A 57,671-nucleotide genomic window follows, 5' to 3' on the forward strand; every position below is an offset into this window, starting at 1 on the left:
CTGCACCATCAGCGTGCCGAAGTAGTTGACGTCCGCGACCACGTCGTACGCCAGCTCCACGGTGACGCCCTTGTGGGCGCGCAGCTCGGCGTACCTCTCGGCGAAGGAGTGCCGCAGGTCGGAGCTCTGCGGGTCGATGAGCTGGGCCGCGGTGAGGTCGATGCCGAGGTCGGCGGCCTTCTTGCGGATCTGCTCGGCCGGACCGAGCAGCGTCAGGTCGCAGACACCCCGGCGCAGCAGCACCTCGGCGGCGTGCAGGACACGCTCCTCGGTGCCCTCCGGCAGCACGACACGGCGCCGGTCGGAGCGGGCCTGCTCCAGCAGCTTGTGCTCGAACATCATCGGGGTGAGCCGGTCGCTGCTCGGCGCGGACACCCGCTTCAGCAGGTCCGAGGTGTCCACGTACCGCTCGAACAGGCCGAGCGCGGTCTCCGCCTTGCGAGGGGTGGCCGCGTTCAGCTTGCCCTCCAGGGAGAACAGCTCGGTCGCGGTCGGGAAGGAGGTGCCGGCCACCGAGACCACCGGGGTGCCGGGCGCGAGGCGCGTCGCCAGCGTGAGGATCTCGTCGCTGGGGCGCTCGTTGAGGGTGAGCAGGATGCCGGCGATCGGCGGGGTGCCGGCGCTGTGCGCGGCCAGCGTGCCGATCACCAGGTCGGCGCGGTCGCCGGGGGTGACGACGAGACATCCCGGGGTCAGGGCCCGCAGGAAGTTCGGCAGCATCGCGCCGCCGAACACGAAGTCGAGGGCGTCCCGCGACAGTCCGGCGTCGTCGCCGAGGAGCACCTCGCCGCCGAGTGCCTGGGTGATCTGCGCGACGGTCGGCGCGGACAGCGCGGGCTCGTCGGGCAGCACGTAGCAGGGCACCGGCAGCCGGGTGCCGAGCCGCTCCAGCACCTCGGTCCGCACCTCCGGTTCCACCCGGTTCACGACCATCGCCAGGACGTCGCAGCCCAGCCCGTCGTACGCGCGGTAGGCGTTGCGGGTCTCGGCGCGCACCGACTCGGCGGTCTGGCCCCGGCCGCCGACGACGGGGATCACGGAGGCGGCGAACTCGTTCGCCAGCCGGGCGTTCAGCGCCAGCTCGTCGGGGAGCTGGGTGGCGGCGAAGTCGGTGCCGAGGACGAGGACGACGTCGTAGTCGCGGGCGACCAGGTGGAAGCGGTCGACGAGCGTGGACACCAGCTCGTCGGTGCCCTGCTCGGCCTGGAGCGCGGACGCCTCGTGGTAGTCCATGCCGTAGACCGTCGCCGGGTCCTGTGCGAGGCGGTAGCGGGCCCGCAGCAGTTCGAAGAGGCGGTCCGGACCGTCGTGCACGAGCGGCCGGAAGACGCCCACCCGGTCGACCTGGCGCGTCAGGAGTTCCATGACCCCCAGCTCGACGACCTGGCGGCCGTCGCCGCGGTCGATCCCGGTCACGTACACGCTGCGCGTCACGCGTGCTCTCCATCCGTCTCGGCGCCAGGCGGTGCGCTGGGCTCGCAAAGGGGCCCACCAACGTGAGCAGAACCCTCTTGACAATACCTCTGGCGCTGGCTAAGGCGCCCGCCCGTACAAACGCCCTGGTCGAGCCGGACCGGGCGCCCGCACGGCCTCCGTGGGGCCGGGGGGATCGGCGGCGCCCCCCGGGGCGTGGAACAATCGGACTGGCTCACACGTACCAGCAGCGAGCAGGAGACACAGCACGATGCGCATCGGAGTTCTCACCGCAGGCGGCGACTGCCCTGGCCTGAACGCAGTGATCCGGTCGGTCGTGCACCGAGCGGTCACCAACTTCGGCGACGAGGTCATCGGCTTCGAGGACGGCTACGCCGGCCTTCTCGACGGCCACTACCGCACGCTCGACCTCAACGCGGTCAGCGGCATCCTCGCCCGTGGCGGCACCATTCTCGGCTCCTCCCGGCTCCAGCGCGACCGGCTCCGCGAGGCCTGCGAGAACGCGCAGGACATGGCGCGCGAGTTCGGCATCGACGTCCTCATCCCGATCGGCGGCGAGGGCACCCTCACCGCCGCACGGATGCTGTCGGACGCGGGTCTGCCCGTGGTCGGCGTCCCGAAGACGATCGACAACGACATCTCCGCGACGGACCGCACCTTCGGCTTCGACACCGCCGTCGGCGTCGCCACCGAGGCCATGGACCGGCTGAAGACGACCGCCGAGTCGCACCAGCGCGTGATGGTCGTCGAGGTCATGGGCCGGCACGCCGGCTGGATCGCCCTGGAGTCCGGCATGGCGGCCGGCGCCCACGGCATCTGCCTGCCCGAGCGCCCCTTCGACCCCTCCGACCTGGTCGCGATGGTCGAGGAGCGCTTCGCGCGCGGCAAGCGGTTCGCCGTCATCTGCGTCGCCGAGGGCGCCCACCCCGCCGAGGGCACCATGGACTACGGCCACGGCGCGATCGACAAGTTCGGCCACGAGCGCTTCCAGGGCATCGGCACGGCCCTCGCGTACGAACTGGAGCGCCGCCTCGGCAAGGAGGCCAAGCCGGTCATCCTCGGCCACATCCAGCGCGGCGGCACTCCGACCGCGTACGACCGCGTGCTCGCCACGCGCTTCGGCTGGCACGCCGTGGAGGCCGCGCACAGCGGAGCGTTCGGCCGGATGACCGCGCTGCGCGGCACGGACGTCGAGATGGTGCCGCTCGCGGACGCGACGACCGAGCTGAAGACGGTTCCCAAGGACCGCATGGACGAGGCCGAGTCGGTGTTCTAGCCCCGCCGGGGGATCGGATCGGATCCCGCGGGGCGGGCGGCGCGGGGCTTGTGGCCGTGCCGCGTGGCCCGTCGCGTGCTGCTCGTGGCGCACGGCGCGTCGTTCCGACGTGTCGGTACGCGTCAGCACGTGTCGTTGCGTGACGGTACGTGCCGACAGGTGCTCGCGTCAGTACGTGTTCGCGCGGATCGTCGACCAGAAGTGGTCGACGATCCGGTCGAGGTAGTCCCGCCCCGCCTCGCCGGAGTCGGCCGCGGCCGGCCCCGAGTTCCAGCTGAGCGTGGCGACCATCTGCCCTTGGTAGTCGGTGTGCAGCTCCTGCAGTGTGTCCTCCAGGAGCTGCCGGTCCAGGGGCACGGTCTTCGCGACCGGCCGTACGTACGCCTGCCAGCGCGTGGTGACCGCGCTGCGCAGCAGGTCGGCGAGTTTGCCGTCGCGGCCCGTCACGGTGACGAAGTCCGGCAGTGACAGTTCGAGCGCGTCGGCGAGCGCGGTCGACTGGCGCTCGGTGCCGCGCCAGGTGCCGGAGTCCTCCATCCGCTGGTAGGCGAGGAGTTCGAGTCCGACGGCCCGCGCGACGTCCTCCTGGGCGAGGTCGCGGGCGACGCGGTGTTCGCGCAAGGTGCGCGGGGCGCCGATGAGTTCACCCGGTGAACACCACAACACCCCAGCGAGGGCGGTGAGTTCCGGGCTGCTCGGTGCCATGGTGCCGCGCTCCCACGCGGTGATGAGATCGGGTGTCGCGTACGGCAGCCCGTAGGAGGCTCGCAGTCCGTAGGCGACGTGTTCGGGCCCCATGCCGAGCGCCGCCCGCAGTCTGCGGGCGGCGAGGGCGTTGAAGGGCGGGGTGGGCTGTTGGGCCTGCGGTCGGTGCACGCGCACAAGCTATGGGCCCCGGCCCCCTCTGACTACGGTCTGTTCGGCCACAATCACGGATCGTAGGAACCTACGGTTCCGGTCGGTGTGCCTCGTACGGGCGGTCCGACGAGTGTCATCCCTTCACGGCGCCGCCGAGCGCGAACCCCCCGCCCAGCCGTCGGGCCACCAGGACGTACAGCAGGATCACGGGCGTCGAGTAGATGACGGAGAACGCCGCGAGCTGCCCGTAGACCACTGTGCCCCGGTTGCCGAAGAACTCGTTGATGCCGACCGACGCCGGCATCTGGTCCGGGGTGAGCAGCAGCATGAAGGGGACGAAGAAGTTCCCCCACATCATCACGAACGAGAAGACCGTCACCACCGCCACCCCCGGCCCCATCAGGGGCAGCACGATCCGGATCAGGGACTGCAGGGAGGACGCCCCGTCCGTCCAGGCCGCCTCCTCCAGCTCCTTCGGGACGCCGTCCATGAAGTTCTTCATCAGCCAGATGGCGAAAGGCAGTTGGGAGGCGGCGAAGAAGAAGATCGTGCCCTGCATGGTGTCGATGAGGTTCACCTGCACGAACAGGGCGTACACCGGCACCATGATCGCGGTGATCGGCAGACTCGTCGCGAACAGGACGGTCAGCAGGAAGGGCCGGTTCAGCCGCGACCGGAAGCGGGACAGCGGGTAGGCCGCGAGCGCCGCGCACACCACCGTCAGAAGGGTGCCGCCACCGCACAGGATCAGGCTGTTCAGCAGGGGCGTGAAGGTGATGTCCGACGTCATGACGGCGTCGAAGTTCGACAGGGTCACCCCGTCCGGCACCTTCACCCTGAGGTCGGCGTGCGCGTCCAGCGACGACAGCACCACCCACGCGAGCGGCAGCGCGAACGCGGCCGCCACCACCAGGAGTCCGGCGTCCGCGGCCAGCCGCCGGGCCGACCGGCGGGACCGCGGTCGTACGCCGCGGGTCAGGACGGCCATGTCACACCTCCGTCCGCAGCAGCCGCATGTACACCAGCGAGAACAGCGAGCCCACCACCAGGAGCAGCAGGGCCACCGCCGTGCCGTACCCGATCATGCTGTTCTGGAAGGCCTGCTCATACATGAACAGGGGCAGGGTCTGGCTGCGGTCGCCCGGGCCGCCCCGCGTCATCACCCAGATCAGCCCGAACACCGACAGCGTCTGCAGGGTGTTGAGCATCAGGTTGGTGCCGATCGAGCGGCGGATCATCGGCAGCGTGATGTGCCACATCCGCCGCCAGCCGCCCGCGCCGTCCACCTCCGCGGCCTCCGTGATCTCCTTCGGGATCTCGTTCAGGGCCGCCGAGTAGACCAGCATCGAGAAGGCCGTGCCCCGCCACACGTTCGCGAACGACACCGCGAGGATCGGCAGCGTGAACATCCAGTTCTGGGACGGGAGATGGAGCCAGTCCAGGATGGCGTTCAGGGTGCCCTCGCGGCGGAAGAAGGCGTAGAGCAGGAAGCCCGCGACCACCTCGGGCAGCACCCAAGCGGTGATGACGACCGCTCCGACCAGCGTGCGGACCGGCTTCGACGCCCGCTGCATCAGCGCGGCGAGCGCGAGGCCCAGGGTGTTCTGCCCGACCAGCGACGACAGGACCGTGAACACCAGCGTCAGCCATACGGCGTTGAGGAACGCGTCGTCGCGGAACGCCTCCCTGAAGTTGTCGAACCCGACGAACGAGGAGTGCGCCTGACCCGTCAACTGCAGGTCCGTGAAGGCGATGTAGGCGCAGTAGACGATCGGGCCGGCGAGGAAGAGGAGCAGCAGGACGACCGCGGGGGTGAGCGGCAGGGCCCGGCCGGCGGAGCGGAGGAGGCCTCCCCGGTGAGGGGAGGCGACCTTCGTGGCCGGCCGGTGGAGCGGTGGGGGTGCCGCCTTCGTCGTGACACTCACTTGCGGGTCACCTGGTCGTCGGTGGCCGACTTCAGCTCCTCGTCGTAGGTGCTCGCCGCCTTGTCGACGGAACTGTCCCCGGTCGTGACGCTCTCCATCGCCTCCTGGATCGCGGTCGACACCTTCGGGTACGCCGGGTAGGCGGGCCGGTAGTGCGTGCTGGCGACGAGGTCCGTGAAGAACTTGATGCCGGGCTGTGCCTGGGTGTACGCCGGGTCGGCGGCGACGTCCTTGCGGACCGCGATGCCGGAGTTGGCGATGTACCACTTCTGGGCGTTCGCCTTCGTCTGCATCGTCTTGATGAACTCGAAGGCCAGGCCGGGGTTGCCGGCCTTGGACGGGATCGACCAGGTCCAGCCGCCGGACATGCTGACCTTGCCGGGGGCTTGGCCGTGCTGGGTGGGCATGTGGGCGAGGCCGAGCTTGCGCGACCACGCGGGCCACTCGTGTCCGGAGCCCTTCAGCCAGTCCTGCGGGAGCCAGCTGCCGTCGAGGTCGATGCCGAGCTTGCCGCCCGGCAGCAGGTCGCCGCGGACGCTGGTGGCGAAGTTCGGGTCGAGGGCGTCGGTGACGTCGGGGCCGAGCTTCTCCTTGTAGACCGTCTCCACGAACGTGAGCGCGTCCTTGAAGGCCTGGCTGCCGGCGACCCACTTCTTCGACGCGGTGTCGTACAGCGGGTCCGACGTGCCGTCGCCCGTCCCGTAGAGCAGCATCTCGAAGCCCTGCATGGTGGCCGCCTCACCGGCGGGTTTGCCGGTGTAGACGTTCAGCGGGGTAACGCCGGGGACCTTCTTCTTGATGGCGCGGGCCGCGTCGAGGACGTCGTCCCAGGTCTTGGGCTGCCAGTCGGCGGGCAGCCCCGCCTTCGCGAAGACACCCTTGTCGAACCAGAGGCCGCGGGTGTCCGTGCCGTCCGGGACGCCGTACGTCTTCCCGTCCTGTGCCTTGGCCGCCGCCTTCGCGGTGTCGATGAACTGGCCCCAGTCGGACCACTTGTCCAGATAGGGATCCAGCGGTTTCAAGTACCCGCTGGTGATGTCCGAGTTGATGAGGAAGGTGTCCTCGTAGACCAGGTCCGGGGCGGTCTTCGGCGACCTCAGCATCTGCTGGAGCTTCGTGTAGTACTCGGAGTCCGGGGCCTTGATCGGGACGAGTTCGACCTTCTTCCCGGGGTTCGCCTTCTCGAACTGTTTCTTCATCTCGCCGAGGTAGGTGTCCATCACCCGGACCGAGTTGTCCGTGGACTGTTTGAACGACACCTTCACGGTGTCCGGATCGCTTCCCGATCCCGACCCGCACGCGGTGAGGGTCGTCGCGGCGAGCAGCGTGGCGAGAAGTACGGGGGCGGCGGTGGGGCGCACGGGCACGACCTCCTGCAGGGCCTGCGTCATTGAGGGCCGAGTTGTCTGCCGGTGAACGTAAGGGGGCGCCGGATCGGGGGTCAATGGCCGTGCAACAGCCCAAGTCACCAACATGACAACGTTGTTGTCCGCGGAGGCCGGCCCCGGTCCCGCTCCGGCCCCGCTCCCGCCCCGTCGGGGCGCCGGTAGCGCCGCGCCGGGTCCTGGAGCTCCCCGATCATCAGATCCGGCCCGGTGCCCCCATGAGATTCATGTCCCACCGAGACTCATGTCCCACTGAGACATTTTCGGGTGTACGGTCGAAGGCATGGGAGACATCGAGGCAACGGAGCCGACGGCGACCCCGGGCACCGCGCCCGCCGGGGCGGACGTCGAGGACCGGCGACGGCGCAAGGCCCGCCGCACCCGCGACACCCTCGCCACGGCCGCGATCGAGCTGATCCTCGACCAGGGTCTGGAGAGCGTGACCGTCTCCGCCGTGGCCGACCGCGCCGACGTCACCCGCCGCACCTTCAGCCGCCACTTCGTCGGCAAGGAGGACGCGGCCCTCGACTTCGTCCGCGGCGACGGCGACCGCATCAACGCCTGCCTGCGCGCCCGGCCCGCCGCCGAACCACCGCTCGTCGCGTACCGCCGTGCCGTCGCCGACTGGCTCGCCGACCAGACGGACCCGGCCCGGCACCTGCGCCCCGACATGCGCCGGCTGCTCGCCCTGGTGGACACCGAACCCGCGCTCTTCGCCGCCTACGAGCGCATCCGGGTCGACGCCCAGGAGGAGTCGATCCGCATCATCGCCGCCCGGCTCGGCACCGACGAGGTACGGGACCTGCGCCCGGCCGTCGTCGTCGACGCCGCCGCCGGTGTCCTCACCGCCGCGCTGCGCGCCTGGGCGCGCGACGCCACGGGCCCCACCGACTCGGCCGCCGCCGACCTGGCCTCCCTGGTGGAGCAGGCCTACGACGCGCTGATGGGAGAGGCCGCACTGGCCGCCTCCCACGCCACCCACCCCGGATCAGGAAAGTGACCAGCACCATGAGCACCACCCCCACCACCCCGGCCGGTCTCGCCGACGCCGCCACCGAGTTCTCCGGCCGCACCGCCCTCGTCACCGGCGCCGCGTCCGGCATCGGCCTCGCCACCGCCCGCCGGCTCGGCCTCGGCGGCGCCTCCGTCGTCATCGCCGACCACAACGAAGAGGGCGCCGAGCAGGCCGCCGCCGACCTGCGCGCCGAGGGCGTCAAGGCAGCCGCCGTCGCCGTCGACGTGACCCGCCCCGAGTCGGTCGAGGCCGCCGTCGCCTTCGCCGTCGACACCTTCGGCGCGCTCCACCTCGCCGTGAACAACGCCGGAATCGGTGGCCCTGTCGCCCCGACCGGCGCGTACGACATCGACGCGTACAACCGCGTCGTCCGCACCAACCTCGACGGCGTCTTCTTCTCGCTGCGCCACGAGATCCCCGCCCTCCAGGCGGCCGGCGGCGGTGCCGTCGTGAACGTCTCCTCCATCCTCGGCTCGGTCGGCTCCGCCGGATCCTCCGCGTACGTCGCCGCCAAGCACGGCGTGATCGGGCTGACCCGGACGGCCGCCGCCGAGTACGCCTCCTCGGGCATCCGGATCAACGCGGTCGGCCCCGGCTTCATCGAGACCCCCCTGCTCCAGGGCATGGACCGGGCCCAGTACGACGGACTCGTCGGACTCCACCCGGCGGGACGGCTCGGCCGCCCCGAGGAGGTCGCCGAGCTGATCGTCTTCCTGCTGTCCGACCGCGCCTCCTTCGTCCACGGCGGCTACCACCTGGTCGACGGCGCCTACACCGCCGTCTGAGCCGCACCCAGCCGTTCGAGAGGAGCAGAAACGACATGAAGGCACTCCAGTACCGCACCATCGGCGCCGCCCCCGAGGTGGTCACCGTCCCCGACCCCGAACCCGGCCCGGGGCAGGTCCTGTTGAAGGTCACCGCCGCCGGCGTCTGTCACTCGGACATCGCGGTCATGAGCTGGCCCGCCGAGAGCTTCCCGTACGCCCTGCCGCTGACCCTCGGGCACGAGGGCGCCGGCACGGTCGCCGCACTCGGCGACGGCGTGAGCGGGGTCGCGGTGGGTGACGAGGTCGCCGTCTACGGACCGTGGGGCTGCGGCGTCTGCGCCAAGTGCGCGGAGGGCAAGGAGAACTACTGCCTGCGCGCCGACGAGCTCGGCATCCGGCCGCCCGGACTCGGCGCCCCCGGCGCGATGGCCGAGTACCTCCTCGTCGACGACCCCCGGCACCTCGTGCCGACCGACGGCCTCGACCCGGTCGCGGCCGTCCCGCTCACCGACGCCGGCCTCACCCCGTACCACGCGATCAAGCGGTCCCTGCCGAAGCTGACGCCCGGCTCGACCGCGGTGGTCATCGGCACCGGTGGCCTCGGGCACGTCGCCATCCAGCTGCTGCGCGCGATGACGTCCGCCCGGGTGATCGCCCTCGACGTCAGCGAGGACAAGCTCGCGCTCGCCCGCACGGTGGGGGCCCACGAGGCCGTGCTCTCCGACGCCGGAGCGGCCGCGAAGGTGCGCGAACTCACCGGCGGTATCGGCGCCCAGGCCGTCTTCGACTTCGTCGGCGCCGAGCCGACCGTCCGCACCGCCGGTGCCGTCGCCGCCGTCGAGGGCGACATCGGCATCGTCGGCATCGGCGGCGGCGCCCTGCCCGTCGGGTTCGGCTCGCTGCCCTTCGAGGTGTCCGTCACCGCGCCCTACTGGGGCTCCCGCGGTGAACTCATCGAGGTCCTCGACCTCGCCCGGGCCGGCGCCGTCTCCGTCCACACCGAGACGTACTCGCTCGACGAGGCGCCCCTCGCGTACGAGCGGCTGCACGCCGGGAAGATCAACGGGCGCGCCGTGATCCTGCCGAACGGCTGAGGCAGTCACGGGCTGACGGGCCTGTGGAGACGAGGTTCCGGCTCGTCAGCCCTTCGTCACCCACCGGTACTGCAACTCCGGCCGCCCCACCGTCCCGTACTGCGGGGCGCGGGCGGCCCGGCCCGCCTCCACCAGGTGTTCCAGGTAGCGGCGGGCCGTGATCCGGGAGATGCCGACGGCCTCGGCGACCCTGGCCGCCGTCAGGCCGTCGGCGCAGTCCCGCAGGGTGACGGTCACGCGCTCCAGGGTCGGCGCGCTCAGCCCCTTGGGCAGCGCCGCGGGCCCGGGCGCGCGCAGGGCCGCAAGCGCCCGGTCCACCTCGTCCTGGCCGCTCGCCTCACCGGCCGCGGCGCGGAACTCGGCGTACCGGACGAGCCGGTCGCGCAGGGTCGCGAAGGTGAACGGCTTCAGCACGTACTGCACGACCCCGAGCGACACACCCTCCCGTACGACCGCCAGGTCCCGCGCGGACGTCACCGCTATCACGTCGGCGTGGTACCCGGCCGCCCGCAGCGAACGGGCGAGCTGGAGGCCGTGCCCGTCCGGCAGGTGCAGGTCGAGCAGCAGCAGGTCCACCGGCGTACGGTCCAGCGCGCGACGTGCCTCGGCCCCCGTGTGCGCCTTCCCGACAGCCGTGAAGCCGGGCACCCGCCCCACGTACATGAGGTGCGCGTCGGCGGCCACGGGATCGTCCTCGACCACGAGCACCCGGATCGGATCGGTCATACATCGCCTCCGTGCAGGGCGGACCGCGTCGGACGGCCGGGGTGGATGGACTGACGCGGCACGGAGCCGGGTTCCGGGGCGGGCGGTCCTGACTCCGGGACCGGGTGGAGATCCGGTTCCGGGTCCGTGACCAGGGCCCGGTCCTGGCCGGGGACGGAATCCCTCTCCGTGTCGGCGGGCGGGTCCGGGACGGCGCCCGTGCCTGTGTGGGCGAGCGGGTCCGGGACAGTGCCCGTGCCGGCGTGGGGCGGCGCAGCCGGGACGGTACCCGTGCCCATCTCGGCGTGCGGGGGCGCGACGGCGCCCGTGCCCGGGTCGGTGGGTGCGGTCGGCAGGGGGAGGTGGGCCTCGAACTCCGCTCCGCCGCCCGGTGCCTCCCGGACCGTGAGCGTGCCCGCGTGGCGCAGGACCGTCTGGCGGACCAGGGCCAGGCCGAGGCCGCGGCCCGCGGGGCCCGCCGGTTTCGTGGACCAGCCGCGCTGGAAGACCTGCTCGGCGTGGGCGGGGTCCACCCCCGGACCGGTGTCGGCGACCCGCAGGACGAGCACCGCGTCGTCCGTGAACGCCGTCACCGTGACCCGTGCGCGGGTCGTGCCCTGCGCGGCGTCCATCGCGTTGTCGATCAGATTGCCGAGGACCGTGACCAGGTCGCGGGCGGAGAGCGAGGCCGGGAGCAGCCCGTCGTCGATGCCGCTGTCCTCGGACACCACCAGCTCCACCCCGCGCTCGTTCGCCTGAGCCGCCTTGCCCAGCAGCAGCGCCGCGAGGACGGGTTCGCTGACCGCGGAGACCACCTCGTCGGTGAGGGCCTGCGCCAGCTCCAGCTCCGCGGTCGCGAAGTCGACGGCCTCCTCGGCGCGGCCCAGCTCGATCAGCGAGACCATCGTGTGCAGCCGGTTCGCCGCCTCGTGCGCCTGCGAGCGCAGAGCCTGGGTGAAGCCCCGCTCCGAGTCCAGCTCGCCCGTCAGCGACTGGAGTTCGGTCACATCGCGCAACGTCACCACGGTGCCCCGGCGCTCCCCGCCGGACACCGGCGAGGTGTTCACCACGAGGACCCGCGTGTCCGTCAGATGCACCTCGTCCACGCGGGACTCCGCCGACAGCAGCGCGCCGGTGAGCGGCGCGGGCAGCCCGAGGTCGGCCACCGAGTGGCCGACCACCCCGTCCGTGACACCGAGCAGTTCCCGGCCGCCGTCGTTCATCAGCGCCACCCGGAACTGCCCGTCCAGCATCAGCAGACCCTCGCGCACCGCGTGCAGCGCGGCCTGGTGGTAGTCGTGCATACGGCTCAGCTCGCCCGCGTTCATCCCGTGGGTGGAGCGCCGGAGCCGGGCGTTGATGACGTACGTTCCGATGCCGCCGAGCAGCAGCGCGCCCGCCGCGACCCCGATGAGTGCCGTGACCTGGTCCTGGACGCGCTTGGTGATCGCCTCGACCTTGATGCCGGCGCTGACCAGGCCGATGGTCCCGCCGTCGACCCGGATCGGGGTGACGGCGCGCACGGAGGGGCCGAGGCTGCCCGTGTACGTCTCCGTGAAGGAGCGGCCGGCGAGGGCCGGGCCGATGTGCCCGAGGAAGTGCTGCCCTATGAGGGTCTCGTCGGGATGCGTCCAGCGGATGCCGCGCGGGTCCATGATCGTGACGAAGTCGACCTCGGTGTCCCGCTGCACCTGGAGGGCGTACGGCTGGAGCCGCTCGGTCGGGTGGGCGGTGCCGATGGCCTCGTGGACCGACGGGGCGTCCGCGACGGAGCGGGCGACCGCCATCGCCTGCCGGCCCGCGGCCTCCTCGGCCTGGCTGCGGTCGCTGACGTACGTGAACAGCGCGTATCCGGCGACGAGGACCGCGATCAGCACGGCCTGCATGCCGAAGAGCTGGCCGGCGAGGCTGCGGGGTCGCGGGACGCGGGGAAGGCGCATGCCGTTCAGTGTGCCTCGCCCGCGCGAGTGCTCCACCGGGCAGGACCCGCGCGGTCCGCGCGGCGTGAAATCGCCCGGCGGCGCGGCGTGAACTCAATGAACGGAAGGGTGACCGCCCTCACACGCCGGGAGATAGTCCCCTCATCCCCCCGGGAGCCCACGCCCCCGGACCCCCGGACGTGAGCCGCACGCCGGGTACCGCCGGACGTGAGCCGCACGCCGGATGATGCCGATGACGTCGTCAAGGAGGGCAGCCGTGGCCAGCACATCGCAGACGGCACCTGCCGCACCCGCCGCCAAACGGGACCGCACGCACTACCTGTACCTCGCCGTGATCGGCGCCGTGATCCTCGGTATCGCCGTGGGCCTGATCGCCCCCGACTTCGCGGTCGAGCTCAAGCCCATCGGCACCGGCTTCGTGAACCTGATCAAGATGATGATCTCGCCGATCATCTTCTGCACCATCGTGCTGGGCATCGGTTCGGTACGGAAGGCCGCGAAGGTCGGCGCCGTCGGCGGGATCGCGCTCGGCTACTTCCTGGTGATGTCCCTGGTCGCGCTCGCCATCGGCCTGGTCGTCGGCAACATCCTGGACCCGGGCAGCAGCCTCGCGATGACCGACGCGGTCAAGGAGGCGGGCCAGGGCCAGGTGTCGGCGGAGGCGCTGCCGCCGGTGGACTTCGTGCTCTCGATCATCCCGACCACCATGGTCTCGGCGTTCACCGAGGGCCAGGTCCTGCAGACCCTGCTCGTCGCGCTCCTCACCGGCTTCGCCCTGCAGGCGATGGGGTCGGCCGGACAGCCCGTGCTGCGCGGCATCGAGCACATCCAGCGGCTCGTCTTCCGCATCCTCGCGATGGTCATGTGGGCCGCCCCGCTCGGCGCCTTCGGCGCCATCGCCGCCGTCACCGGCTCCGCTGGCGTCGACGCCCTGAAGAGCCTCGCCGTGCTGATGCTCGGCTTCTACGTCACCTGCTTCCTCTTCGTGTTCCTCGTGCTCGGCACGGTGCTGCGGGTGGTGACGGGCCTGAACATCTTCACGTTCCTCAAGTACCTGGGCCGCGAGTTCCTGCTGATCCTGTCCACGTCGTCCTCCGAGTCCGCCCTGCCGCGCCTCATCGCGAAGCTGGAGCACCTGGGCGTCGGCAAGTCGGTCGTCGGCATCACCGTGCCGACCGGTTACTCCTTCAACCTCGACGGCACGATGATCTACATGACCATGGCGTCGCTGTACATCGCCGACGCGATGGGCACGCCGATGTCGATCGGGGAGCAGATCCCGCTGCTGCTCTTCCTCCTCGTCGCCTCCAAGGGCGCCGCGGGCGTCAGCGGCGCGGGTCTCGCCACGCTGGCCGGAGGCCTCCAGTCGCACAAGCCCGCCCTGGTGGACGGGGTCGGTCTGATCGTCGGCATCGACCGCTTCATGAGCGAGGCGCGCGCGCTGACCAACTTCGCGGGCAACGCCGTCGCGACGGTCCTGATCGGCACCTGGACGAACGAGATCGACAAGGAGCGGGTCGCCGAGGTCCTCGCCGGGCGGCTGCCCTTCGACGAGAAGACCCTGCTCGACGAGTCGGGCACGGCCGGTGACGCCGCCGACGCGCCGGACGTACCGGAACAGGGCGGCGAGAAGGAACTGGCCAAGGCGTAGAGCGCCCCGCCCGGGACCGGCCCGCGTCGGATCTCCGGCGCGGACGCCCCCCACCGGACCGGCACACGCCGGTCCGCCAGACGCCGGCCGGCCGGGCCGCACCCCCCGCGGGCCCGGCCGGCCGGTTCCGGGCCGGGCGACGGACGGGACGGGACCCCTGACCCCGGCCCGTTCAGTCGCTCAGCTCCGCCACCAACGCGGTGGCGCGTGAGGCGGGTACGCCCGCCGCGGCCAGCATGGTGACCGCGGCGGAGCGGCCCGCCTCCTGTGCTGCCAGCAGCCCGTCGTTCACCGCCTCCATGAGCGCGAACAGGGTCTGCTCGTGCACGTACGCCAGCGCGTGCGGCGGCAGCGGCGACACGAACACGCCCTGCTCCAGGCCGCGCCGGAGGATCTCCGCGCAGGCTTCCCGGACCGGCGTGAGCCGCTCGCGGATGCCCTGCATGGTGACGCTCCGCTGGGCGAGCGCGACCAGCAGCCGGTAGCGGTCGGCGATCTCCCAGACGGCGAGCGTCGAGCGGGCGAGGGACTCCGCCGGGTCCGCGACCCCCTCACGGCCCGCCGCGTGCGCCGCGGCCACGGCGGCCACCGCCTCGTCGGTCAGCGTGCCGACCAGCGCCTCCCGGCTGGGGAAGTGTCCGTACACCGTGCGCCGTACGACGCCCGCCGCCTTGGCGATCTGGTCCATGGACGCGTCGGGGTCGCGCAGCAGCTCGGCCAGCGCGACATCGAGGATGCGGCGGCGGTTCACATCGGCGCGGCTCGGGTTACCCGTGGTCATGGCTGCCATTCTGCCCGGCTCCCGGGCGCCCTCACGTCCTGCGGTCGTCATGGCTCCACCTCCTGATTTGCACAGCGCTGTGCAACCTCGTACATTGCACATGGTTGTGTAATTGCACGCCACTGTGCAAGTCCCGGCGCGGGCCGATCCCCGTTCCGGACGATGGAGGAGGGCGACCGTGGCCATGCGTCTCGTCATGAACGAACCGGTCGAGAGGATGGACCGGCCCTATGCCCGGCGCTGGTGGGCACTGCTCGTGCTCTGCCTGAGCCTGCTGATCATCGTGATGGCGAACACCGCCCTCACCGTCGCGGCCCCGGACATGACCCAGGACCTCGGCCTGTCCAGCGCCGACCTGCAATGGGTCATCGACGGCTACACGGTGCCCTACGCCGCGCTGATGCTGCTGCTCGGCGCGATCGGCGACAAATACAGCCGTCGCGGCGCGCTCGTCCTCGGACTCGTCGTCTTCGGCGGCGGCGCGGTCGCCGGATCGCTCGTCGACAGCTCCACGGGCGTCATCGCCGCCCGCGCCGTGATGGGCGTCGGCGCCGCGCTGATCATGCCCGCGACGCTCTCCCTGCTCGCCGCGACCTTCCCGCGCGCCGAGCGGGCCAAGGCGATCGTCCTGTGGACGGCCACCGCCGGGCTCGCCATCGCCGCCGGACCGCTGGTCGCCGGCGCCCTGCTGGAGCACCACGGCTGGTCGTCGACGTTCCTCATCAACGTGCCGATCGCCGTCCTCGCCATCGTCGGCGCCCTCGTCCTCGTCCCGCCGTCCAGCGCCGCGCACCGCCACCGCATCGACTACGTCGGCGGTCTGCTCTCCGTGGTCTGGATCGGCTCGCTCGTCTACATGATCATCGAGGGGCCCCACTTCGGCTGGGGAGTGAAGGCCGTCTCCGCCGCCGTGGTCGCCGGCGCGGGCCTGCTCCTGTTCGTCCTGTGGGAGCTGCGCCACCCGCGCCCGGTCGTCGACGTACGCCGCTTCGCGCAACGCCGCTTCGCGGGCTCGAACCTCGCCGTCGCCCTCTTCTTCCTCGCCGTCTTCGGCGCCTTCTACTACCTCACCCAGCACCTCCAGTTCGTCCTCGGCTACGACGCCCTGGACACCGGCGTACGGATGCTGCCGCTGGCCGGAGCCGTCTTCGTGGGCTCGGCACTCACCGGCTACCTCACCCCGCGCGTCGGCATGCGGATCACGGTCACCGCCGGCATGGTCGGCGGGACGGCGGCCCTCGCTCTCCTCACCCGGGTCGACGCCGCCTCGTCGTACGGCGACTTCGTCGTGCCGCTCGTCATCCTCGGCCTCGCCATCGGGCTCGCCCTGTCGCCCTGCACGGACGCCATCATGGGCGCGTTCCCCGAGGCGGAACTGGGCGTCGGCGGCGCGGTCAACGACACCTCGCTGGAACTCGGCGGCTCGCTCGGCATCGCGATCCTCGGCTCGGTGCTGGCGGGCTCGTACTCCTCGCACCTCACGGACGCGACGGCGGGCAGCAAGCTGCCGGCGGACGCGCTGTCCACCGCCCAGGACTCGGTGGGCGCCGGATACGCCGTCGCCCAGGGCATCGGCGACAAGGCCCGTCAGCTCGGCGAGCAGGCGGCACACACGACGGACGCGGGGCAGGCCGCCCAGCTGAAGGCGCAGGCCGGTCAACTCGCCGACGGCGCCCGGCAGATGACCGACGCGGTCGGCTCGTCCTTCTCGGACGCGGTGGCGCACACGAGCCTCGTCGGCGCACTGATCCTCGGCGTCGGCACGGTCCTGGTCGCCGTGCTGCTGCCCCGCAAGGGACACCCGAAGACCGGCTCCGAGACCGACGCCGAGACCGGCTCCGAGCCGGGCACCGGGTCGGGCGAGCACGCCGAGGCGGGGATGGCCGCGGAGAACGGCGCGGACTCCGCAGCACCTGCCGAAGCCGAGGCCGAGGACGGAGCCAGTGCCGGGGCTGCCGGAGCCGGTGTCGAGGACGGCGCCGGAGTCGACGTCGCCGAGTCGCCGGACGCGAGCGCCTCGGCGGCGCGCGCGGGCCGCTGACCCCGGCGCTCCGGAACCGCGGCCCCCGGGCTGTCGTCTCGTACACCGTGCACTAGCGTGCCGTGCCGGACAGACCGGCACGGCACGGCACGTTCTGTGGAGGACGGCGAGCATGAAGATCGACTGGGACCGGCGTACCTGTGCGCGGCGCGGGCATGTGACGTACGCGCCCGTCGAGGGGGCGCTGCGGGAGCGGCTGCGGGCCGAGACGGGGCTGGGCGAGGCCTGGCGCTGTCTGCGCTGCGGCGACTTCGCGCTCGGCGACCCGCACGGCTCGGGCCCCGCCGCCGAGGCGCCGCTCGTGCCGCGCGGCAAGGTGCTGCGCGACCTCTTCATCCTGCGCTTCCTGGCGATCGAGCGGGCGGTGCGCGGCGTGTTCATCGTGCTGGTCGCCGTGGCCGTGTGGAGGTTCAGCAACAGCCAGGACGCGGTGCGCCGGCTCTTCGACGAGTATCTGGACGTCCTGCGGCCCGTGTTCCGGCACTTCCACTACGACCTCGACCACTCGCCGGTGGTCGGCACGATCCAGAAGACGTTCGGCTACAAGCACTCCACGCTGCTGCTGGTCGCGGTCCTGCTGCTCGTGTACGCCCTCATCGAGATCGTCGAGGCGGTCGGCCTCTGGTACGCCAAACGCTGGGCGGAGTACCTCACGGTCGTCGCCACCGCCGCCTTCCTCCCGCTGGAGGTCTACGAACTCACCGAGCACATCAGCTGGCTGAAGATCGCCACCCTGGTCCTGAACATCCTCGCCGTCCTCTACATCGCCCTGGCCAAGCGCCTGTTCGGCCTGCGCGGGGGACACCGGGCCTTCGAGGCGGAACGGCAGAGCGCCTCGCTCCTGGAGATCGAGGAGTCGGCCGGCGTCATGGTGTGACCCCTCGGCGCCGGGGCGCCCGCGTCGACCGGACGACGGCCGAGGAGCCCGGGGCGGGTCGGTCACCCTTGCCGGGGGTCTCCGCGACGGCCCGCGAGGGCTTGCCTTGACGTCGGCGTCAAGGATTACCGTCGGGTCATGCGAATCGGCGAGCTGGCGACGCGGGCCGGGACGACCACACGGACCCTGCGCTACTACGAGTCGCGGGGGCTGCTGCCCGCGCGGCGCGGCGAGAACGGGTACCGGACGTACGGCGAGGACGACCTGAAACTGCTCCGGCAGATCAGGACGCTCCAGGACTTCGGGTTCGACCTGGAGGAGACGCGGCCCTTCGTGGAGTGTCTGCGGGCCGGGCACCCCGAGGGCGACGCGTGTCCCGCCTCCCTGGAGGTCTACCGCCGCAAGCTCGGCGAGCTCGACGCACTGATCGGCGAGCTGCGGTCGGTGCGGGCACAGGTCGGCGAACAGCTGACGCGGGCGGAGCGGGCCCGTGACGAGCTGGCGGCCGACGCGCTGGTTCCGGGAGGTCCGGAACCCGTATGCGAGCTGGGAGGGCGGACGCGATGATCAGAGCGGCAGGCGTGACCGAGGTGACGGACGAGGACTTCGCGGCGGAGGTGATCGGGGCGGATCTGCCCGTCCTGGTGGAGTTCACCGCCGACTGGTGCCCGCCCTGCCGGCAGATGGGCCCGGTGCTGAGCGAGCTGGCTTTCGAGGAGGGCGACCGGTTCCGCGTCGTCCAGCTGGACGTGGACACCAATCCGGAGACGACGCTCGCCTATGGAGTGCTCTCGATGCCGACGTTCATGGTTTTCCGTGACGGGGAACCGGTGAAGTCGATGGTGGGCGCCCGCGCGAAGCGGCGACTGCTCCAAGAGGTGTCCGACGTGCTCTGAGCCCGTCGCCACAGGCCACCCCGGAACACAGAAAATCCCCTGGGCAATTGCGCCCGGGGGATTCTTTTGCGTATATTCAATGCTTTGCGACTTTGGAACCTCAAGTCACAAAGAAGTTCACGATGCAGAGTATATCCGGGCGGGAGCGGAATTGTCAAACAAGGGCTCACACACAGAATTCCCCGACGATGAACTGCGGCACGAGCAGGAATTCATCGACGGGCTGTACGCGCGCGTGGACGCCCTGCGCGGTGTCACCGAGGCCTCCGTCGAGGACGCCCTCGCCCAGGGCAACACGCCCATGCAGGCCCGCCTCGAACGGGACGTCCTGGTCGCCGAGCGCTCGGGCCTCCTCGCCGCGCTGAACGCCGTGGACGGCTCGCTCTGCTTCGGCCGGATCGACCTGTCCCCGGAACAGGGCGCGTCCACCCCCGCGGTCAGTCACCACATCGGCCGCATCGGCGTCCGCGCCGACGACACCGAGCGCACCCCGATCCTCATCGACTGGCGGGCCCCCGTCGCCCGCCCCTTCTACCTGGCCACCGGCCACACCCCCATGGGCCTGCGCCGCCGGCGGCACATCACCACCGACGGGCGGCACGTCACCGACCTGCACGACGAGATCCTCGACCTCGGCGACCGCGAGCGCACCGGACACGAGGACCCGACCGGTGACGCCGTACTGCTCGCCGCGCTCAACTCGGCCCGCACCGGCCGGATGAGCGACATCGTGCAGACCATCCAGGCCGAACAGGACAGGATCATCCGCGCCCCGCACCGGGGCGTCATGGTCGTCGAGGGCGGCCCCGGCACCGGCAAGACGGCCGTCGCCCTGCACCGTGCCGCCTACCTGCTCTACGAACACCGCGAACTGCTCGCGAAGCGGGCCGTCCTCATCGTCGGCCCCAACCCCGCCTTCCTCGGCTACATCGGCGAGGTGCTGCCCTCGCTCGGCGAGACCGGCGTCCTGCTCTCGACCGTCGGCGAACTCTTCCCCGGTGTCCACGCGACCGCCCCCGACACCCCCGAGGCCGCCGCGGTGAAGGGCCGCGCCGCGATGGCGGAGGTCCTCGCCGGCGCGGTCCGGGACCGCCAGGCGCTCCCCGACCCGGTGATCGCCATCGAGCACGACCGGGACATCCTGATGCTCGACGCGGGTCTCGTCCAGGTCGCCCGGGACCGCACCCGCGCCGCGGACCTGCCGCACAACGTGGCCCGCGAACACTTCGAGGGGCACATCCTCAACACCCTCACCGACATGCTCGCCGAACGCATCGGCACCGACCCCTTCGACGGCTCCAACCTGCTCGACCCGAGCGACATCACCCAGATCCGGGACGAACTCGCCGAGAACCCCGACGTGTGGTCGGCCATCGACCAGTTGTGGCCGAGGCTGACCCCGCAGCGGCTCGTCGCCGACCTGCTGGCCGATCCGCGCGGCCACGTCACGGACGAGGACGCCGCGGCGATCCGCCGCCCGGTCACCGGACCCGACGACTGGACCGCCGCAGACGTCCCCCTCCTCGACGAGGCGGCCGAACTGCTGGGAGAGGACGACCGGATCACCCGGGCCCTCGCCGACCAGGAGCGCCGCACCCAGATCGCGTACGCGCAGGGCGTGCTGGACGTCTCCTACGCCTCACGGACGTACGAGTTCGAGGACAAGGAGGAGGAGGACTCCGAGGTCCTGTCCGCGCACAACATCATCGACGCCGAGCGGATGGCCGAACGGCACGAGGAGGACGACCACCGCAGCGCCGCGGAACGGGCCGCCGCCGACCGGACCTGGGCCTTCGGGCACATCATCGTCGACGAGGCGCAGGAGTTGTCGCCGATGGCGTGGCGGCTGCTGATGCGGCGCACCCCGACCCGTTCGATGACCCTCGTGGGCGACCCCGCGCAGACCGCGGAGGCGGCGGGCGTCGGCTCCTGGGAGGAGATCCTCTCGCCGTACGTCGGGGACCGCTGGGAGCACACCCGGCTGGGCGTCAACTACCGCACGCCGTCCGAGATCATGGACGTCGCCGCCGGGGTGCTGCGCTCCGAGCGCCCCGGATTCGAACCGCCCCGCTCCGTCCGCTCCACCGGGGTGCGGCCCTGGGCCCGCGACGCCGGCGACGACCTGCCCGGTGCCGTGGCCAAGGCGGTCGGCGAACTGACCCCGGCCGAGGGGCGGCTCGCGGTGATCGCGCCGCGCGCCCTGCACACCGCGCTCGCCGGACGGCTGGACGGGATCACGGCGGGCGAGGAGCCGGACCTGACCCGCACGGTGGTCCTCCTCGACCCCCGGCAGGCCAAGGGGCTGGAGTTCGACTCCGTGCTGGTGGTCGACCCCGCGTCGTACGGCACGAGCGACCTGTACGTGGCGCTGACCCGGGCCACCCAGTCCCTGGGCATCCTGCACACGGGCGAGCTGCCCACCTCGCTCCGGGACGCCGGGCTGGAGTGAGCGCCCGACCGGACCGGGCACCGGGCGCATCCGGGGCACCGCACGGCGCGGCCCCCGGCGGTCACACCGCCGGGGGCCGCGCCGCGTCCGGTCAGGCCGGCCGCAGCCACACCGTCGAGAGCGGCGGCAGGGTCAGCTGGATGCTGGCCGGGCGGCCGTGCCAGGCCGTGGGCTCCGGCTTGACCGGGTGCGGGTTGGTGACGTCGCTGCCGCCGTAGCGCAGCGTGTCGGTGTTGAGGACCTCGTGCCAGGCGGGGATGTCCTCGGGGACGCCGAGGCGGTAGTTGTGGCGCACGGCGGGGGAGAAGTGCGAGACGGCGAGCAGCGGGGTGCCGTCGGCGGCGTGGCGCAGGAACGCGAACACGTTGTCGTCGGCGGAGTCACCGGTGACCCAGGCGAACCCGGACGGATCCGTGTCCCGCTCCCACAGGGCCGGGTCGTCGCGGTAGACCGTGTTGAGGTCCCGGACCAGGTCGCGCACCCCGCGGTGGTCGGCCTCGGCGCCGTAGGCGGGGTCGAGGAGCCACCAGTCCGGCCCGTGCGCCTCGGACCACTCCGCTCCCTGCGCGAACTCCTGCCCCATGAAGAGGAGTTGCTTGCCGGGGTGGGCCCACATGAAGGCCAGGTAGGCGCGCAGCGTGGCGCGCTGCTGCCACCAGTCGCCGGGCATCTTGGAGACGAGCGAGCGTTTGCCGTGGACGACCTCGTCGTGGGAGATCGGCAGCACGTAGTTCTCGCTGTAGGCGTACACCATCGAGAACGTCATCTCGTTGTGGTGGTACTTCCGGTGGACCGGCTCGTGGGCCACGTAGTCCAGCGAGTCGTGCATCCAGCCCATGTTCCACTTCAGCCCGAAGCCCAGCCCGCCGAAGCCCCCGGGACCGGTGTGGTGGGTGGCCCGGGTGACCCCGTCCCAGGCCGTCGACTCCTCGGCCACGGTGACGACACCCGGGTTGCGGCGGTAGACGGTGGCGTTCATCTCCTGGAGGAACGCCACCGCGTCCAGGTTCTCCCGCCCGCCGTGCTCGTTGGGGCTCCACTGGCCGGGCTCGCGGGAGTAGTCGAGGTAGAGCATGGAGGCCACCGCGTCGACGCGGAGGCCGTCGATGTGGAACTCCTCGCACCAGTAGGTGGCGTTGGCGACGAGGAAGTTGCGGACCTCGCGCCGGCCGTAGTCGAACTCCAGGGTTCCCCAGTCGGGGTGGTCGGCGCGCTGCGGGTCGGCGTGCTCGTACAGCGGGCGTCCGTCGAAGGCGGCGAGCGCCCAGTCGTCGCGCGGGAAGTGCGCCGGCACCCAGTCCATCAGCACGCCGATGCCGGCCCGGTGGAGCGCGTCGACCAGGTACTTGAAGTCGTCCGGGGTGCCCAGCCGGGCGGTCGGCGCGTAGAAACCGGTCACCTGGTAGCCCCACGAACCGCCGAAGGGATGCTCGGCTATGGGCATCAGCTCGACATGCGTGAAGCCCAGGTCGGCGACGTACGCGGGAAGCTGCTCCGCCAGCTGGCGATAGGTCAAGCCAGGTCGCCAGGAGGGGAGATGGACCTCGTAGACCGAGAACGGAGCCTCGTGGGCCGGCCGTTCGGCCCTCTTCCCCAGCCACCGGGCGTCCTGCCAGACGTGGTGCGACGCGTGCACGACCGAGGAGGTCCTCGGCGGCTCCTCCGTACGGCGGGCCATCGGGTCGGCGCGCAGCGTGTGGGACCCGTCGGGACGCGTGATGTCGAACTTGTACAGCTCGCCCTCACCGACCCCGGGCACGAACAGCTCCCACACCCCGGTGGCGCCGAGCGAGCGCATCGGATGCCCCGTGCCGTCCCAGAAGTTGAAGGCGCCGGCGACCCGGACCCCCTGCGCGTTCGGGGCCCACACCGTGAACCGTGTTCCGGCGACGCCCTGCTGTTCCATCGGCTCCGCGCCGAGCGCCTTCCACAGTTCCTCGTGCCGGCCCTCACCTATCAGGTGCAGGTCCAGTTCGCCGAGCGAGGGAAGGAAGCGGTACGCGTCCTCGGCCTCCACCACCGTGTCCTCGTACGTCACGAACAGCCGGTACGCCTCCGGGACCGCCCGCAGGGGCAGCAGTCCGGAGAAGAACCCGCCGCCGTCGTCCTGGAGTTCGGCCCGCAGGTCCGGGGTGACGACGGTGACGCCGAGCGCGTACGGGCGGAAGACCCGGAAGGCGATGCCGCCCGGCAGCGGGTGCGCCCCCAGCACCCCGTGCGGATTGTGGTGCGTGCCGCTGAGCAGCCGGTCACGGTCGCTCGCGTCGACCCCGGCGAAGACGGGAACCGCGTCCCCGGAGCCGGACCCGAGGGGCTCCGCCGGGAGAGCGGGGCCACTGTCCGGCAGGCCTTGGCCGGTGTCGAGGGAATCCGAACCGGCGTCCGGCAGGTCGGGGCCGCTCTCGGTGAGCGCGGACTCCGGGATCCTCGCCACGGCGCTCACGCCCTTCTTCGAGCTCTTGGAGGCGGAGGACTTCTTGCCGGTGCCGGTCTTCCCGGACACCGCTTTCCCGGCCGCCGTCTTCTTCCCGGCATCCGGCTTCTTCGAGCCGTTCTTCTTCGGACTGTCGTCGGACGGGGGGCGGGGCGTCACGGGAGGGGCCTCCTCGGCAGGGGAACGGAGTCGAGCACAGGGGTGTTCAGGACGACGCGGCGAGCCGCCGCACCGCCGCCAGCGGAACCGGCAGCCAGTCCGGGCGGTGCCGGGCCTCGTACACGACCTCGTACACCGCCTTGTCCGTCTCGAAGGCGCGCAGCAGGACGGGGTCCGTGCGCGGGTCGAGTCCGGAGACCTCGGCGTAGCCGGCGCAGTACGCGGCCCGGCAGGCGTCGGCCCAGCCGGAGGCCGGCGGCTCGGAGGTGCCCTCCGTCCGCGACGAGCCGGCGGCCGGGGGGAGCGAGTGGGCCGCGTAGTCGAAGGAGCGCAGCATGCCCGCGATGTCGCGGGCGGGGGGCTGCGGCATCCGGCGTTCGGCGAGGGGCTTGGACGGTTCGCCCTCGAAGTCGATGAGGGACCACTCCCCGTCGGGCGAGCGAAGGCACTGGCCGAGGTGGAGATCGCCGTGGATGCGCTGCGCGGTCCAGGTGTGGCCCTCCGCGGACAGGTCCGCCAGCGCCTCGAACGCGGTGCGCAGGCCGGGCGCGTAGGGCCGCAGGGCCGGGACCGCCTGTGCGGCGGCCTCCAGGCGCTCGGTCATCGTGTCGACGAGCGGCGCCATCTGGTGGTGGCCCAGAGTCACGGTGGGCAGTGCGCGGGCGAGCGAGGTGTGGACCTCGGCGGTGGCCCGGCCGAGCGCCCGTGCCTCGGCGGTGAAGTCCTCGCCCTTGGCCAGCTCGCGCAGCGCCAGCTCCCAGCCGTCCGTCGCACCCTGCACGAAGGGCTGCAGGACACCGAGCACGTACGTCTCGGCGTCCAGGTCCGCGAGCATCCAGGCCGCGGGTGCCGGAACCCGTGCGCAGTCCTCGCGGGCCAGCGCCAGCGGGAGTTCCAGGTCGGGGTTGACCCCCGGAACGATCCGGCGCAGCACCTTGAGGATGAACGTATCTCCGTACACGATCGAGGAGTTGGACTGTTCCGCCGTGACCAGGCGCGGAACGAGGTCCTCGCGTATCTCCTGGCGGAGGTCGCGCTCGAAGCGCAGGTCGCCGACGCGGGCACCGGTGCGCAGGGCCTCCAGGAGGACACCGGCGGGGCGCGGGTCGTACAGCGCCTCGTACACCGTGCGGCCGGCCAGCGGCCCGTCCTCCAGGTGGCCGATCAACGCGGGCGCCAGATGCGGTGGCAGTACGTCGCGGACACCGATGAGCAGTTGGTAGCAGTCCCCGGGCTGCGAGGACGCGCCGTGCGCGGCGGTGAGCGGCTGATGCGCGCGCACCAGCAGATGAATCAGACCCAACGGGGACGTGGGCGGCAGGAGTTCGACCGCGGCCACCAGGGAGAATCCGGTCACCGGACGCCCCTTGCCCGCGAACCAGCGCTGCCGCGGCAGCCATTCCCGCAGCAGTGGATCGAGTGACGCGAGCAACTCGGGGCGTGCGAGCGGGGCCGGGACGGAGTGGGTTACGGCTTCCGACATGGGCGTCGCGTCCTTTCCCCAGTGCCCGGGTTCCCGGATACCGGGCGAGTCGGGGGTGTTCCTGATGGGTGCCCCGGGCGGGGCGGTGGAAACCGCCCCGCCCGCAGCTTCTAGACCGCGTCCGTCCGCAGCCGGAACCAGTAGAAGCCGTGTCCGGCGAGGGTCAGGAGGTAGGGGAGTTCGCCGATGGCGGGGAAGCGGACGCCGCCGATGAGTTCGACGGGGTGGCGGCCGGTGAACTCGCGGAGGTCGAGTTCGGTGGGCTGGGCGAAGCGGGAGAAGTTGTGGACGCACAGGACGAGGTCGTCCGTTCCGTCCTCGTTGGAGGGGGCCTCGCGCAGGAAGGCGAACACCGCGGGGTTCGACGACTGGAGTTCGGTGTAGGAGCCGAGTCCGAAGGCGGGGTTCTGTTTGCGGATCTCGATCATGCGGCGGGTCCAGTGCAGCAGCGAGGAGGGTGAGGACATCGACGCTTCGACGTTGGTGACCTGGTAGCCGTAGACGGGGTCCATGATCGTGGGGAGGAAGAGGCGGCCGGGGTCGCTGGAGGAGAATCCGGCGTTGCGGTCGGGGGTCCACTGCATGGGGGTGCGGACGGCGTCGCGGTCGCCGAGCCAGATGTTGTCGCCCATGCCGATCTCGTCCCCGTAGTAGAGGATCGGGCTGCCGGGCAGGGAGAGCAGCAGGGCGGTGAAGAGTTCGATCTGGTTGCGGTCGTTGTCGAGCAGGGGGGCCAGGCGGCGGCGGATGCCGATGTTGGCCCGCATGCGCGGGTCCTTGGCGTATTCGGCGTACATGTAGTCGCGTTCTTCGTCCGTGACCATTTCGAGGGTGAGCTCGTCGTGGTTGCGCAGGAAGATGCCCCACTGGCAGTTGCTGGGGATCGCGGGTGTCTTGGCGAGGATCTCCGAGACGGGGTAGCGGGACTCGCGGCGGACGGCCATGAAGATGCGGGGCATGACGGGGAAGTGGAACGCCATGTGGCACTCGTCGCCGCCGGAGGGGAAGTCGCCGAGGTAGTCGACGACGTCCTCGGGCCACTGGTTCGCCTCCGCCAGCAGCACCGTGTCCGGATAGTGCGTGTCGATCTCCTTGCGGACCCGCTTGAGGAACTGATGGGTCGCAGGAAGGTTTTCGCAGTTGGTTCCCTCGACCTGGTACAGGTACGGGACCGCGTCCAGCCGGAACCCGTCGATCCCCAGGTCCAGCCAGAACCGCAGCGCGGAGATGATCTCCTCCTGCACGGCCGGGTTCTCGTAGTTGAGGTCGGGCTGGTGGGAGAAGAAGCGGTGCCAGAAGTACTGCTTGCGGACGGGGTCGAAGGTCCAGTTGGAGGCTTCGGTGTCGACGAAGATGATCCGGGCGTCCTGGTACTGCTTGTCGTCGTCGGCCCAGACGTAATAGTCCCCGTAGGGGCCGTCGGGGTTGGCGCGGGACTCCTGGAACCACGGGTGCTGGTCGCTGGTGTGGTTCATGACGAAGTCGATGATGACGCGCATGCCGCGTTGGTGGGCGGCGTCGACGAACTCCACGAAGTCGGCGAGGTCGCCGAACTCGGGCAGGACGGCGGTGTAGTCGGAGACGTCGTAGCCGCCGTCGCGCAGGGGGGATTTGAAGAAGGGGGGCAGCCACAGGCAGTCGACGCCCAGCCATTGCAGGTAGTCGAGTTTGGCGGTGAGGCCTTTGAGGTCTCCGACGCCGTCGCCGTTGCTGTCCTGGAACGAGCGCACCAGGACCTCGTAGAAGACGGCGCGCTTGAACCACTCGGGATCGCGGTCCTTGGCCGGGGTGTCCTCGAACGTATCCGGGACGGGCTCATTGACGATCATGTGGTGGGTGACCCTCCGATCAGCGGTGAGGACGGTCGCAGGACGGTGAAGACGTGCGCGGGCCGGTGCCCGGGCTCCAGGCGCACATAGTTGGTCCTGCCCCAGTTGTAGGTCTCGCCGGTGAGCTCGTCGCGCACCGGGACGGACTCGTGCCAGTCCAGGCCGAGCGTCGGCATGTCCAACGAGACCGTGGCCTCCTGGGTGTGGCGGGGATCGAGGTTCGCCACCACCACAACCGTGTTCGAACCACGTGCGTCACTGACGGACTTCGAGTAGGCGATCACCGCGTCCTGGTCGGCGTGGTGGAAGTGCAGATCACGCAGTTGGCGGAGGGCGGGGCTGCGCCTGCGGACCGCGTTGAGCAGCGTCACCAGCGGTGCGATGCTCCGGCCCTCGCGCTCCGCCGACTCCCAGTCGCGCGGGCGCAGTTGGTACTTCTCCGAGTGGAGGTACTCCTCGCTCCCGGCCCGCAGCGCGACGTTCTCGCAGAGCTCGAAGCCGCTGTAGATGCCCCAGGTGGGGGAGAGGGTCGCGGCGAGCACGGCCCGCAGCTCGAAGGCCGGCCGGCCGCCGTGCTGGAGGAACTCGTGCAGGATGTCGGGGGTGTTGACGAAGAAGTTGGGCCGCATGTGCGCGGCCGCCTCGCCGGACAGCTCCGTCAGGTAGTCCGTCAGCTCCTGCTTGGTGTTGCGCCAGGTGAAGTAGGTGTACGACTGCTGGAAACCGGCAGCCCCCAGGGTGCGCATCATCGCGGGCCGGGTGAACGCCTCGGCCAGGAAGATCACGTCGGGGTCGGTCGCGTTGATCTCCGCGATGACCCGCTCCCAGAAGACGACGGGCTTGGTGTGCGGGTTGTCGACGCGGAAGATGCGCACGCCGTGGTCCATCCAGTGCCGCAGTACCCGCACCGTCTCGGTGACCAGGCCCGGCATGTCCTTGTCGAACGCGATCGGGTAGATGTCCTGGTACTTCTTCGGCGGGTTCTCCGCGTAGGCGATCGTGCCGTCGGAGCGGTGGTGGAACCACTCCGGGTGCTTCTCCACCCACGGGTGGTCCGGCGAGCACTGGAGCGCGAAGTCGAGCGCGATCTCCAGGTTCAGCGAGGCGGCCCGGGCCACGAAGGCGTCGAAGTCCTCCAGGGTGCCCAGGTCGGGGTGGATCGCGTCGTGGCCGCCCTCGGGGGAGCCGATCGCCCAGGGCACGCCCACGTCCTGGGGGGCGGCGGACAGGGTGTTGTCGGGGCCCTTGCGGAAGGTGGTGCCGATGGGGTGGATCGGCGGGAGGTAGACGACGTCGAAGCCCATCTCCGCGATGGCGGGCAGCCGTTCGGCCGCCGTGCGGAACGTGCCGTGCACCGGCGGGTCCAGCTGCCCGGACTCCGAGCGCGGGAAGAACTCGTACCACGAGCCGTACAGCGCCCGCTCCCGCTCCACCAGCAACGGCAACGGCTCGGACGACGTCAGCAGGTCGCGCAGCGGATGACGGGCCAGTACCTCGTCCACCTCGGGGGTGAGCGCGGCGGCCAGCCGGGTGGCGACGGGACGGCCGGGGTCGCGCAGCGCGTCGACGGCCGCGAGGACGGTGTCCCGGGCGCGCTTGCCCTTCGTCCCCTTCGGGATGCCGGCGGCGGCCCGCTCGTACAGCCGTGCGCCCTCCTCCAGCACCAGCTCCGTGTCCTGACCGGCCGGGATCTTGATCCCCGCGTGGTGCCGCCAGGTGGTGACGGGGTCGCCCCACGCCTCCACCGTGTACGTCCAGCGGCCCTCCCGGTCGGCGCTCACACGGGCGCCCCAGCGGTCCGTGCCGGGAGCCAGCTCGCGCATCGGCGACCAGGGACCGGGGCGGCCCTCGGGGTCGTACAGGACGACGTTCGCGGCGACCGCGTCGTGGCCCTCGCGGAACACCGTGGCCGAGACCTCGAACTCCTCGCCGGTCACCGCCTTCGCGGGCCGGCGGCCGCCCAGCACCATCGGCCGGACGTCGAGGACGGGAATGCGCCCGACGGCCGTCACCGGGGCGGGCGGGGCGGTCACGGGAGAGTCGCCCACCCGGGTCGCCGGGACGGCGGACCTGCTCTTCTTCTTGGCCGGTGTGCCCGACTTCCTGGCCGGTGCGCCCGACGCGGAGGCGGCGGCCTTGCGCGGCGCGGACGCCCGAGGGGGGGAGGTGCGGGCGGCGGACGCCGCCGGCACCGGGGCGACGGTGTCCTGGACCGTGGTGTCCGGGACCGTGGTGTCCGGGACGACGGGCGTGGCCGCGTCCTCGGTGGCGGGGCCGGCGGCCTCGGAGGCGGCGACGGGTTTCTCCTCGGTGCGGGGACGGGGTTCGGTCTTGCGCTTTCTGGGCTTCTCGGAGGTGGTCGTCGGGGATGGCGACGAGTGGTGCGTGGCGGGCATGACCGCTCCTGTCCGCGTCAACGTGGGTGGGCGGATGGGGGTGTGGGGAGGTGGACCTGCGAGGTGTACCGGAGGAGCCTTCCCACCCTATGCGGGTGAGCATTCCGGCACTTTGTTAACTACTCACGCGTATGTCTACACACAAGACCGGCCTCGTCCCGGGCAGGCGAGGCCGGTGCGGTGTGGCCGAATCACCCTGGTTGTACCAGCATCCCGCCGCCGTCACCCGACGTTCAGCAGTTTGTTCGGTGAACCGGGGCCGACACCTGACAACTTCCCCGGAACGGCCTGTTTCATCAGCGCCTTCGCGACCTGTGCCGGAGCGGCCCGCGGATGGCCGGACAGATACAGGGCGGCGGCGCCCGCGACATGAGGGCTCGCCATCGAGGTGCCGGAATAGGCCACTTTCCCCGTGTCGCTCGTGTACGAAGCTGACGTGATTGCCACCCCCGGCGCGAACAGGTCCACCGCCGGACCGGTGTTGGAGAACCGCGCCCGCGCGTCGGTCCGGTCGCTCGCGCCGACCGTGAGCGCCTGGGTGACCCGCGCGGGGGAGTAGCGAGCGGCGGGCCGGCCGTCGTTGCCCGCCGCGACGGTGTAGGTCACGCCGGAGGCGATGGAGTTGCGGACGGCCGCGTCCAGCTGGGCGTTGCCGTACCCGTCGAGACTGAGGTTGGCCACGGCCGGCTTCCGGGCGTGCCGGGTGACCCAGTCGATCCCGGCGATGACCTGAGCCGTGGTGCCCGCGCCCCGGTCGTCCAGGACACGGACGGCGACGACCCTCGCCTTCTTGGCGACGCCGTACCGGCGGCCGACGACGGTGGCGGCCACATGGGTGCCGTGGCCGTTGCCGTCACGTGCCGTCCGGTCGCCGTCCACGAAGTCCCATCCGTAGCTCGCCCGGCCGCCGAAGTCCCGGTGGGTGATCCGGATGCCGGTGTCGATGACGTACGCCGTCACGCCCGCGCCCGCCGGCCCCGAGGGCGTGTACCGCCCGTCGAGCGGCCGGTTCCGCTGGTCGATCCGGTCCAGGCCCCACGAGGGCGGGTACGTCCGGGTGCCTTCGAGGGCCACCCGGGTGTCCTGGACGACGGAGGCCACCCGGGGATCGGCGGCGAGCCGTCGGGCCCGTCTCTCGTCGACGCGTACGGCGAAGCCGTTGAGAGCCGTGCCATAGGTGTGGCTGATTCTCGCTCCGTACGTCTCGGCGATGTCCGCGCCCGCCGCCGACGGAGCGCGCGTACCGCTCGTCAGCGTCACGATGTAGCTCCCGCTGACGGAGCCGGGATCCCCCGCTCCGAGGACCCGCCCCTCGGCGAACGCCCGGTCCGGTGGGGCGATGGCCGAAAGCACCGCGGCCGTCGCGACCGCGGTGAGACCCGCCCCCCAGCGCAGCCGCCGCTTCCTCGTCCGTGCCATGACTGCTGTTCCCCTCCTCACGTCGACGTACGGGGTCCGGGGCCGCCCTCGCGGACAGGACCCGGCCGTACGTCACCCGGCGAGCCTCTCCCGGCGGGGCGAAGCACCACAAGGCCGCCCAGGAGGGCGGAATCGGCCATACCGAACAGGGAGGCCCCGTGAAGGTTGCGGCGAGTTTCCGCCGATGTCACACAGTCGGACGGATCCGGGGGCGTGCCGCGATGCGCCGTGTCGCGAAGGCACCCCCGCCGCTACCGTCGTGGGTGACGAAGGCCGCACAACGCCGTGCGGTCCTCTGCCGCGTACGTCCTCCGTGAAGGTGGAATCCGTGAAGGCGATCCGCAGATTCACCGTCCGACCAGTGCTCCCCGAACCCCTTCACCCCCTCAGTGACCTGGCACGCAACCTCCGCTGGTCCTGGCATGCCGAGACCCGTGACCTCTTCCAGTCCGTCGATCCGGAGCGCTGGGCAGCCTCCGACGGCGACCCCGTACGACTGCTGGGCAGCGTGTCGGCCGCCCGGCTCACGGAGCTCACCGAGGACAGCCGCTTCCTGCGCCGCCTCGCCGAGGTCTCCGACGACCTGCGGGACTACATGACCGGCGACCGCTGGTACCAGACGCAGACCTCCGACCTGCCCGCCGCCGTCGGCTACTTCTCGCCCGAGTTCGGCATCACCGCGGCCCTCCCGCAGTACTCGGGCGGCCTCGGCATCCTCGCGGGCGACCATCTCAAGGCGGCCAGCGACCTGGGCGTCCCGCTCATCGGGGTGGGCCTGCTCTACCGGCACGGCTACTTCCGCCAGTCCCTGTCCCGCGAGGGCTGGCAGCAGGAGCAGTATCCGGTCCTCGACCCCAACGAACTGCCCGTCGTCCCCCTGCGCGAGGAGGACGGCACCGCCGCCCAGGTCTCCCTCGCCCTGCCCGGCGGCCGCGCGCTGCACGCCCGGATCTGGCTCGCCCAGGTCGGCCGCGTACCGCTGCTCATGCTCGACTCCGACGTCGAGGAGAACGACCTCGGCGAACGCGGTGTCACCGACCGGCTGTACGGCGGCGGCAGCGAGCACCGGCTCCTCCAGGAGATGCTCCTCGGCATAGGAGGGGTGCGTGCGGTCCGGACGTACTGCCGGCTGACCGGGCACGCGCCGCCCGAGGTGTTCCACACGAACGAGGGCCACGCCGGATTCCTCGGGCTGGAACGGATCGCCGAACTCGGCGACGCCGGGCTGGACTTCGACTCCGCCCTGGAGGCGGTCCGGGCGGGCACGGTCTTCACCACCCACACCCCGGTCCCCGCGGGCATCGACCGCTTCGACCGCGAGCTGGTCGCCCGCCACTTCGGCGCCGACGCGGAACTCCCGCGCATCGACGTGGAGCGGATCCTCGCCCTCGGCATGGAGACCTACCCCGGCGGTGAACCGAACCTGTTCAACATGGCCGTGATGGGCCTGCGCCTCGGCCAGCGCGCCAACGGGGTCTCCCTGCTGCACGGCCAGGTCAGCCGGGAGATGTTCTCCGGACTCTGGCCCGGGTTCGACGCCGAGGAGGTGCCGATCACCTCCGTCACCAACGGCGTGCACGCGCCGACCTGGGTGGCCCCCGAGGTCTTCCGGCTCGGCGCCCGGCAGATCGGCGCGCAGCGCACCGAGGACGCGCTGACCGTCGGCGGCTCGGACCGGTGGGACGCGGTCGCCGAGATCGCCGACCAGGAGATCTGGGACCTGCGCCGGGTGCTGCGGGAGCAGCTCGTGCTGGAGGTGCGCGAGCGACTCCAGGCGTCCTGGCGCCAGCGCGGCGCCGGTACCGCGGAACTCGGCTGGATCGACGGGGTGCTGGACCCGGACGTCCTCACCATCGGCTTCGCGCGCCGTGTCCCCTCGTACAAACGTCTGACGCTCATGCTGCGCGACCGGGACCGGCTCATGGACCTGCTGCTGCACCCCGAGCGGCCCGTCCAGATCGTCGTCGCCGGCAAGGCGCACCCCGCCGACGACGGCGGGAAGCGGCTGATCCAGGAGCTGGTCCGGTTCGCCGACGACCCCCGGGTGCGGCACCGGATCGTGTTCCTGCCGGACTACGGCATGGCGATGGCGCAGAAGCTCTACCCGGGCTGCGACATCTGGCTCAACAACCCGCTGCGCCCGCTGGAGGCGTGCGGCACGAGCGGGATGAAGGCGGCGCTCAACGGCTGTCTCAACCTCTCGGTCCTGGACGGCTGGTGGGACGAGTGGTTCCGGCCCGACTTCGGCTGGGCGATCCCCACCGCGGACGGCACCGCGACCGACGACGACCGCCGTGACGAGCTGGAGGCCAACGCGCTGTACGAGCTGCTCGAACAGCGGGTCGCCCCCCGGTTCTACGACCGCGGTCGGCACGGCCTGCCCGACCGGTGGATCGAGATGGTCCGCCAGACGCTGACCCATCTCGGACCGAAGGTGCTGGCCGGCCGGATGGTCCGCGAGTACGTGGAGCGGCTGTACGCCCCCGCGGCGCACGCCCACCGCTCCCTCACCGCCGACGCGGCACGCGAGCTCGCCGGCTGGAAGGCGCGGGTCCGCGCCGCCTGGCCGCAGGTGACCGTCGACCACCTGGAGGCGACCTCGGCCACCACGACCGCGGAACTGGGAGCCAGCCTCTCGCTGCGCGTCCGCGTGGGTCTCGGCGATCTCTCCCCGGACGACGTGGAGGTCCAGGCCGTCGCGGGCCGCGTCGGCACCGACGACCGGATCGCGGACGCCGTGTGCGTCCCGCTGAAGCCGGCCGGCGGCTCCGACCTGGAGGGCCGTTGGGTGTACGAGGGCCCGCTGTCCCTCGACCGCACCGGTCCGTTCGGCTACACGGTCCGCATCCTGCCGGCGCACCGGCTGCTGGCCTCCGGCGCGGAACTGGGCCTGGTGGCCGTGCCGTCGGAGGAGCCGGGCGAGGGCGCGGGGCTGCTGATGCGCTGAGCCGGAGGCGTCACGGGTCCGTCGGAGCCACGGCCGCCGGGGCCGGACCGCACAGCGCGGTCCGGCCCCGGCGGACCGCGTCCGGTCGCGTGGTCCGGGCGACCGGGGCGGGGTTCAGCTGTCGAGCCCCTCGCACAGCCGGCGCAGCACCTTTCCGCAGCGCTGCGCGTAGGCGTGCTGCAGGCCCCGGGTCGCGGCTCCGCCGGCCCGGGCGTACCACTTGACCGCGCGGCTGAAGGCCGTGACCGTCAGCCAGACGGTGCCGTCGCCGGTGCGGGAGACCACGAAGGCCTCCTCGCCGCATTCGGGATGGCCGGTGAGCGTGCCGTAGGCCCAGGCGGTGCGCCGGGGTTCCTCGGCCGTCCAGACCACGCGGCAGGGAGCCTTGATCGGGCCGATGGCGACCGTGACGTCCACGCCGGGTGCCGCCCTGTCGGCGTCGGAGACCATGCCGACGCCCATGGTGCGGTGCATCTCCCAGGTCATCAGGGCCTCGGAGGCGCGCCGGAAGACGGCCTCGCCCTCGCCGATCCGGGAGCGCACGTGCATGCGGTGGAAGCCCGGGGGGCAGCGGTCCTCGCGGGTCGCGCCCACGTCCTCGTACGTGTAGGGCATGGGGGCAAGAGTAAGGCGGCACCCGGGGGAGTCCTCGCCCCGGGTGCCGCCTCGTTCGATCTGCCGGTGCGCTAGTTGACGTTCACGGCGGACCAGGCGGCCGCGACCGTCTTGTACTCCGTGCTGGTGGAGCCGTACAGGGCCGACGCCGCGGAGAGCGTGGCCGTGCGGGCGCCCGCGTACTTGGTCGTCGACGTCATGTACGTCGTCAGCGCCTTGTACCAGATCTGCAGCGCCTTGGCCCGGCCGATGCCGGTGACCGTGGTGCCGTTGGACGTCGGGGAGTTGTAGCTGACCCCGTTGATCGTCTTGGCGCCGCTGCCCTCCGAGAGGAGGTAGAAGAAGTGGTTCGCGACACCCGACGAGTAGTGCACGTCGAGGTTGCCGACGGTGGAGGACCAGGAGTCCTTCGAGCCGCCGTCCTTGCTGGGCTTGTCCATGTAGCGCAGCGGCGTGCCGTCGCCGTTGATGTTGATCTTCTCGCCGATGAGGTAGTCGCCCACGTCGGAGGAGTTCGCCGCGTAGAACTCGACGCCGGTTCCGAAGATGTCGGAGGTCGCCTCGTTCAGGCCGCCGGACTCACCCGAGTAGTTGAGGCCCGCGGTGTTGGAGGTGACACCGTGGCTCATCTCGTGACCCGCCACGTCCAGCGAGGTCAGCGGGTGCGTGTTGCCCGAGCCGTCGCCGTACGTCATGCAGAAGCAGCTGTCGTCCCAGAACGCGTTCACGTACGAGTTGCCGTAGTGCACGCGGGAGTAGGCGCCGACGCCGTTGTTCTTGATGCCGCTGCGGCCGAACGTGTTCTTGTAGAAGTCCCACGTCTCCTGGGCGCCGTAGGCGGCGTCCGCGGCGGCGGTCTGGTCCGTGCTGGAGCTGGACGCGGCGCCGGTGCCCCACACGTCGTCGGCGTCGGTGAACAGCGTGCCGGTGCCGGACGTCTTGTGCGCCAGGTTGTACGTCTTGTGGCCGCCGCGCGTGCCGTCCGTCAGGTTGTACGTCGAACCCGACTTGGTGGTGCTGAGCGTGACCGTGCCCGAGTAGAGGCTCTTGCCGGTACCGGTCTCGATGCCCTGGTACTCGTAGAGCTTCTTGCCGGTGGCCGCGTCGGTGATGACGTGCAGCTCGTTCGGGGTGCCGTCGTCCTGGAGGCCGCCGACGACGGTCTCGTAGGCGAGGGTCGGCTTGCCGGTGGCGGCCCAGATCACCTTGCGGGGAGCCTGGTCGGCCGCGGTCTTGTCCGAGCCGGCGTTCTTGGCGGCGGTGAGCGCCTGCTTCTCGGCCTTGGCGGTGGTGACCGCCGCCTTGAGCGAGGAGACCTTGATGGCCGCCTTCGTCGCCTTGGTGACGCCTTCGGTCTTCCCCGCCTTGGTCTCGTGCACGACGAGGTCGCCGCCGAGAACCGGAAGTCCGTTGTACGTGCGCTCGTACCGCGTGTGGACCGTGCCGTCGGCGTCCTTGACGACGTCTCTGACGACCAGCTTCTCCTTGGCGCCGAGACCTATCTCCTGGGCGGTCTCCGCCGTGGCGGCGTCGGCCTTCTGGATGAGGGCGGTGCGTGCGGAGGAGGAGAGCTGGACGGGCGAGCCGGCGAGGGGGGTGGTCTTGCCGGTGGGAAGCGCCGCGGTCTGGGCGGCGGCACCGGTGGTCATACCGGTGGCGAGCAGGGCTCCGGCGGCGACAGCGGTGGCGATGGCCAGAGTGGTGCGCTTGTGACGCGCGTAGAGGGGGGTCACGCAAGCTCCTTCTCGTGGGGGCGTCCGAACGGCTTGGGGATGCCGGACGGACGATTGTGAAGTTGCGGTGCGGGTGAGCCGTGCGGTGGAAGCGTGCCACTCGGGGCGCGTACATGTCAGGAGGGCCTAAAGACCTTGGCCGAAAATCGTCGATCAGGTGAACACTGAGGGGGTACGGGTGACGCTCAACTCCCTCTCAAGACACGGTCAAAGCAAACTCCCGCATGGGTAAAAGAGGGCGCCGCCCCGGGGAGTCGAACCTCCGGGGCGGCGTCCTGTCTCGTGGGGTTCCGCGCGGCCCGGCGCGGCCCGTCGGCGGTCTACGGGAAGGTCAGCTTCCAGCTGTTGATGTAGCCGGTGTCCTGGGCCGCCTGGTCCTGGACCTTCAACTTCCATGTCCCGTTGGCGACTTCGGAGGACGCGTTGACCGTGTAGGTCGTGTTCACGTTGTCCGCGGAGTCGGACGAGCTGAAGTTCTTCAGGCGGTACGTGGAGCCGTCCGGGGCGACCAGATCGATCACCAGGTCACCGCGCCAGGTGTGCACGATGTCGACCGCGACCGCGAGGTTCGACGGGGCGTTGCCGGTCCGGCCGCTGACCGTGACCGACGACGTGACCGCCGCGCCGTTGTCCGGAATCGATACGTCGGCCGTGTTCTCGAACGACGTACCGCCACCGCCGCCACCGCCGGGACGCGTCCCGACGTTCACGGCCGCCCAGGCGTTCGCCACCGCCGTGTACTCGGCGCTGGTCGTGCCGTACAGCTCACCCGCCGCCGCGAGCGTGCCGGTGCGGGCCGCCGCGTAGTTGGTGGTCGAGGTGAACTTGGTGGTGAGCGCGCGGTACCAGATCTGCAGCGCCTTGTCCCGGCCGATGCCGGTGACCGGGAGCCCGTCGGACGTGGGCGAGTTGTAGCTGACGCCGTTGATGACCTTGGCGCCGCTGCCCTCGCTCAGCAGGTAGAAGAAGTGGTTGGCGACACCCGACGAGTAGTGCACGTCGACGTTGCCGACCCCCGAGTACCAGGAGTCCTTGGAGCCGCCGTCCTTGCTGGGCTTGTCCATGTAGCGCAGCGGCGTGCCGTCGCCGTTGATGTCGATCTTCTCGCCGATGAGGTAGTCGCCCACATCGGTCGAGTTGTTGGCGTAGAACTCGACGCCGGTTCCGAAGATGTCGGAGGTCGCCTCGTTCAGGCCGCCGGACTCGCCGGAGTAGTTGAGGCCCGCGGTGTTGGAGGTGACACCGTGGCTCATCTCGTGGCCCGCGACGTCCAGCGCGGTGAGCGGGTCGGCGTTGCCGGAGCCGTCGCCGTAGGTCATGCAGAAGCAGCTGTCGTCCCAGAACGCGTTCACGTACGAGTTGCCGTAGTGGGTCCGGGAGTAGGCGCCGACGCCGTTGTTCTTGATGCCGCTGCGGCCGAACGTGTTCTTGTAGAAGTCCCACGTCTCGGCGGCGCCGTAGTGCGCGTCGGCGCCGGCCGTCGCGGCGTTCGAGGTGGTGCCGTTGCCCCAGGTGTCGCTCGTCTGGGAGAACAGCGTGCCGGTGCCCGACGTCCCGTGGTTCAGGTTGTACGTCTTGTGGCCGCCGCGCGCGCCGTCGGTCAGCGTGTAGTTGGAGCCCGACTGCGTGGTCGTCAGGCTCACCTGACCGCTGTACTGCGTGTTGCCGATACCGGTCTTGATGCCCTGCCACTCGTAGAGCTTCTTGCCGGTGGCCGCGTCGGTGATGACGTGCAGCTCGTTCGGGGTGCCGTCGTCCTGGAGGCCGCCGACGACGGTCTCGTAGGCGAGCGTCGGCTTGCCGCTCGCCGCCCAGATCACCTTGCGGGGCGCGCGGTCGGCGTCCGTGCTCTTCGAGCCGGCGGCCCGGGCGGCGGACAGCGCCTGCTTCTCGGCCGTCGCGGCGGCGATCGCGGGCTTGAGTGTGGAGACCTTCAGGGAGGCCTTCGTCGCCCGGTAGACGTGCCCGGTCTTCCCGGACTTGGCCGTGTCGACGACCAGGTCGCCGCCGAGGACCGGCAGCCCTTCGTACGTCCGCTCGTAGCGGGTGTGGACGGTGCCGTCGTGGTCCTTGATGACGTCGCGGGCGACGAGGCTCTCGTCGGCGCCGAGTCCCAGGTCCTTGGCGGTGGCCGCCTTGGCGGTGTTGGCGTCGCGTATCAGCTCGGCGCGCTGCGAGGCGGTGAGCTTCATGGCGACGGCACCAGGATTGATCTTGCCGGCCCGAGGTGCCTGCTCGGGGGCGGCGCTCGCGGCGCCCGACTGGACGGCCGCGGCCAGCAGGGCGGTGACGCCGACGAGGGCGACACCGGCGACGCGGCGCTTGGTGGTGTGGGAGGTGCGTCTGTGGGAGGAGCTGCTACTCAACACTGACTCCTTCTGCGTGGCCGCGGGTCGCGCGGCCAGGGGAGACCGGACGAAGGAAGACCCGTCCGGGCAGAACTGGGCTTTACGCGGAACCAGGTGCAAGGGGGTCGTGCCGGCGCGTCACAGCTGATGGAGCTGTGGGGTTGCTGTGAAGCAGCCGTGGGAAGAGTGGCAGGGGATGACGCTTTCTGTCAGGACCGCGTCAGCACTTTGGCCGGAAACCGTTCGTTGTCCGGTTCGTCATGTTCGGTATACGGACTGTCCGTCGGGCCGTGGGACGGACTTCCGCCCCGCGTGACACGGAGTTCACGCGCCCGTACGCCGCAGGCGCGCCCGGTCAGCGACCGGCGGCGCCCTGCCCGTCCCCGTGCCACGAGTGCCACAGCGCCGCGTACGCCCCCTCGGCCGCGACCAGTTCGTCGTGCGTGCCCAGCTCGGTCAGCCGCCCGTCCTCCATCACCGCCACCCGGTCGGCGTCGTGCGCGGTGTGCAGCCGGTGCGCGATGGCGATCACGGTCCTGCCCTCCAGCACGGCGGCCAGCGCCCGCTCCGTGTGCCGCGCGGTCGCCGGGTCGAGCAGCGCCGTCGCCTCGTCGAGGATCAGGGTGTGCGGATCGGCGAGGACCACGCGGGCCAGCGCCAGTTGCTGCGCGCGCGAACCGTCCACCGGGACCGCCTCGGGGCCCAGCTCCGTGTCCAGCCCGTCCGGCAGCTCCCCGGCCCAGTCCTCGGCGCCGACCGCGGTGAGCGCCGCCCACAACGCGGCCTCCCCGGCCGCCGGTTCGGCGATCAGCAGGTTGTCCCGGACCGTGCCCAGGAACACGTGGTGCTCCTGGGTGACCAGGACGACCTGCCGGCGCAACTGCTCCGGGTCGAGGGCGACGACCGGCACCCCGCCGACCGTCACCGTCCCGCTGCCCGGCGCGTCCACACCCGCCAGCAGCCGGCTCAGCGTGGACTTCCCCGCACCCGAGGGACCCACCACCGCCAGCCGCTCCCCGGGCCGCACCGTCAGGTCCACCCCGCGCAGCACCTCGCCCCCGCGGTCGTACGCGTACCGCACACCGGCGACGTCGATCCGGTCGTCCGCCGGAGCCGGCGCACCCGACCGCACCGCCCGCGGAGCACCGGCGAGCCCCTCCACCCGGGCGAACGAGGCGCTGCTGCTCTGCAGTTGCTCGACCTGGTTGAGCATCGTGTCCAGCGGCTCGACGAGTTGGCGCAGATACAGCGTCGCCGCGACCACCGTCCCGAGGCTCAGGAGGCCCCGCGCGTGCAGCGCGCCGCCCACCAGCAGCACGGCGACCACCGGCAGGACGTACGAGATCTCCACCGCCGGGAAGAACACGCTGCGCAGGAACAGCGTCCGCATCCGGCTGCGGCGCGACTCCTCCAGCGCGTCCCGCCCCGCCCGGATCCGGCGCTCCCCGAGCCCGAACGCCTCCACCGTGCGCGCGCCCGACGCCGTGGCTGCGAGGATCTCCGCGATCTGCGAGGTGGCTGCGCCCTCGGCGAGGTAGGCGGCGCGCGCCCGGCGCAGATACCAGCGCAGCGCCGCCCAGATGCCGGCGAGCCCCAGCACCGCGCAGCCGCCGAGCAGCGGGTCGATGGCGAACACGGCGACCAGGATGAACAGCGCCTGCGCGCCGGAGATCAGAAGCTGGGGGATCGCGTCGCGCAGCGTGTTGCCGACCAGGGTCACGTCCGCGGTGCCGCGCGCCGTCAGATCGCCGGTGCCGGCCCGCTCGACGACCGAGGCGGGCAGGGTCAGCGTCCGCTCCACGAACTCCTCCCGCACCCGCGCGAGCGTCCGCTCCCCGAAGCGGTACCCGGCCAGGCGGCCCAGCGCGCCAGCAGCACCTGGGCGAGCGAGGCCACGAGGATCACGAGCGCCGGACCGTCCACCACCTCCACCCCGCCGCCGCGCCGCACGTCGTCGATGATCCGGCCGAGCAGCCAGGGCCCCACCAGGCCGGTCACGGCGGCCAGGGCGTTCAGCGCGAGGACCGCCGCGAAGACCCTGCCGTCCTCGCGGATCAGCCGGACCGTGGCCCGCCGCACGTCGGCCCGTCCCGCGACGGGCAGATGGGTGCTCATCGAACGACACCCTCGGCCTCGCCGGCGCCCCCGCATGCGGTGCCGGCGGGCATCGCGCCCGGCTCCCTCACGCCCGGGAACCGTCCCGAGGCCCCGTCCGTCTCCACGGCGTCGGCCCGGTCCCCGGTCGCCTGCGATCCGTCGTCCGCCGCCAGGTCCCGGGCCACCAGTGCCCGGTATCCCGGCTCCGCGCCGAGGAGTTCGCGATGGGTCCCGGTGGCCGCCACCTTGCCGTCCACCAGGAAACAGACGGTGTCCGCGCGGTCCAGCACGAGCGGCGAGGTACTGGTCACCACCGTCGTGCGGTCGGACCGTTCGGTCCGCAGGCGTCGCGCGACGGCCGCCTCCGTGTGCGCGTCGAGTGCCGAGGTCGGTTCCGCGGCGAGCAGCACCTCCGGATCGGCGAGCAGGGCCCGCACCAGCCTGACCCGCTGGCGCTGGCCGCCGGACAGGCTGCGGCCCCCGGCGTCGACGGCCGAGCCGAGACCGTCCGGCAGCCCGAGGACGATGTCGTCGGCGGAGGCCGCGCGCACCGCTCGCGCGATCACGTCCTCGGCGCGGTCCCGGCGCCCGCCGACCAGTTCGCGCAGCGTGCCCGCGAACAGGTCGGCCTCGTTGTCCGCCACCAGGATCCGCTCCCGCACCTGGTCCAGCGCGACCTCGTCCAGCCGGACACCGCCCCAGGTCACGTCCGACGGCGCGTACCGGCCGAGCCGGTCCAGCACGGCCTGCGACTCCGCGGACCGCGCCCCCGCCAGGACCGTCAGCCGTCCCGGCACGACGCGCACCCCGGACGCGGGATCGTGCAGCACGGCCGGGGACACCGGGGCATCCAGCGCGTCCACGGGAGCGCGGTCGGGCTCCAGGGACAGGAACCGTACGACCCGCCGCGCGGCGACCACGCCCCGGGAGAGCTGGTAGCCGGCCTCGATGAAGAAGTACACCGGCAGGACCAGCACCGCGACATAGCCGTACACCGACACCAGCTCACCGATGCTGATGGCGCCCTGCGCGGCGAGCCGGGCCGCGAGCCAGGTCACCACGGCCAGGAACAGGGACGGCAGCCCGAGACCGAGAGCCTGGATCCAGCTCGTCACCGCGCCGACGCGGTAGCCCTGGTCGCGCAGGTGCCGCGAGTCGCGCCGGAACGCGTCCGCGAACAGCGCCTTCCCGCCGAGCCCGTTGAGGACGCGCAGACCGCCCGCCAGATCGCCGATCCGCGCCGTCAGCACGGCCTGCCGCTCCCGGTAGTCCGTCTCGGTGCCCTGGAGGCGGCCCATCAGCGGCCCGACGAGCAGCGCGATCAGCGGCACCCCGAGCAGGATCGCCACCGACAGCGTCACCGACACGGACAGCAGCAGCGCGGCCACCACCCCGTAGGTCACGACCGAGGCGACCCCAGGCCCGACGACGGTCAGCGACATGCTGATCGCCTGCACGTCACCCACGCCGATCGTCACGACCTCACCCGCCCCGACCTGCCGCGGCAGCGCCGCCCCCAGCCGGACCGCTTGCTCCACCACCACCTTGACCGTCCGGAAGTTGCCGTCCATCCGGACCTTCGTCATCGTGCGGTGCCGGACGACACCCAGCCACGCGTTGAACACCCCGGCACCCAGCACCGCCGCCGTCCAGCCGGCCAGCGCCGTCCCGTCACCCGGCTCCAGACCGTCGTCGATCGCCCGCGACAGCAGATACGGCGTCAGGGCAAGGAGCCCCATCCACACCGTCGCGATCACCGCCCCGGTGGCCGAGCGGCCCGCCTGGCGGACGACCAGCCACCACAGGTACCGCCAGCCGCCCCGCCGTTCCGGTGTCCCCGGATCCGCGTACGCGTCGATCATCCGTCCCCCTCGGCCCGCAGGTCCGCCCTCATACGAGACTGTCGCGCCACGCCCGGTGCAGATCGGCGAACCGGCCGGTGCCCGCGACGAGTTCGGCGGGCGCGCCGTCCTCGACGATCCGTCCGTGCTCCATCACCAGCACCCGGTCGGCGATCTCCACCGTCGACAACCGGTGCGCGACGACCACGGCCGTACGGCCCCGCAGCACCGTCGACATGGCGCGCTGCACCGCCCGTTCACCCGGCACGTCCAGCGAACTGGTCGCCTCGTCGAGGATCAGCACCGCCGGGTCGGCGAGCAACGCCCGTGCGAAGGCGACCAGTTGACGCTGCCCGGCCGAGATCCGGCCGCCCCGCTTGCGGACGTCCGTGTCGTAGCCGTCGGGCAGCTCGCTGATGAACTCGTGCGCCCCGATGGCCTTCGCGGCCTGCTCGATCTCCTCGCGGGACGCCTCGGGGCGCCCGATCGCGATGTTCTCGGCGACCGTGCCGGAGAAGAGGAAGGCCTCCTGCGTCACCATCACCACCCCGCGCCGCAGCTCGGGCACCGACAGCTCGCGCAGGTCGACACCGTCGAGCAGGACCCGTCCCTCGGTCGGGTCGTAGAACCGGGCCAGCAGCTTCGCCAGCGTCGACTTGCCCGCGCCGGTCGAACCGACCACGGCCACGGTCTGCCCCGCCGGGAGTGCCAGCGAGAACGTCGGCAGGACCTCGCCACCCGTGCGGTACGCGAAGCGGACCTCGTCGAAGACGACCTCGCGGCCCGGGTGTTCGGAGGCGAGCGCGGGCAGCGGGCGCGGCACGGACGGCTCCGGCACCGACGGCGTCTGGGCCAGCAGACCGGCGATCTTCTCCAGCGAGGCGGCCGCCGACTGGTAGGAGTTCAGGAACATGCCCAGGCGGTCGATGGGGTCGTACAGCCGGCGCAGATAGAGGACCGCCGCGGCGAGCACGCCGAGCTCCAGCGAACCCGACGCCACCCGGTACGCGCCCCACAGCACGATGCCCGCGACCGCCGTGTTGGCGACGAGACGGGAGCCGACGACATAGCGGGCCATCTCCAGCAGGGCGTCGCCGTTCGTCTTCTCGTGCCGTTCGTTGAGCACCCGGAAGGCGGCGTCGTTGGCCGCCTCGCGGCGGAACGCGCGGACCGGCCGGATGCCGTTCATCGTCTCCGCGAACTTCACGATCACCGAGGCGATCGCCGTCGACCGGACGGCGAAGATCCTGCCCGCCCGCCGCTGGTAACGGCGGATGAGCAGGTACAGCGGGACGAAGGACGCCACCGCGACCGCCCCGAGGCCCGCGTCCAGCCAGAGCAGCATCGCCGAGATGTAGACGAACGACAGGATGACCGTGACGAGTTCCTGGAGCCCCTCGCTCAGCAGTTCGCGCAGCGACTCGACGTCCGTCGTGGAGCGCGAGATCAGCCGGCCCGAGGTGTAGCGCTCGTGGAAGTCGACGCTGAGCGCCTGGGCGTGCCGGAAGATCCGGCCGCGCAGATCCAGCAGCACGTCCTGGTTGACCCGGGCCGAGGCGATGATGAACGCCCACTGGAGTCCGCCGGAGAGCGCCGAACACAGCAGATAGGCGACGCCGACGGCGATCAGCGGCCCGTGGTCGTCGTGCCGGAACGCAGGGACGGCGCGGTCGATGGCGTACGCGACGAGCAGCGGCCCGGCCTGCACCGCCGCCTGCTGGAGCAGCAGCAGGACGGTCGTCACGACCACCCGGGCCCGCAGCGGCACGAGCAGCGACCGCAGCAGTGCCGCCGTCGCACCCGGGGGAGTGGGCAGCGTGTCGCGGTCGAACGGGTCTTGGTGCGGCTCGGTCCGCCGGCCCGCCCGTACCGCGAGCGGTCCGTCGTCCGGGGCTTCGTCCGGCGCTCCGTCCGGTTCCCGGTCCGGGGCGGTGGTCGTGGGCGCCGCGGTCATCGGTCGTCCTCCTCTGCGCCCGACATCAGGTGGGCGTACTCGGCGTTCGTGCGCAGCAGTTCGTGATGGGTGCCGACCGCGGTGATCCGGCCGCCGGAGAGCAGCGCGACGCGGTCGGCCAGCAGGACCGTGGACGGACGGTGCGCCACGATGAGCGCGGTCGTCTCCGCGAGCACCCGGCGCAGGGCGGCCTCGACAGCCGCCTCCGTGTGCACGTCCAGGGCCGACAGCGGGTCGTCGAGGACCAGGAAGCGGGGTCTTCCGACCACCGCCCGCGCCAGTGCGAGGCGCTGGCGCTGGCCGCCGGAGAGGCTGAGCCCCTGCTCGCCGACCTGCGTCGCGGTGCCCTCGGGCAGCGCGTGCGCGAAGTCGGCCTGCGCGACGGCGAGGGCGCGGTCCAGCTCGTCCTGGCCGGCGGTGTCCGCGGCTCCCATGAGCACGTTCTCGCCGACGGTGGCCGAGAAGAGGGTGGGCTCCTCGAAGGCGACGGCGACGAGTTCGCGCAGCTCCTCGCGGGGCATGCCGGTGACGTCCCGGCCGTCCAGGGTGATCCGTCCCGAGGTCACTTCGTGCAACCGGGGGACGAGGGCGGTGAGCGTGGTCTTGCCCGACCCGGTCGTTCCCACCAGAGCCATGCTCTCGCCGGAACGGATGTGCAGGTCGACCCGGGCGAGGACGGGCGGGGCGTCCGCGGCGGCGTCCGGATACCGGAACGCGACCCCGTCGAACCGGAGCCCGCCCTCTGTCAGCGTGGTCCCGGATCCGTGCGCCTGCTCCGGACCGCCGCCCGCCACCGGCACGGCGACCGGTGCGTGCGCGGGTCCGGGGACACCGGTGCGCCCGACGCGGACGTCCGCCGGTGCCGGGCCGGGTGCCGAACCCGATTCCGGCGCGGGCGGGACGACCGGCGTGCCGACCGGAACGGGGGCGTCCTGTGTCGCGACGGCGGGTGCGGATGTGGTCGCCGACGTCGTGGCGGGGGCCGAGGTGTCCCGTCCGCCGACGGCGGGAGCCGGCTCCGGCGTGTGTGCCGGCCCGTGGGCAGGCTCGGCGGCGACGGAGGGCCTTCCCGCCCGTTCCGTGGAGGGGGAGGGGCCTCCCGCGGTCCCGACGGCGGCTGTTCGCGCGTTCGGCGTGCGCGTGAGCGACGACTCGGGTTCCGCGTCCATCACCTCGAAGTAGCGCTCGGTCGCCGTCGCCGCCTCCTGGCTCATCGCGAGGAGGAAACCGATGGAGTCGACGGGCCAGCGCAGCGCGAGCGCGGTGGACAGGAAGGCGACCAGCGTTCCGGCGGACAGGTCGCCGTCGGCGACCTGGACCGTGCCGAGCACCAGGGCGGCGCCGATGGCCAGCTCCGGCAGGGTGACGATCACGGCCCAGATCGACGCGAGCAGCCGGGCCTTGGCCAGCTCCGTGCCCCGCAGGGTCCCGGACAGGTCGCGGAACGCGCGGGCCTGGCTCCGGTGCCGCCCGAACCCCTTGATGATCCGGATGCCGAGCACGCTCTCCTCGACCACCGTCGTGAGGTCACCGACCTGGTCCTGCGCCGTCCGCGCCACCTCCGAGTAGCGCCGCTCGAAGAGCCAGCAGACGATCATCACCGGGATCGCCGGGGCCAGCAGCACGAGCCCCAGGGTCCATTGCTGGACCAGCATGATCGAGACACCCGCGAGGATCGTCACCGAGTTCACCAGCAGGAACGTCAGCGGGAACGCCAGGAACATGCGGACCAGCATCAGGTCCGTGGTCCCCCGGGACAGCAACTGGCCCGACGCCCAGCGGTCGTGGAAGGCGACCGGGAGCCGCTGCAGGTGCCGGTACAGATCGGCCCGCATCGACGCCTCCACGCCCGCCAGCGGCCGGGCCACCAGCCACCGCCGCAACCCGAACAGGACGGCCTCGGCGATGCCGAGGAGCAGCAGCCACAACGCCCCGAGCCAGACGCCGGCGGGGTCACGGCCGGAGATCGGGCCGTCCACCATCCACTTCAGGACGAGCGGGAACAGGAGCGCGAGACAGGACGCCACCACCGCGACGAACGCCGCGACGAACAGCCGGGTCCGCACCGGCCGTACATACGGCCACAGGCGCAGCAGGCTGCGCACGGTCGATCGGTCGGGCAGGTCCGTGGTGACTGCATCTGTGGTTCCCATCACGGGCGAGCCTACGGAGTGGCACTGACAGTGCCCACCGAGTTTTGGCCGCACCGGAACGATCCGGACCCTCGGCGTCCGTGCCCTCCGGCCCCCCGGGCGTCCCCCCCCCGCCGGACACGCCATGTCCGCCCGCGCCGTCCGCCCACGCCCCGGACGGCCCGGGTCGTAGTGCCGCATCAACCGATCGGCTGATGCCGCTTCGAGCGCGATGGCCGATGTGCCGGCCGGGGTCCGGGCGGGAGGCTCGGAGCATGTCAGTCATCGAAGTGAGCGGACTGCGCAAGTCCTACGGCGGCCGGGCCGTCGTCGACGGTGTCTCCTTCACCGTCGAGGAGGGCGAGATCTTCGGGATCCTCGGCCCGAACGGCGCCGGCAAGACCACCACCGTCGAGTGCGTCGAGGGCCTGCGGGTCCCGGACGCCGGCCGGGTCCGGGTCACCGGGCTCGACCCCTTCGCCGACCGCGAGGCCACCAGCCGCGTCCTCGGCGCCCAGCTCCAGCAGAGCGAACTCCAGGCGAAGCTCACCGTGCGCGAGGCACTGGAGCTGTACGCCGCCTTCTATCCGCACCCCGCCGACTGGCGCCCGCTCGCCGAACGCCTCGGCCTCACCGACCGGCTCACCACCGGGTTCGGCAAACTCTCCGGTGGCCAGAAACAGCGCCTGTTCATCGCGCTCGCGCTCATCGGCAACCCACGCGTCGTCGTCCTCGACGAGCTGACCACCGGGCTGGACCCGCGGGCCCGCCGCGACACCTGGGAACTCATCGAGGACATCCGCGCGCAGGGCGTCACCGTCCTCCTCGTCACCCACTTCATGGAGGAGGCGCAGCGGCTCTGCGACCGGATCGCGGTCATCGACAAGGGCCGGGTCGCCGCGCTGGACACACCGGCGGGGCTGATCCGCCGCTCGAACGGCTCGACCGTCATCAGCTTCACGCCGTCGGCGCCGCTGGACGAGCGGGACCTCGCCGCGCTCCCCGCGCTCGCCTCCGTGGAGGACAAGGACGGCCGGATCACCCTGTCCGGCACCGACGAGACGGTGAACGCCGTGATCACCCTCCTCGCCCGCCACCGCATCACCGCCCACCAACTCCGCGTCACCGACGCCACCCTGGACGACGCGTTCCTGGACCTGACGGAGGCAGCAGCATGAGCACCGCACTCGCCCGCCCCGGCACCCGCGCGGACCTGCGATCCGGTATCCGCGGCGGACTGAACACCGCCGTCGTCCGGACCGAGATCCGGCTCTTCCGACGCGAGCCCGGCGCCATCTTCTGGATCCTGCTCTTCCCCACCCTTCTGCTGGCGATCCTCGGCTCGATCCCCTCCTTCCGGCAGCCCGACCCCTCCTTCGGCGGCCTGCGCCCCATCGACGCCTACGTCCCCGTCGCCGTCCTGCTCGGCCTGATCGTGGGCTGTCTCCAGTCGATGCCGCAGTCCCTGACCGGCTACCGCGAACGCGGCATCCTGCGCCGGATGTCGACCACACCCGTACGGCCCGCCGCACTGCTGTCCGCGCAGATGCTGGTGTTCGGCGGCGCGGCACTCGTCTCCGCCCTGCTCGCGCTCACCGTCGGCCGCCTCGTCTTCGACGTGACCCTGCCCCGGCAGGCCGGCGGCTACCTCCTCGCGCTGGTCCTCGCCGTCCTGGCCGCCCTCGCGCTCGGCGCGGTGGTCTCCGCCGTGTCCCGCACGACGAAGATCGCGGGCGCGATCGGGTCCGCGGTGTTCTTCCCGATGATGTTCTGCGCCGGAGTGTGGCTGCCCGTGCAGGCCATGCCGGACACCCTCGCCCGGATCGTCGGGTACACGCCCTTCGGCGCCGCGGCCCAGGCCCTGAACCAGGCAGCCGCCGGACACTGGCCGGGCTGGTCCCACCTGGGCGTCCTTGTCGCCTGGACGGTGCTGCTGTCGGCCGGGGCCGCGCGCTGGTTCCGCTGGGAGTGACCGTGACGGACCTCCACGCCGTGCAGACTGAACGCATGACGAGCGCACCGCGACAGGACAGCGCGGCCGCCGCGGCACGGACCGTGGAGGAACGCTGGGCCAGCTTCCACCGCTACGGCCCCCTCGGCCTGCTGGGCGTCGCCGTCGTCCTCTCCGTGGCGACGGCCGGCGTCGTCGGCATGAACAGCACGGACTGGTACGTGGGCGTGCCGCTGGTGCTCGCCGCGCTGGCCCTCCAGCTCTGGTGGGTCCGGGCGATGCGCAGCAGACCCGGCCCGACCCCCGCCAGCATCGGCTACTTCTGGATCCGCTGGGCCATCGCCTTCGTCCTCGCCCTGACCAACCCGTTCTACGCCTTCTACGCCGCCGCCTCCTACTTCGACGTCGAGCGGCTGCTGCCCCGCCGCACGGTGCGGTTGGGGGTGATCGCCGCGGTCGTCGTGGTGGCCGGATCGCAGTCCGGCGGGCTGCCGCCGCACGGCGCGGTCGGCTGGGCCGTGTTCGGCGGGCTGCTCGCCGTCAACGTCACGCTCGCCGCGATCATGGGCCACCTCAACGCCAAGGAGAACGAGCGGGCCCTCGTCCAGGCCGCCACCATCGCCGAACTGGAGCGCACGAACACCGCGTTGCAGCAGGCACTCGACGAGAACGCCGCCCTGCACGCCCAACTCCTCGTCCAGGCGCGGGAGGCCGGAGTCGCGGACGAGCGCCGCCGGCTCGCCGCCGAGATCCACGACACCATCGCCCAGGGCCTGACCGGCATCATCGCCCAGCTCCAGGTCGTCTCCAGCACCCCGGACCCGGCCGCCGCCCGCGACCACGTGACCCGCGCCGCCGACCTGGCCCGGCACAGCCTCGGCGAGGCCCGCCGCTCCGTGCAGAACCTCGCCCCCGTGGCCCTGGCCGACGACGGCCTGCCCGAGGCACTGAAGAAGACCGTCACCGAATGGGGCGAACGCAACGACGTCCGGGCCGAGTTCACCGTCACCGGTGGCGCCGAGCAGCTCCACGACGAGGTCTCGGCCACCCTCCTGCGCATCGCCCAGGAAGCCCTCTCGAACGCCTCCCGGCACGCCGGCGCCGGCCGGGTCGGGGTGACCCTCAGTTTCATGGTCGACGAGGTCACCCTCGACGTCCGCGACGACGGACACGGCTTCGACCCGCTCGCCGTCCCCGCCCGCACCGGCACCGGAGGGTTCGGCCTCGACGGCATGCGCGCCCGCGCCGAACGCATCGCCGGCTCCCTCACCGTCGAGTCCGAGCCGGGACACGGCACGGCGGTCTCCGCTCGCGTACCGTTGGTGCGCCATGACCGATGACCCCGCGGACCGCCGCTCCGACGCCGTGATCACCCTCCTCCTCGTCGACGACCATCCCGTCGTACGCGACGGACTGCGCGGCATGTTCGAGTCCGCCCCCGGCTTCACGGTGCTCGGCGAGGCCTCGGACGGCGTGGAGGCGGTGGCGCTCGCCGCGTCCCTCGACCCGGACGTCGTCCTGATGGACCTGCGGATGCCCGGCGGCAACGGCGTCGAGGCCATCGCCGAACTCACCCGCCGTGCCGCCCGCGCCAAGGTCCTCGTCCTGACGACGTACGACACCGACTCCGACACCCTGCCCGCCATCGAGGCGGGGGCGACCGGCTACCTCCTCAAGGACGCGCCCCGCGACGAGCTGTTCACCGCCGTCCGCGCGGCGGCGGAGGGCCGCACCGTGCTGTCCCCGGCGGTCGCCTCCCGTCTGGTGTCCGCGGTGCGCGCCCCCGCGCCCGCCGAGTCCCTCTCCGCCCGCGAACGCGAGGTGCTGGCGCTGGTCGCCCGGGGCACCTCCAACCGTGAGATCGCCCGGGTGCTGTTCATCAGCGAGGCCACCGTCAAGACGCACCTCACCCACCTGTACAACAAGCTCGGCGTCAAGGACCGCGCGGCAGCCGTCGCCCGGGCCTACGACCGCGGCATCCTCGGCTGACGGGACCCGGCCCGCGCCGGCCCCGCCGCCCCGGCACGTGCTCCTCAGCACACCTTCAGCAGCAGCACCGACCGCCCCGGCACCGTGATCGCCGTCCCCGCCCGGTGCACGACACCGGGCGCCTCGCCCTGCTCCTCCCGCGAGGTGTCCACGACCACCTCGTAGCGAGCGGCCCACGGCAGCCCCGGCAGCTCGAAGGAGGCCGGCCGGTCCCCGGCGTGCAGCACGGCGAGGAAACTGTCGTCGGTCACCGGGACGCCCAGCGCGTCCCGGCCCGGGATGTCCCGCCCGGACAGGTACATCCCGACCGTCGCGGCGGGCGCGTACCAGTCGCGTTCCGTCATCTCGGTGCCCCGCGCGGTGAACCAGGCCAGGTCCCGCAGCCCGTCGGCCGAATGGGCCCGCCCGGAGAAGAACGCCCGCCGGCGCAGCACCGGATGCTCGTGCCGCAGCGCGATCAGCCGGGACGTCAGCTCGAACAGCGCCCGCCAGCCGGGGTCCTCCAGCTGCGTCCAGTCGACCCAGCTGATCTCGTTGTCCTGGCAGTACGCGTTGTTGTTGCCCCGCTGGGTCCGCCCGAACTCGTCGCCTGCGACCAGCATCGGCACACCGGTCGACAGCAGCAGGGTGGTCAGCAGGTTCCTCAACTGCCGCCGCCGCAGCGCCTGGAGACCCTCGTCCGCGCTCTCGCCCTCCACCCCGCCGTTCCAGGCGCGGTTGTCGTCCGTGCCGTCCCGGTTGCCCTCGCCGTTCGCCTCGTTGTGCTTGCGCTCGTAGGACACCATGTCCCGCAGGGTGAAACCGTCGTGCGCGGTCACGAAGTTCACCGACGCGTACGGGCGGCGGCCGCCCCAGGCGTACAGGTCGCTCGACCCGGACAGCCGGTACCCCAGGTCCCGCACGTCGGGCAGGGCACCGCGCCAGAAGTCCCGTACGGCGTTGCGGTAGCGGTCGTTCCACTCCGTCCACAGGGGCGGGAAGGCGCCCACCTGGTAGCCGCCCGAGCCCACGTCCCACGGCTCGGCGATCAGCTTGACCCGGCGCAGCACCGGGTCCTGCGCGATGACGGCGAGGAACGGCGACAGCATGTCCACGTCGTGCATGGACCGGGCGAGCGCGGCCGCGAGGTCGAAGCGGAAGCCGTCGACTCCCATCTCCGTCACCCAGTACCGCAGCGAGTCCGTGATCAGCCGCAGCACCTGGGGCTGCACGACGTGCAGGGTGTTGCCGCAGCCCGTGTAGTCGGCGTAACGGCGGGCGTCGGACTGGAGCCGGTAGTAGCCGCGGTTGTCGATGCCGCGCAGCGACAGCATCGGGCCCAGCTCGCCCGCCTCCGCGGTGTGGTTGTAGACCACGTCGAGGATGACCTCGATGCCGGCCGCGTGCAGCGCGCGCACCATCCGCTTGAACTCGCCGACCTGCTGGCCCGTCGTCCCGGAGGCCGCGTAGCCCGCGTGCGGGGCGAAGTAGCCGATCGAGTTGTAGCCCCAGTAGTTCTTCAGGCCCCGGCGCAGCAGATGGTCCTCGTGGGCGAACTGGTGCACCGGCAGCAGCTCCACCGCCGTCACCCCGAGCCTCACCAGGTGCTCGATCGCGGCCGGATGCGCGAGTCCCGCGTAGGTGCCGCGCAGTTCCTCGGGGATCCCGGGGTGCAGACGGGTGAATCCGCGGACGTGCAGCTCGTAGATCACCGAGTCGGCCCAGGGGGTCTTCGGGCGGTGGTCGTCGGCCCAGTCGTCGTCGTCCTGCACGACGACGCCCTTGGGGACGAACGGCGCCGAGTCCCGGTCGTCGCGCACGGTGTCGGCGACGTGCTGCTGCGGCCAGTCCCGGACGTGCCCGTACACCTCGGGAGGCAGTGTGAAGTCGCCGTCCACCGCGCGCGCGTACGGGTCGAGGAGCAGCTTCGCCGGGTTCCAGCGGGCGCCGGTCCACGGGTCCCAGCGGCCGTGCACCCGGAAGCCGTAGCGGCGGCCGGGGAACACGCCGGGGACGAAGCCGTGCCAGATCTCGTGGGTGAGTTCGGTGAGCGGGACGCGCGTCTCGGCGCCCGCCTCGTCGAAGAGACACAGGTCGACGGCCTCCGCCCCGCCCGCCCACAGCGCGAAGTTGGTGCCGGTGGTGCCGTCCGGGCCGACCCGGAAGCGTGCGCCGAGCGGAGTCGGGGCACCCGGCCACACGGAGACGGCGGGCGTCTTCGGGCGCCGGGCGCCGTTCGGCGCGGGAGCGGCCGGTACCGGCTCCGTGGTCGCGGGCACGGCTGTGGACCGCCCCGCCGGTTCCGTGGCGGTCTGCGTGGGCAGTTCAGCGGCATGTCCCTGGTGGACTGCCTCCTGCTCGGGTGCGCTCGACACCGATCAGCCTCCCGCGGCTCGTGGAACGCAACGAAAAGGGGCGTACGGCGTCCCGGCCGCAGCTCCTTGTCGCGTCGTCCTCCCCACTGTTCTGCCCACCGCGTGGCTCGCACTCACGTTTCCCCGGCGGGGCGCCGTCGTTGGGTCCCTTGTGAACCACGTACCGACGCGCGCGCGGCGCGCAGGGGCCGCGCTGGCCGCCGTACTGACCTGGGCCGGTCTGCTGGCCGGAGCCGCCGGCTGCTCCTCCGACGGGATCTCGAAAGGGATCGGTGAGGCGTTCGGCAAACCCCGCTCGCCCGAGGACGTCATCCACGTCACGCCCGACGACACCGCCAAGGGGGTCCGCCCGCGGCAGCCCCTCACGGTACGGGTGCCCGGCGGGCGCCTGGAGTCCGTGAGGGTCGTCAAGTCCCAGGACGCCCAGGAGTCCCCGGTGCCCGGGCGGATCTCCGACGACGGCCTGTCCTGGAAACCGGACGACCCGCGGCTCGCCCTCGCCGCCAAGTACACCGTCGACGCGGTGGCCCTGGACGGGCACGGACGCCGCTCGGCCCGGCACACCACCTTCACCACGGAGGTCCCCGACGAGCGCTTCATCGGCTACGTCACCCCGGAGAACCGGTCCACCGTCGGCACCGGAATGATCGTCTCCCTGGAGTTCAACCGGGAGATCGAGAACCGGGCCGCCGTCGAGCGGGCCATCCGGGTGGAGGCGAGCCCGGCCGTCGAGATCCGCCCGCACTGGTTCGGCAAGGACCGCGTCGACTTCCGCCCCGAGACGTACTGGAAGCCCGGCACGAAGGTCACCGTCGACCTGCGCCTGCGCGACGTCGAGGCCGCACCCGGCGTCTACGGACTCCAGTCGAAGACCTTCACCTTCACCGTCGGCCGCAGCCAGGTCTCCCTCGTCGACGCCCGCGCGCACACCATGCAGGTCCGCCGCGACGGCGCCCTGCTCGCCACGGTGCCGATCACCGCGGGGGCGCCCAGGACGACCACGTACAACGGGAAGATGGTCGTCACCGAGATGCTCGAGGTGACCCGGATGAACAGCCGCACGGTCGGTTTCGGCGGCGAGTACAACATCCCGGACGTCCCGCACGCGATGCGCCTCACCGACTCCGGGACGTTCCTGCACGGCAACTACTGGGCGCCGGACGCCTTCGGGCACACCAACGTCAGCCACGGCTGCGTGGGCCTGCGGGACGTCAAGGGAGGCGGCTCCGACACCCCCGCGGGCTGGTTCTTCGACCGCAGCCTCGTCGGCGACGTCGTCGAGGTCGTGCACAGCAACGACAAGCAGGTCGCGGCCGACAACGGGCTCGGCGGCTGGAACATGAACTGGAAAGAGTGGAAGGCGGGCTTCCGGCGGTGAGGTGACCCCCTGTGCGGGTATGCGCACCATGGACTCCAGTGGCGCCCCGCACGGCCGAAGTTGGGACTGAACAGTGACATTCCCGGGGAGCCATCGCTCCAGGCCGTGTGATTAATTAGCGCGATACGCGCGTGGGACGCGCTGGAGTGCGGGCCTGATCAGGCCGTGCGAGGGGAGAACGACTTGAACGGGCGACCGATATCGGGGGCGTCGGTTGGCGCACGGACCCACCGGAGCAAGGGAGTCCTGGCACTGCTGCTGGGGGTCCTGCTGCTCGCGGTGACCGCGTGCGGCGGGGGAGGAGGCTCGGACCGGGAGGCCGGTTCGGGCGACGGCAAGGGCAAGGGATCGAGCGGCACGGCCGACACGAAGGTCTCGCAGGCCGTGGTGAAGATCGCGCCCAAGGACGGCGCGGGCGACGTGGAGACGAGCGGTGCGCTCAAGGTCACCGCCGCCAAGGGCAAGCTGACCGAGGTCCGCGTCGAGGACACCAAGGGAAACGCTGTCAAGGGAAGCATCACCGACGGGGGCGCCACCTGGACGCCGGCGTCGCACCTGGCCGCGGCCACCAAATACACGGTCCACGCGGTGGCCAAGGACTCCTCAGGCCGTGAGGCCGCCGAGGAGTCGGCGTTCACCACGCTGACCCCGAAGAACACGTTCGTCGGCATCTACACGCCGGAGGACGGCTCGAAGGTCGGCGTCGGGATGCCCTTCTCGGTCCGCTTCACCCGGGGCATCACGCACCCGGGCGACGTCGAGAAGGCCATCAGGATCAAGACGGAGCCCGCGGTCGACGTCGAGGGCCACTGGTTCGGCAACGACCGGCTCGACTTCCGTCCCGAGGAGTACTGGGCGGCCGGCACGAAGGTCACCGTCACCTTCGACCTCGATGGCGTCGAGGGCCGCCCCGGCGTCTACGGCAAGCAGGCCAAGACCGTGAAGTTCACGATCGGCCGCAGCCAGGTCAGCACCGTCGACGTCAAGACCCACAAGATGACCGTCAAGCGCGACGGCAAGGTCCTCAGGACCATCCCCGTCACCACGGGCAAGCCGGGCTACGACACCTGGAACGGCAAGATGGTCATCAGCGAGCGCCTCAAGGTGACGCGCATGAACGGCGAGACGGTCGGCTACGGCGGCGAGTACGACATCAAGGACGTGCCGCACGCCCAGCGCCTGACCAACTCGGGCACGTTCATCCACGGCAACTACTGGGGCGGCGACGCCTTCGGCAACTACAACGCCAGCCACGGCTGCATAGGCCTGCGCGACGTGCGCGGCGGCTACGACGGCAAGGTGGCGGCGGCCTGGTTCTTCGACAACTCGATCACCGGTGACGTGGTCGTGGTCAAGAACTCGCACGACAAGACGGTCGCCCCGGACAACGGCTACAACGGCTGGAACATGTCCTGGTCGGACTGGACCAAGTAACCGGTCTTCGGCGGGCCGGGTGTGCTGTGACCCAGCACACCCGGCCCGTCGGCGTTAACCGCCACTAACCTGCTTGCATGACTGTGCATCTCGAAGTGGCCGAAGGCGTGGGCACCATCCGCCTGGACCGCCCGCCCATGAACGCCCTGGACGTCGCGACGCAGGACCGTCTCAAGGAGCTCGCCGAGGAGGCCGCGACCCGCACGGACGTCCGTGCCGTCGTGCTCTACGGCGGGGAGAAGGTGTTCGCGGCCGGCGCGGACATCAAGGAGATGCAGGCCATGGACCACGCGGCGATGGTCGTACGGTCCCGGGCCCTGCAGGACTCCTTCACCGCCGTCGCCCGCATCCCCAAGCCGGTCGTCGCCGCCGTCACCGGCTACGCGCTGGGCGGCGGCTGCGAGCTCGCCCTCTGCGCCGACTACCGCATCGCCGGGGAGAACGCGAAGCTGGGCCAGCCGGAGATCCTGCTCGGCGTCATTCCCGGCGCCGGCGGCACCCAGCGTTTGTCCCGGCTGATCGGACCCTCCCGGGCCAAGGACCTCATCTTCACCGGGCGCATGGTCAAGGCCGACGAGGCGCTCACCCTCGGCCTCGTCGACCGGGTCGTCCCCGCGGCCGAGGTGTACACGGCCGCCCACACGTGGGCCGCCCGGCTCGCGCAGGGCCCGGCGATCGCCCTGCGCGCCGCGAAGGAGTCCGTCGACGCGGGTCTGGAGACGGACCTGGAGACCGGACTCGCCATCGAACGGAACTGGTTCGCGGGCCTGTTCGCGACGGAGGACCGGGAGCGCGGGATGCGCAGCTTCGTCGAGGAGGGTCCGGGCAAGGCGAAGTTCCTCTGACCGGAGGGCGAACGTCACCCCGGAAATTCCGCTGATCCACTTGCAGTTGACGCGGTGTCTTACCCGGCGTCCCCCGATGGAGCGTTTTATGCCAGTCTTAAGGCAACCTTAAGCGCACCTTGTCGGCGGTCGCCGGGTATTGCCTCCAACTGCCCTCCGCGCGCAGGTCGGACGGGGTGTCCCACCCTCCGAAATGCCGTGGGCATATGCCGATCAGCGGTGTCGGAATGTCCCATTCCGGGGGGCGTATTCCTCCGGAACGGCCCCCAAGCGAGGTCCGGGCGGCCATGATGGGGGCATGGCGGGGCTGGAGGGTATCGAACAGCCGCGGCGGCACGGGAGTGCGACCGCGGCACGCTGGACACCTGCGGTCGAGGACGAACGGGCGCTCAGGGCACTGGAGTTGTTCGGCAATCCCACCGAGACCGAGGTGCAGTTGCCGTCCCGTCCGGAGTCCGCGGCGTCCGCGCGGCGGCTCACCCAGGTCGTGGTGCTGCGTCACTGGGGCCTCTCGCCGAAGATGACCGAGGACGCGGTCTTACTCGTCTCCGAACTCGTGGGCAACGCCGTGCGGCACACCGGCGCCCGCCATTTCGGACTCCGGATGCGCCGCCGCCGCGGCTGGATCCGCGTCGAGGTGCGTGATCCCTCCCGCGGCCTTCCCTGCCTGCTGCCGGTCCAGGAGCTGGACCTGAGCGGGCGCGGTCTCTTCCTCGTCGACAAGCTCTCCGACCGCTGGGGCGTCGATCTCCTGCCCCGCGGCAAGACCACCTGGTTCGAGATGCGCGTCGCCGACCGCTAGCCCGGCCCTCGTACGCGGAAACCCCGGCCGCTGGGCAGCCGGGGCTTCGGGGCTCCGCGGAACGAATGGGGTGTGATCCGCGGTGCCGGCGACAACCATGGCCCGGGTCAATGGGTGGAGGTCGCATCGCTGACTATCGCAGACCGACCGGATTGATCCAAAACCAGAGGATGTCGGCCCCGCCACCCTCCACTCGATCCCCCTCCGGTCCGCCCCACAACCTTCTTTCGCCCCCTCCGCCCCTACCCGACCCGTACCTGGGGCTCCGCCCCAGACCCCGCTCCTCAAACGCCGGAGGGGCTGAATATGCCGAGCGCCGGAGGGGCTAAATATCCCGAGCGCTTGAGGGGCCGCATTCTCCTCAGCCACGTACTGCCCGCACCCGGCGTCCGACGGGAGGGGCCGTGCCGGTACATCAGATGCCCGTCGCTTACGCC

Annotated in this window: 39 protein-coding genes and 1 pseudogene (1 of these 40 running past the window's edge); 19 read left to right on the top strand and 21 right to left on the bottom strand. The window is 71.8% G+C overall.

Annotated elements, in window-relative coordinates:
* Nucleotides 1-1,434, bottom strand: the 5' portion of a protein-coding gene (gene pta, locus B0675_RS16035; protein WP_081219503.1) for a phosphate acetyltransferase. The gene continues 657 nt to the left of window position 1, outside the view; only the first 1,434 of its 2,091 coding nucleotides appear in the window; the start codon lies at nt 1,432-1,434; its stop codon lies off the left edge, out of view.
* Nucleotides 1,435-1,684: 250 nt separating this feature from the next.
* Here pta and B0675_RS16040 point away from each other — a divergent pair, with 250 nt between their 5' ends.
* A complete protein-coding gene (locus tag B0675_RS16040) occupies nt 1,685-2,710 on the top strand; it encodes an ATP-dependent 6-phosphofructokinase (protein WP_081219504.1) in 1,026 nt (341 codons plus the stop codon).
* A 168-nt stretch (nt 2,711-2,878) separates the two neighbouring features.
* Here B0675_RS16040 and B0675_RS16045 read toward each other — a convergent pair whose 3' ends face one another.
* The 4 genes from B0675_RS16045 to B0675_RS16060 all read right to left on the bottom strand — a co-directional run bounded on the left by B0675_RS16045 (nt 2,879) and on the right by B0675_RS16060 (nt 6,884).
* On the bottom strand, nt 2,879-3,508 hold the full coding sequence (locus B0675_RS16045; RefSeq protein WP_241539947.1) for a helix-turn-helix transcriptional regulator: 630 nt from the start codon (nt 3,506-3,508) through the stop codon (nt 2,879-2,881).
* A 193-nt stretch (nt 3,509-3,701) separates the two neighbouring features.
* A complete protein-coding gene (locus B0675_RS16050; RefSeq protein ID WP_081219506.1) occupies nt 3,702-4,556 on the bottom strand; it encodes a carbohydrate ABC transporter permease in 855 nt (284 codons plus the stop codon).
* Nucleotide 4,557: 1 nt separating this feature from the next.
* The gene (locus B0675_RS16055; RefSeq protein ID WP_203659979.1) at nt 4,558-5,391 is read right to left on the bottom strand and encodes a sugar ABC transporter permease; all 834 of its coding nucleotides are present in this window, start codon (nt 5,389-5,391) and stop codon (nt 4,558-4,560) included.
* 98 nt (nt 5,392-5,489) lie between these two features.
* The gene (locus tag B0675_RS16060; RefSeq protein WP_081219508.1) at nt 5,490-6,884 is read right to left on the bottom strand and encodes an extracellular solute-binding protein; all 1,395 of its coding nucleotides are present in this window, start codon (nt 6,882-6,884) and stop codon (nt 5,490-5,492) included.
* A 277-nt stretch (nt 6,885-7,161) separates the two neighbouring features.
* On the opposite strand from B0675_RS16060, the gene B0675_RS16065 reads away from it, so the two are divergent.
* The 3 genes from B0675_RS16065 to B0675_RS16075 are packed head-to-tail and all read left to right on the top strand — an operon-like array spanning nt 7,162 to nt 9,754.
* Nucleotides 7,162-7,878, top strand: a complete 717-nt coding sequence (locus B0675_RS16065) for a TetR/AcrR family transcriptional regulator (RefSeq protein WP_081219509.1) — start codon at nt 7,162-7,164, stop codon at nt 7,876-7,878.
* Nucleotides 7,879-7,886: 8 nt separating this feature from the next.
* Nucleotides 7,887-8,678, top strand: a complete 792-nt coding sequence (locus B0675_RS16070) for an SDR family NAD(P)-dependent oxidoreductase (RefSeq protein WP_081221820.1) — start codon at nt 7,887-7,889, stop codon at nt 8,676-8,678.
* 35 nt (nt 8,679-8,713) lie between these two features.
* Nucleotides 8,714-9,754, top strand: a complete 1,041-nt coding sequence (locus B0675_RS16075) for an NAD(P)-dependent alcohol dehydrogenase (RefSeq protein WP_081219510.1) — start codon at nt 8,714-8,716, stop codon at nt 9,752-9,754.
* Between the two features lie 45 nt (nt 9,755-9,799).
* Here the strand turns inward: B0675_RS16075 and B0675_RS16080 are convergent, their stop codons facing one another.
* Both B0675_RS16080 and B0675_RS16085 read right to left on the bottom strand, forming a co-directional pair.
* Nucleotides 9,800-10,480 (bottom strand): response regulator, encoded by a 681-nt coding sequence (locus tag B0675_RS16080; RefSeq protein WP_081219511.1) that lies wholly within the window; start codon nt 10,478-10,480, stop codon nt 9,800-9,802.
* Nucleotides 10,477-12,399, bottom strand: a complete 1,923-nt coding sequence (locus B0675_RS16085) for a sensor histidine kinase (RefSeq protein ID WP_081219512.1) — start codon at nt 12,397-12,399, stop codon at nt 10,477-10,479. Before B0675_RS16085 ends, B0675_RS16080 begins: the two co-directional genes overlap by 4 nt.
* A gap of 256 nt (nt 12,400-12,655) precedes the next feature.
* Between B0675_RS16085 and B0675_RS16090 the strand changes: the two genes are divergently transcribed.
* Nucleotides 12,656-14,050: a cation:dicarboxylase symporter family transporter gene (locus B0675_RS16090; RefSeq protein WP_081219513.1), complete on the top strand. Its 1,395-nt coding sequence runs from the start codon at nt 12,656-12,658 to the stop codon at nt 14,048-14,050.
* 172 nt (nt 14,051-14,222) lie between these two features.
* Here B0675_RS16090 and B0675_RS16095 read toward each other — a convergent pair whose 3' ends face one another.
* Nucleotides 14,223-14,831 (bottom strand): TetR/AcrR family transcriptional regulator, encoded by a 609-nt coding sequence (locus B0675_RS16095; RefSeq protein ID WP_081221821.1) that lies wholly within the window; start codon nt 14,829-14,831, stop codon nt 14,223-14,225.
* Nucleotides 14,832-15,015: 184 nt separating this feature from the next.
* Here B0675_RS16095 and B0675_RS16100 point away from each other — a divergent pair, with 184 nt between their 5' ends.
* The 5 genes from B0675_RS16100 to B0675_RS16120 all read left to right on the top strand — a co-directional run bounded on the left by B0675_RS16100 (nt 15,016) and on the right by B0675_RS16120 (nt 21,094).
* The gene (locus tag B0675_RS16100; RefSeq protein ID WP_241539948.1) at nt 15,016-16,872 is read left to right on the top strand and encodes an MFS transporter; all 1,857 of its coding nucleotides are present in this window, start codon (nt 15,016-15,018) and stop codon (nt 16,870-16,872) included.
* Between the two features lie 112 nt (nt 16,873-16,984).
* Nucleotides 16,985-17,749, top strand: a complete 765-nt coding sequence (locus B0675_RS16105; protein WP_081219514.1) for a DUF2127 domain-containing protein — start codon at nt 16,985-16,987, stop codon at nt 17,747-17,749.
* A 138-nt stretch (nt 17,750-17,887) separates the two neighbouring features.
* A complete protein-coding gene (locus B0675_RS16110) occupies nt 17,888-18,316 on the top strand; it encodes a MerR family transcriptional regulator (protein ID WP_081219515.1) in 429 nt (142 codons plus the stop codon).
* The gene (locus tag B0675_RS16115) at nt 18,313-18,645 is read left to right on the top strand and encodes a thioredoxin domain-containing protein (RefSeq protein ID WP_081221822.1); all 333 of its coding nucleotides are present in this window, start codon (nt 18,313-18,315) and stop codon (nt 18,643-18,645) included. The genes B0675_RS16110 and B0675_RS16115 overlap by 4 nt, the downstream gene beginning before the upstream one ends.
* A gap of 193 nt (nt 18,646-18,838) precedes the next feature.
* On the top strand, nt 18,839-21,094 hold the full coding sequence (locus tag B0675_RS16120; RefSeq protein ID WP_241539949.1) for a UvrD-helicase domain-containing protein: 2,256 nt from the start codon (nt 18,839-18,841) through the stop codon (nt 21,092-21,094).
* A 91-nt stretch (nt 21,095-21,185) separates the two neighbouring features.
* Here B0675_RS16120 and glgB read toward each other — a convergent pair whose 3' ends face one another.
* From glgB to B0675_RS16145, 5 genes are all read right to left on the bottom strand, one after another.
* Entirely contained in the window at nt 21,186-23,687 is a 2,502-nt protein-coding gene (gene glgB / locus B0675_RS16125) for a 1,4-alpha-glucan branching enzyme (protein WP_081219516.1), read from the bottom strand.
* A 46-nt stretch (nt 23,688-23,733) separates the two neighbouring features.
* Complete coding sequence (locus tag B0675_RS16130) at nt 23,734-25,170, bottom strand: phosphotransferase (protein ID WP_081219517.1); 1,437 nt, start codon at nt 25,168-25,170, stop codon at nt 23,734-23,736.
* A gap of 110 nt (nt 25,171-25,280) precedes the next feature.
* The gene (gene treS, locus B0675_RS16135; protein ID WP_081219518.1) at nt 25,281-26,999 is read right to left on the bottom strand and encodes a maltose alpha-D-glucosyltransferase; all 1,719 of its coding nucleotides are present in this window, start codon (nt 26,997-26,999) and stop codon (nt 25,281-25,283) included.
* On the bottom strand, nt 26,996-29,395 hold the full coding sequence (locus B0675_RS16140) for an alpha-1,4-glucan--maltose-1-phosphate maltosyltransferase (protein ID WP_241539795.1): 2,400 nt from the start codon (nt 29,393-29,395) through the stop codon (nt 26,996-26,998). The genes treS and B0675_RS16140 overlap by 4 nt, the downstream gene beginning before the upstream one ends.
* 222 nt (nt 29,396-29,617) lie before the next feature.
* On the bottom strand, nt 29,618-30,814 hold the full coding sequence (locus tag B0675_RS16145) for a S8 family peptidase (protein WP_081219519.1): 1,197 nt from the start codon (nt 30,812-30,814) through the stop codon (nt 29,618-29,620).
* A 328-nt stretch (nt 30,815-31,142) separates the two neighbouring features.
* Between B0675_RS16145 and B0675_RS16150 the strand changes: the two genes are divergently transcribed.
* Nucleotides 31,143-33,761, top strand: a complete 2,619-nt coding sequence (locus tag B0675_RS16150; RefSeq protein WP_081219520.1) for a glycosyltransferase family 1 protein — start codon at nt 31,143-31,145, stop codon at nt 33,759-33,761.
* 114 nt (nt 33,762-33,875) lie between these two features.
* Here B0675_RS16150 and B0675_RS16155 read toward each other — a convergent pair whose 3' ends face one another.
* The 7 genes and pseudogenes from B0675_RS16155 to B0675_RS16185 all read right to left on the bottom strand — a co-directional run bounded on the left by B0675_RS16155 (nt 33,876) and on the right by B0675_RS16185 (nt 46,502).
* Nucleotides 33,876-34,376: a DUF1990 domain-containing protein gene (locus B0675_RS16155; protein WP_081219521.1), complete on the bottom strand. Its 501-nt coding sequence runs from the start codon at nt 34,374-34,376 to the stop codon at nt 33,876-33,878.
* Nucleotides 34,377-34,447: 71 nt separating this feature from the next.
* On the bottom strand, nt 34,448-36,109 hold the full coding sequence (locus tag B0675_RS16160) for a M4 family metallopeptidase (protein WP_081219522.1): 1,662 nt from the start codon (nt 36,107-36,109) through the stop codon (nt 34,448-34,450).
* 320 nt (nt 36,110-36,429) lie between these two features.
* Entirely contained in the window at nt 36,430-38,475 is a 2,046-nt protein-coding gene (locus B0675_RS16165; RefSeq protein WP_081219523.1) for a M4 family metallopeptidase, read from the bottom strand.
* A 337-nt stretch (nt 38,476-38,812) separates the two neighbouring features.
* Nucleotides 38,813-40,572 (bottom strand): annotated as a pseudogene (locus B0675_RS16170) (ABC transporter ATP-binding protein).
* The gene (locus B0675_RS16175) at nt 40,569-42,416 is read right to left on the bottom strand and encodes an ABC transporter ATP-binding protein (RefSeq protein WP_081219524.1); all 1,848 of its coding nucleotides are present in this window, start codon (nt 42,414-42,416) and stop codon (nt 40,569-40,571) included. Before B0675_RS16175 ends, B0675_RS16170 begins: the two are co-directional and overlap by 4 nt.
* A gap of 28 nt (nt 42,417-42,444) precedes the next feature.
* Nucleotides 42,445-44,349, bottom strand: a complete 1,905-nt coding sequence (locus B0675_RS16180) for an ABC transporter ATP-binding protein (RefSeq protein ID WP_081219525.1) — start codon at nt 44,347-44,349, stop codon at nt 42,445-42,447.
* Entirely contained in the window at nt 44,346-46,502 is a 2,157-nt protein-coding gene (locus tag B0675_RS16185; RefSeq protein ID WP_081219526.1) for an ABC transporter ATP-binding protein, read from the bottom strand. The genes B0675_RS16180 and B0675_RS16185 overlap by 4 nt, the downstream gene beginning before the upstream one ends.
* Before the next feature lie 254 nt (nt 46,503-46,756).
* Here B0675_RS16185 and B0675_RS16190 point away from each other — a divergent pair, with 254 nt between their 5' ends.
* From B0675_RS16190 to B0675_RS16205, 4 genes are read left to right on the top strand one after another with little or no spacing between them, the layout of a single operon-like run.
* Entirely contained in the window at nt 46,757-47,659 is a 903-nt protein-coding gene (locus B0675_RS16190; protein WP_081219527.1) for an ABC transporter ATP-binding protein, read from the top strand.
* Between the two features lie 59 nt (nt 47,660-47,718).
* The gene (locus B0675_RS16195) at nt 47,719-48,453 is read left to right on the top strand and encodes an ABC transporter permease (protein WP_081221825.1); all 735 of its coding nucleotides are present in this window, start codon (nt 47,719-47,721) and stop codon (nt 48,451-48,453) included.
* A 35-nt stretch (nt 48,454-48,488) separates the two neighbouring features.
* Entirely contained in the window at nt 48,489-49,772 is a 1,284-nt protein-coding gene (locus tag B0675_RS16200) for a sensor histidine kinase (protein WP_081221826.1), read from the top strand.
* Entirely contained in the window at nt 49,762-50,421 is a 660-nt protein-coding gene (locus B0675_RS16205) for a response regulator transcription factor (protein ID WP_081219528.1), read from the top strand. The genes B0675_RS16200 and B0675_RS16205 overlap by 11 nt, the downstream gene beginning before the upstream one ends.
* 44 nt (nt 50,422-50,465) lie before the next feature.
* Here B0675_RS16205 and glgX read toward each other — a convergent pair whose 3' ends face one another.
* Nucleotides 50,466-52,679 (bottom strand): glycogen debranching protein GlgX, encoded by a 2,214-nt coding sequence (gene glgX, locus B0675_RS16210; protein WP_107482800.1) that lies wholly within the window; start codon nt 52,677-52,679, stop codon nt 50,466-50,468.
* Nucleotides 52,680-52,926: 247 nt separating this feature from the next.
* Here glgX and B0675_RS16215 point away from each other — a divergent pair, with 247 nt between their 5' ends.
* From B0675_RS16215 to B0675_RS16230, 4 genes are all read left to right on the top strand, one after another.
* Entirely contained in the window at nt 52,927-54,153 is a 1,227-nt protein-coding gene (locus B0675_RS16215) for an Ig-like domain-containing protein (RefSeq protein WP_081219530.1), read from the top strand.
* 183 nt (nt 54,154-54,336) lie between these two features.
* Complete coding sequence (locus B0675_RS16220; protein ID WP_081219531.1) at nt 54,337-55,587, top strand: Ig-like domain-containing protein; 1,251 nt, start codon at nt 54,337-54,339, stop codon at nt 55,585-55,587.
* 77 nt (nt 55,588-55,664) lie between these two features.
* Entirely contained in the window at nt 55,665-56,432 is a 768-nt protein-coding gene (locus B0675_RS16225; RefSeq protein ID WP_081219532.1) for an enoyl-CoA hydratase-related protein, read from the top strand.
* A gap of 193 nt (nt 56,433-56,625) precedes the next feature.
* Nucleotides 56,626-57,234, top strand: coding sequence for an ATP-binding protein (locus B0675_RS16230; RefSeq protein WP_081219533.1), 609 nt, complete (start codon nt 56,626-56,628; stop codon nt 57,232-57,234).
* Nucleotides 57,235-57,671 lie beyond the last annotated feature (437 nt).

This window comes from Streptomyces sp. M41(2017) (genome assembly GCF_002078175.1).
In the GTDB taxonomy this organism is placed as follows: domain Bacteria; phylum Actinomycetota; class Actinomycetes; order Streptomycetales; family Streptomycetaceae; genus Streptomyces.

Bases quoted from the DNA above. Each gene is read 5' to 3' on its own strand.
- B0675_RS16095 (WP_081221821.1), bottom strand. From the start codon at position 14,831: ATGACCACGGGTAACCCGAGCCGCGCCGATGTGAACCGCCGCCGCATC.
- B0675_RS16200 (WP_081221826.1), top strand. From the start codon at position 48,489: ATGACGAGCGCACCGCGACAGGACAGCGCGGCCGCCGCGGCACGGACC.
- B0675_RS16070 (WP_081221820.1), top strand. From the start codon at position 7,887: ATGAGCACCACCCCCACCACCCCGGCCGGTCTCGCCGACGCCGCCACC.
- B0675_RS16230 (WP_081219533.1), top strand. From the start codon at position 56,626: ATGCCGTGGGCATATGCCGATCAGCGGTGTCGGAATGTCCCATTCCGG.
- B0675_RS16140 (WP_241539795.1), bottom strand. From the start codon at position 29,395: ATGCCCGCCACGCACCACTCGTCGCCATCCCCGACGACCACCTCCGAG.
- B0675_RS16045 (WP_241539947.1), bottom strand. From the start codon at position 3,508: ATGGGGCCCGAACACGTCGCCTACGGACTGCGAGCCTCCTACGGGCTG.
- B0675_RS16155 (WP_081219521.1), bottom strand. From the start codon at position 34,376: ATGCCCTACACGTACGAGGACGTGGGCGCGACCCGCGAGGACCGCTGC.
- B0675_RS16185 (WP_081219526.1), bottom strand. From the start codon at position 46,502: ATGGGAACCACAGATGCAGTCACCACGGACCTGCCCGACCGATCGACC.
- treS (WP_081219518.1), bottom strand. From the start codon at position 26,999: ATGATCGTCAATGAGCCCGTCCCGGATACGTTCGAGGACACCCCGGCC.
- B0675_RS16050 (WP_081219506.1), bottom strand. From the start codon at position 4,556: ATGGCCGTCCTGACCCGCGGCGTACGACCGCGGTCCCGCCGGTCGGCC.
- B0675_RS16040 (WP_081219504.1), top strand. From the start codon at position 1,685: ATGCGCATCGGAGTTCTCACCGCAGGCGGCGACTGCCCTGGCCTGAAC.
- B0675_RS16180 (WP_081219525.1), bottom strand. From the start codon at position 44,349: ATGACCGCGGCGCCCACGACCACCGCCCCGGACCGGGAACCGGACGGA.
- B0675_RS16100 (WP_241539948.1), top strand. From the start codon at position 15,016: ATGCGTCTCGTCATGAACGAACCGGTCGAGAGGATGGACCGGCCCTAT.
- B0675_RS16060 (WP_081219508.1), bottom strand. From the start codon at position 6,884: ATGACGCAGGCCCTGCAGGAGGTCGTGCCCGTGCGCCCCACCGCCGCC.
- B0675_RS16130 (WP_081219517.1), bottom strand. From the start codon at position 25,170: ATGTCGGAAGCCGTAACCCACTCCGTCCCGGCCCCGCTCGCACGCCCC.
- B0675_RS16065 (WP_081219509.1), top strand. From the start codon at position 7,162: ATGGGAGACATCGAGGCAACGGAGCCGACGGCGACCCCGGGCACCGCG.
- B0675_RS16105 (WP_081219514.1), top strand. From the start codon at position 16,985: ATGAAGATCGACTGGGACCGGCGTACCTGTGCGCGGCGCGGGCATGTG.
- B0675_RS16145 (WP_081219519.1), bottom strand. From the start codon at position 30,814: ATGGCACGGACGAGGAAGCGGCGGCTGCGCTGGGGGGCGGGTCTCACC.
- B0675_RS16190 (WP_081219527.1), top strand. From the start codon at position 46,757: ATGTCAGTCATCGAAGTGAGCGGACTGCGCAAGTCCTACGGCGGCCGG.
- B0675_RS16205 (WP_081219528.1), top strand. From the start codon at position 49,762: ATGACCGATGACCCCGCGGACCGCCGCTCCGACGCCGTGATCACCCTC.
- B0675_RS16075 (WP_081219510.1), top strand. From the start codon at position 8,714: ATGAAGGCACTCCAGTACCGCACCATCGGCGCCGCCCCCGAGGTGGTC.
- B0675_RS16110 (WP_081219515.1), top strand. From the start codon at position 17,888: ATGCGAATCGGCGAGCTGGCGACGCGGGCCGGGACGACCACACGGACC.
- B0675_RS16085 (WP_081219512.1), bottom strand. From the start codon at position 12,399: ATGCGCCTTCCCCGCGTCCCGCGACCCCGCAGCCTCGCCGGCCAGCTC.
- B0675_RS16080 (WP_081219511.1), bottom strand. From the start codon at position 10,480: ATGACCGATCCGATCCGGGTGCTCGTGGTCGAGGACGATCCCGTGGCC.
- B0675_RS16115 (WP_081221822.1), top strand. From the start codon at position 18,313: ATGATCAGAGCGGCAGGCGTGACCGAGGTGACGGACGAGGACTTCGCG.
- B0675_RS16175 (WP_081219524.1), bottom strand. From the start codon at position 42,416: ATGATCGACGCGTACGCGGATCCGGGGACACCGGAACGGCGGGGCGGC.
- B0675_RS16225 (WP_081219532.1), top strand. From the start codon at position 55,665: ATGACTGTGCATCTCGAAGTGGCCGAAGGCGTGGGCACCATCCGCCTG.